This is a genomic window from Candidatus Venteria ishoeyi (assembly GCF_030378065.1).
GTDB lineage: Bacteria > Pseudomonadota > Gammaproteobacteria > Beggiatoales > Beggiatoaceae > Venteria > Venteria ishoeyi.
Genome location: NZ_JAUCGJ010000040.1, coordinates 1 through 41,079 on the forward strand (window position 1 = coordinate 1; position 41,079 = coordinate 41,079).

Sequence of the window (41,079 nt, forward strand, 5' to 3'; positions counted from 1 at the left end):
TCGCCCTTTCAGGGCTCTGGTATCATCACATTACAAACCCAGGGCGTTGCCCTGGGCTAGTATGTTTTGCCCCTTTGGGGCTTGAATACTTTCTTAAGTTAATGGCAGTGGGGCGTTGCCCTGGGCTGGTATGTTATACCCCTTTGGGGCTGGCTGAATATTTTCTTAAGTTAATGGTGGTGGGGCAACGCCCCTGAAATTGTATTCGTGCCATTCTCTACCCTGGGGCGTTGCCCCAGGCTATATTAAAATACCCCTTTGGGGTGTTAGTGCTAAAACCCATATTTTAAGTTTTACCGTTAAACATTAGAGATAAATCTGTTCGCCTGAAAGGCGAGGGTTTTAACCTTGTGCATGGAAAATAAAATGCTGATTCACATTGGTTATCACAAAACGGCAAGTACTTGGTTGCAAAAGCAGTTTTTCCCTAAACACCCTCAAATTGATTTTATTGCCGGACATCAGTTGTTATGGCCGCATTTAATAAATTTTCATCCTTTATTATTTAATGCCGAGCAGGCGCGAACCGTATTTTCGCCCTTGTTGCAGCGCGCTGAAGCGGCGGGAAAACTGGCAGTCTTGTCTTCTGAGCGTTTGTCTGGCAATCCGCATTCCGGGGCTTATGACAATACATTGCTGGCAGAGCGTCTGCAAACCCTGTTTCCCCAGGCAAAAATTTTATTAATGGTGCGCGAACAAACGGATGCGATTGTATCGAATTATAAACAATATATAAAAATGCGCGGTTTATGTACGCTGGATGAATACTTGAATCCGCCGGTGGATGGTAAGATTCCGTTATTTAGATTGGATAATTTTCAATATCATTATCTGGCAGCCTATTATGTTTCGCTGTTTGGAGAAAATCAGGTTAAGGTGATGTGTTACGAGCAGTTACGTGATCAAGCGGAAGATTTCATCCAGGACTTATCTGCCTTTGCAGGTATTAGTGACAGTGCTGACATCATGGCGTTATTTCCTGTCAAACAGCGCAGTAATGCCGCTTTTTCAGATGGGCATATACGTTTAAGGCGTTATTGTAATCGCTTATCCGGCGGTCATTCCTTTTATCCGTTGACCCCGCGTTATCCACGTTTATATCGTTGGTTATTAGACAGGCTGAAAGCTTTGGAACGTGCCGGTTTTTTCCAATCTATTCAAAATCAGGAGGGTGGGGCATTCCGGCAACGGGTACAGCAGCGGGTTCAGGGGCGTTATGCAGCCAGCAATCGTGCTTTGCAACAACAATTTCAACTGGATTTGGCACAATATGGTTATCAGCTCTAACGTTTTGCAGCCTTGCGCATAAAATCATGATAGCGGGGTAAAACCTTGTCGGGATGCCCTCTGACGGGAACCTTGCCATCTTCTATCCAGATTATCCGGTCACACAGTTCGCCTAATAAATTGGCATTATGCGAAATCAATACAATAGTTTTATTGGTGCGGATTTTTTCTTTCATCATCTGGGTGGATTTACGGTTAAATGCTTCATCGCCCACGCCCAGCACTTCATCAACCAGTAAAATATCAGGATCAACTTGAAATGCAACCGAAAAACCCAGGCGCGCGCTCATGCCGGAAGAGTAAGTGGCAATGGGTTGATCAAAAAAATCGCCCAATTCAGAGAAGTCAATAATTGCATCCATTTTGGCTTCAATTTCATGGCGTTTTACGCCCATTAACATGGCACTGAGAATGGCGTTTTCCCGTCCGGTCAAATGTGGCATGAAACCTAATTGCAATGACAGCAAAGCCAGACTGTAATTGCCAAAATTAATAATTTCTCCCCGATCCGGCTTGATAATACCTGCTAACAAACGCAGTAAAGTACTTTTACCGACACCATTACGACCGATAATACCCAGTGTTTCCCCTTTGCGGATTTTGAAAGAGAGTTCTTTTAAGGCCCAGTATTTTTCACCAAAAATACCGCGGCTACGCCGATAACACATGCCGACCTTATCAAGTTTCAGCATAAAGGTATAAGGGGGGTTATTCATGAGCAATAATCTGTCTGTTTATTAAAAATAATTGTACGCACTGAATTATAATGGAAATAACGATGAAGAAATGACATTTAAGTTAGAATTTTTTTAGCATTATGTGGAAAATGTTACCATATCATGTGATAAATAATAAGAAAATGTATCTATTTAGAAGATTATTTGAGAGACAGTCTATGAAAATACGTATCATTATTTTGGGAATTGCGGTTCTGTTATCGGTGCTGAATTTAACGGCATTTGCCAAGTCAGGCGCTATTTATGAATTTCAGTTAGACAATGGCCTGCTATTGCTGGTAAAAGAAGATCATCGGGCACCGGTGGTGGTCAGCCAGGTCTGGTATAAAATCGGCTCTAGCTACGAGCAGGCGGGTAAAACCGGTTTGTCACATTTACTGGAGCATATGATGTTTAAGGGTACAGCAAAGCATGGCCCAGGGGAATTTTCCCGCATTATGGCAGAGCAGGGGGCGCAAGAAAATGCATTTACCAGCGCCGATTACACGGCTTATTATCAAAAGCTGGAAAAAAACCGCCTGCCAATTAGTTTTGCAATGGAAGCGGATCGGATGCGGGGTTTGTTATTTGATGCTGCTGCCTTTGAAAAAGAACGTCAGGTGGTTATCGAAGAGCGCCGCACCCGCACGGATGATAAGCCCACGTCTTTAACCTATGAGGCGTTTAAATCCACCGCATTTCAAACCAGTCCTTACCGTAATCCCACCATTGGTTGGCCTAGTGACTTAAAAACCATGAAACTGCCTGATTTGCAGGATTGGTATCGACAGTGGTATGCACCAAATAACGCTATTGTGGTGGTGGTGGGTGATGTTAATCCACAACAGGTTTATCAGTTGGCACAGAAACATTTTGGCAAGCTGAAACCCAGCACGATTACCCCACCTACGCCGCGCCCGGAAGTCAAGCAGCATGGTATTAAACGGATTACCGTTAAACGTCCGGCCAAGCTGCCTTATTTGTTGATGGGCTATAAGGTGCCTGTGCTTAACAGTCAGCAGCTTGAAGCACATGAACAACAGGATGTTTATGCCCTGGAGTTGTTGGCTGCGGTATTGGATTATGGTGACAGCGCACGTTTGATGCGTGAGTTGGTGCGGGGGCAGGAAATCGCCACTACAGTCAGCGCCAGTTATGATTTATTCAGTCGTCTGGATGATTTATTTGTATTTAGCGGTATTCCCGCACAGGCTTATGACGTGCAGGCTTTGGAGCAGGCGATTCGCCAGCAGATTAAACGCTTGCAGACAGAAGTTGTCAGCCAGCAAGCATTACAACGCATCAAAACCCAATTTATTGCGAATAAAATTTATGAAAAAGATTCTGTTTTTTATCAGGCGATGCAATTGGGTGAGTTGGCGGCAACGGGTCTGGATTGGCGTCTTGCCGAGCAGTATATTGAGCAGGTGACGGCGATTACCCCCGCGCAACTGCAAAGTGTTGCTAAAAAATATTTTAATGATGAGCGTTTGACTGTTGCCGTGCTGGAACCACAGGCTCTTGACAAGACGGAAGATACGGAGCAGGTACAATGAAATATTTGCATTTAAAGGTGGCTATGGGTTTGGCTTTGATTTTAATATTTGCCAAAGCCTGGGCTTTGCCGGATATTCAGCATTGGCAAACCGATAACGGTATCCCCGTATACTTTGTTGCTGCATCAGAATTGCCGATAATTGATATTGAGATTGTGTTTGATGCCGCCAGTTCGCGTGATGGTGAGCAAGCGGGTATTGCTTTAATGACTAATGCCATGCTGGCTGAAGGCGCGGGTGGTTTATCAGCGGAACAACTAAGCGATGCTTTTGCCGATGCCGGGGCTGAGTTTGCTAATGATAGCTTGCGGGATATGGCTTGGTTAAGTTTGCGCTCACTGCGTGAAGACCGTTATTTACAGCCAGCCCTAAAGCATTTTTTGAAAATTCTGGGGCAGCCTGATTTTCCGCAAGCAGCGTTTGCGCGTGAACGTCAAAGGGTGTTGCAAAGTCTGGCTTATGACAAACAATCTCCGGCAAAGTTGTTGAGTAAAGCCTTTTACCGCAATTTATATGGCAGCCATGCTTATGCCAGTCCGGTTTATGGTACGCAAGACAGTTTGAACGCGCTAAGCAGTGCAGACTTAAAAGCATTTTATGAAAAATATTATGTGGCTTCCAATGCCGTCATTGCCATGATGGGCGCGGTGGAACTCAAGCAGGCGAAAGCCTTGGCGCAACAAATTAGTCAGGTTTTAAGTCCGGGACAGAAGCCGCCAGCGTTAGCGGCTGCCTCACAGATAGCCGATGCGCAAACGCAACATATCGATTTTCCTTCCACGCAGACCCATATTCGATTAGGGCAAATGGGTATTTCGCGTTATGCGCCCGACCGCTTTGCCTTGTCGCTTGCCAATTATACTTTGGGTGGCGGCGGACTGGTTTCGCGCTTAATGCATGAGGTGCGGGAAAAACAAGGATTGGCTTACAGTGTTTATAGTCGTTTTTCTCTGATGCGGGAAGCCGGGCCTTTTGTAATTGGTTTGCAAACCCGTACCGATCAAACTCAACATGCCATTACGCTGGTGCGCCAGATTCTGCAAGATTATGTTAAAACCGGCCCCAGCACGGCGGAACTGCAAGCGGCAAAAGACAACATGACGGGGGGATTTGCCTTAATGCTTGACAGTAATGCCAAGATTTTAAGCAATCTGGCGTTGATTGGTTTTTATGGTTTGCCGCTGGATTATCTGCATACCTGGCAAGATAAGGTTCGGGCGGTAACGTTAGAACAGGTACGTGAGGCATTAAAAAAACACCTGAATCCTGAGAAAATGTTGCTGATTACGGTGGGTAAAGATAGTCATTAATCTTTTACTTCAGGATTGAGCCGTTGCAGTGCAACGGCTCTACAGGTAGGGTGTATTTTTTTTATTAAACCCTGTCTAAGTTGAAAACTGAGGTTTTTGTCATTCCCATGTACGTCATCCCTGTGCAGGCAGGGTTGGGAATCCAGTCCTTGTGAACAGCGACTGGATACCTGCCTGCGCAGGTATGACATTACACGACTTTGAAGATTAAGCAGCAAAACCCTATGAAATCGGGCGTTCCATAGACCTGACAGGTTTTTAAAAACCTGTCAGGTCTTTGCTCCGGCAGTTCCATTCGAAGCTAACCTTCAAAGTCGTGACATTAAGAGAATATTTTTGTCGATTTCAAAGTGGATGGGGTTTACATGTCAAAAATCAATAACAACCCCGCCAGTTTATCCAAAGTTTCCTGATATTCCGCTTGCGCCTCAGAATCTGCAACAATGCCACCACCTGCCCAGCACTGAATTTGTCCTTGTTGAAAGCTTAAGGTGCGAATGGCAATATTACTATCCATTTGACCATCATAACCCAGATACCCAATCGTGCCACAATAAATACCGCGTTTGGCAGGTTCCAATGTATCGATAATCTGCATGGCTCGGTGTTTTGGTGCGCCCGTAATTGAACCGCCCGGAAAACAAGCGCGCAAAAGTGTTACGGCATCTTCATCGTGTTGCAACTGTCCGGTGATGGTGCTGACCAAATGGTGTACCGTTGCAAAATTTTCCAGTGCAAATAAATCAGGGACTTTAATGCTACCGGGAATACAGACTTTCCCCAGATCATTGCGTAATAAATCAACTATCATCAGGTTTTCTGCACGATCTTTTTCACTGTTTTTTAACTGTGTTTGAATCAGTTGATCCTGCACGGCATCAATATGGCGTGGGCGTGTGCCTTTAATCGGACAGGTTTCCACACGGCCTTGGCGAAGTTGTAAAAAACGCTCGGGTGAGGCGCTTAATATTTGCCCGTCCGGTAAGTTAATATAAGCGGAAAAGGGGGCCGGATTTTTTTGACGCAGTAACACATAAGCCGCCCAGGGATCATCCGAATCAGTAGCGGCTTTTGCGCTGAAGCAACGGGCAAAATTAACCTGATAACAATCCCCGGCATAAATCCAGTCCTGAATTTTCTGAAAAGCTTGAAAATAAGCTTGCTGCTCCAGGGTGCTGTGTAACGGTGTTTGCAAGTGCAGAGGAGAAGCCTGGGCTGGTATGGGTGCAGTCTGGTTAAAACAGTCATATAAAGCCTGCCAATGCGCTTCTGAATCTGTCTTACCCACCAGCCAGCTTTGCTTAAGCTGGTGATCGATAACCACTGCCCAGTCATAAATACCAATCGCCATATCAGGCAGTGTGTCAGCCTGGGTTTCAGCCTGGGTTTCAGTGACGGGCAGATTTTCCAGTGTACGTCCCAGATCATAGCCAAAATAACCCATTGCGCCACCATAAAAAGGCAGACGGGGGAAATTTTCTGGGGGTTTATGTGATTGATGAGCGCGTAAAATGCGCTGTAATAATAAAAATGGATCAACTTGACTGTATTGTGTCGGCGCGGTTGTTTTTCCGGCCTGCCAATGCTGAATTTCAGTCCTTGTGCCGCGCGTAGTCAGAGTAATGCGAGGTGTTGCAGCCAAAATATCATAGCGCGACCATCGGGAATTCTCAGTTTGCGCGCTATCGAGAAACATCGCCCAGTTTTGCTGGGCAATAGACTGAAAAAGACGGCTGCTGTCAGGATGATAGCTCAGTGGTTCACACTTCATCCGCCATAGAGTTCGTCAGGGTTAATAATAGGGTTGTTTAACACCTGTATGCTGTCTGTGGTGACCAGATTATAAAAACAACTGCGTCGTCCCGTGTGACAGGCAGGGCCGGTTTGATCGACTTTAAGCAAAATAGTGTCACCATCACAATCTAATAGCAATGCTTGCAGAATTTGCACCTGCCCGGAGGACTCTCCTTTACGCCAAAGCTTTTGCCGTGAGCGTGACCAATAACAGACGCGCCCCTTGCTCAGCGTTTCTGCCAGGGCTTCACGATTCATCCAGGCCATCATCAAGACTTCGCCACTGTCATATTGCTGGGCGATTGCGGGTAATAAACCGTCGCTGTTAAAAGGCAGTTGTTCAAGGGCTTCCGTCCAGGAGACTTGCTCACCTGCGGACATTCGTTCAGTTTGTTTAAAACAATTAGACATAATCAATTGTCACGTTTTGAGAAGAAGAGTCGCGTATAGTTGATGCTTTTATTTTCCATGCACAAGGTTAAAACCTTCGCCTTTCAGGCGAATAGATTTATCTCTAATGTTTAACGGTAAAACTTAAAATATGGGTTTTAACGCTAACACCCCAAAGGGGTATTTTAATATAGCCTGGGGCAACGCCCCAGGGTAGAAAATGACACGTTTACGCCCTGAAAGGGCAGGTTAAAATGATGGCAATATTTTAATTTACCCTTTCAGGGCGTGAATGGCACGGATACAATTCCAGGGGTGTTACCCCTGGCTATATTAATGCGCCCCGTTGGGGCTAAACAACAGGGCTTGTCCGCCCTGTATCTCGGCTTTCAGCCACCAAACGCTCTAACCCACCCGTCTTTTAGTGGGTGGTTGTTTAGTTAATTTGTCCCAAGGTTGAAATTTACCATCCTCAAAGTGTCCCTGCACTATTCCAGATAACATGTCAGCAAATTGAACGTTTCGATTTGAAGCACTATCGTATGGTGCAGTAGTTAAAGTTGTTGCAACCTTTTTTTCGAACCACAGTTGAATTTGTAAATAGTCATGCAAACTGTTACCGCTTTCTACCTTGTTGCTTTTGGGATCTGGCACAAATGTAACGCTTTGATATTGATGTATTATAACTCATTGGATTTTTGACAAAAAAAAGCGTGACCCCTAGATCCGGCATCTTTAGAAAACGCTTACGATACACAGTGTGCGTCGCGGATAGTCCAGGATTTACTCACGCTCTTTAATTGTAGCGACAAGACCAACCCTATATCAAGTTTAAAGACATATTTTTTTTACACAAGCGGTTACAATAGTGCGCTTAAGTATTAAATTGAGTCTAAATCAAACTCATTTATCGTAGCATTTTCAGCAAAAAAATATATGAGAAAAACGAATGCAAAATAAAACCAGGCATCCTGTTGCAGTATTAATGGGCGGTACTTCCGCTGAGCGGGAAATTTCTTTGCTCAGCGGACAAGCCGTTCTGGATGCACTTTTATCTCAGGGGGTTAATGCCATTGCCATTGACCCGGCAACCGCTGATTTAGATACATTATGCGCAAAAGAAATCGAACAGGTCTTTATTGCCCTGCATGGTCGCGGTGGTGAAGATGGTTGTATCCAGGGTTTTCTGGAAAGTCTGCAACTGCCTTACACCGGAAGTGGCGTTACGGGGTCTGCGCTGGCAATGGATAAACATTTAAGCAAACAAATCTGGCACAGTGCAGGTTTACCAACACCCGCATCAGCATTATTAAACGCAGATAGTGATTGGTCTGCGATTGTCCAGCGTCTGGGGCTGCCGCTGATGATAAAGCCTGCCAGTGAAGGTTCCAGCGTTGGCATGAGCAAAGTTGATAGCGCAGAAGCATTAGCCGCAGCCTGGCGCGAGGCTGCGCAGTATGATACCCAGGTATTGGCAGAACAATGGATAGATGGTCAGGAATACACCATTGCCATTTTGCATGAGCAAACCTTGCCCGCGATTCGTTTGGAAACGCCCCATAGTTTTTATGATTATGCGGCAAAATATGAACAGAATGATACCCATTATCATTGTCCTTGTGGCTTGGGCACGGAACAAGAGCAGACACTGGGCAAGCTTGCATTGCAGGCTTTTCATGCTTTGCACTGCGCAGGTTGGGGACGCGTTGATCTGATGCTGGATCAGCAGCAAAATCCCTGGCTGCTGGAAGTGAATACCGTACCGGGCATGACCAATCATAGTTTGGTGCCGATGGCAGCTAAGGCCAAAGGTATTGATTTTAACCATCTGGTATTGGCTATTTTAGAGACAGCCTCTCTTTAAGGCTGTGAACACAAAGTGAATGCCAGTCGAAAACCAACAAAAACAGTAACAATAAGTCCACGTCGGCAGGCGGCTTACCGTAAAAAAAATACCCGTGGCATTAAACCGGGCTATATGCTGACCCGCTTATTCAGTGTCTTTTTATTGTCGCTACTGGCTGTAAGCTTATCCTGGTTTGGCTGGCATTGGCTGCAACAGTCTCAATATTTAACTATTCGTCATATTGTATTGGAAGCGGTGCAAGCAGATGGCAAGCCATCTGCACAATTATTGCATTACGTGGATAAGCAGCAACTGCAAAAGGTGGTTGCAAACCATGTGCAGGGGAATTTGCTAACAGTTGACATGCAAGCTATTCAACAGGCAGTCGCTCAATTACCCTGGATTAAGCAGGTGCATATTCGGCGGCGCTGGCCTGACACCTTGAGTTTTCAGATTCAGGAGTATCACCCCCTGGCTTATTGGCAGGGAGATGATGAAGCAGCACAGGGTATTTTGGATCGGGATGGGCAAATTTTCACCTTGCCACAAACTTATGCCTTACCGGCTTTGCCACTGCTCAGCGGTGGACAATCGAGTATTCCTGCCTTGCTTATGCAGTACAAGATACTCAGTCCACTATTGGAACAAGCGGGGTTGCCAGTTCAAAAACTCAGCCAGAATCATCAGCATAACTGGCGGTTACAGGTTGCAAATGGTAGTTCTCAAGGACTGAAAATCATATTGGGCTATAGCCAACATCCTGATGGATTAAAACAGCGGATAAAGCGTTTTATCAAATATTGGTCACAAAAGCCGCAAAAAATAAAAAATGAGTTAGAATATGCTGATTTGCGTTACCAAACCGGTTTGGTTGTAAAGTGGAAAAAACTATAAAATAGCTTGAATTCGATATAAGCATTTTCAGATTAAATCACCTGAATCTGCCACACACTATTAATAAATCGAACTCAGTTTAAATACGTTCGGGAAATCATCAACGATGGCAAAAGATAAAAATCTGATTGTAGGACTGGATATTGGTACTTCCAAAATTGTCGCTATTGTAGGGGAAGTATCCAACAATCAAGTCGAAATCATTGGTTTGGGTCAACACCCCTCACACGGCCTGAAAAAAGGCGTGGTGGTGAATATTGACTCGACTGTACATTCCATTCAGCGTGCGATTGAAGAAGCCGAGCTGATGTCGGGTTGTGAAATTCATTCCGTCTATGCAGGCATTGCCGGCAGTCATATTCGCAGTATGAATTCCAATGGCGTGGTTGCCATTCGCGACAAAGAAGTCACCGCCGACGATATAGAGCGTGTCATTGATGCCGCGCGCGCAGTCGCCATTCCCGCCGATCAGAAGATTTTACATATTCTGCCTCAGGAGTTTGTGATTGATGCCCAGGAAGGCATACGCGAGCCTGTGGGCATGTCCGGCGTGCGCCTGGAAGCTAAGGTGCATATGGTGTTTGGCGCAGCCAGCGCGGCCCAGAATATTATTAAATGCGTGCGTTTATGCGGCCTGGAAGTGGATGATTTGATTCTGGAACAATTGGCCTCCAGCACCGCAGTGTTAACTGAAGATGAAAAAGAATTAGGTGTTTGTCTGGTTGATATTGGCGGTGGCACTACTGATATTGCAATTTTTTCCAATGGCGCGATACGTTATACCGCAGTGATTCCTATTGCCGGTGACCAAATCACTAATGATATTGCCGTAGCAATGCGCACACCCACGCAATATGCGGAAGAAATTAAAATTAAATACGCCTGCGCTTTAACCAAGCTGGCTAATGCCGAAGAAATGATCGAAGTCCCCAGTGTTGGTGCGCGTCCACCGCGTTTATTGGCACGCCAAACCCTGGCAGATGTCATTGAGCCACGTTATGAAGAATTATTAGGTCTGGTACAGTCGGTCATTCGTCGCAGCGGCTATGAAGATTTAATTGCCGCAGGTATCGTTATGACGGGTGGCACCTCAAAAATGGATGGTGCCATTGAACTGGCGGAAGAAGTATTCCATATGCCGGTGCGTCTGGGATACCCGCGCCACGTAACCGGTCTGGTTGATGTGGTGCGTAACCCGATTCATTCCACTGGCGTAGGCTTATTATTGTTTGGGCAGCAACATCGTCATACCCCGGTTTCAGAAATGAATGCCCAAAATAACTTTCAAAGTATTCTGAGCCGTATGAAAAACTGGTTTCAGGGTAATTTTTAATGGTATATAGCATTTAATTCGCGTTATAATAAAAAGCTGTGCATTATGATGTCACGTCTTATCATGATTTGATTGACCATAGAGAAAAATGATCATATATGATTATAATATTTTCCAGTGGCAAGATAATTGCTGCCAAAGTCAGGAATAACGGTCACAAGCAGCAGATAGGAGTGAGGATGAAATAAATGCAGAAACTGGGCGCAGAATTTTTATTTATTTTCAAGGCGTGAAAACAGGCGCATAGCAAGCTATGTAACTGTTTTCACAACGTAGAAAATGGAAAAAAAGACCAGCCAAGTTGCTGAAGTTATAAAATTCTCACTCCTACAGTAAATAGTGCAGCAATGATAAACAAATATTCCGGTTCAGCCAGGTTTGATGAAATCAACAGATATGGCATAGGAGGTTATGAACGTGTTTGAATTAGTAGATACCTACAGCCAAAACGCTGTAATTAAAGTTATGGGTATTGGTGGTGGTGGCGGCAATGCGGTAGAGCATATGCTGGCAGGCAGCATAGAAGGCGTTGAATTTATTGTTGCCAACACCGATGCGCAAGCGCTGAGTAACTCTTCAGCCAGAACCGTGCTGCAACTGGGTACAGAAGTCACTAAAGGCTTGGGCGCTGGAGCCAACCCGGAAATCGGTCAGCAAGCTGCGCTGGAAGATCGCGAACGCATTATGAGCGCGCTGGAAGGCACCGACATGATATTTCTGACCGCTGGCATGGGCGGTGGCACGGGTACTGGTGCTGCGCCTGTGATTGCCCAGGTTGCCAAGGAAATGGGCATATTAACCGTTGCCGTTGTCACCCGCCCCTTCCCTTTTGAAGGTAGAAAACGTGCTGCTATTGCCGAAGATGGCATTAAAGAATTGAGCGAACACGTTGACTCATTGATTACGATCCCGAATGAAAAACTGCTTAGTGTACTGGGGCGCGACACCTCATTGCTGGACGCGTTTAAAGCGGCTAATAATGTATTGTACAGCGCAGTGCAAGGTATTTCTGAACTGATTACCCGTCCGGGTTTGATCAATGTTGACTTTGCCGATGTTTCCACTGTCATGCAATCAATGGGCATGGCGATGATGGGAACCGGTTACGCCAGCGGCGAAGATCGTGCGCAGCAGGCTGCAAAAGAAGCCATTTCCAGCCCATTATTGGAAGATATTGATCTGTCAGGTGCACAAGGCATACTGGTGAATATGACCGCAGGTCTGGATATGACCATTGGCGAGTTTGAAGAAATGGGTGCGGTGATTGAAGAATTTGCCTCTGATAACGCCACGGTGGTCGTCGGTTCCGTCATCGATCCAGAAATGAGCGATGAAGTTCGGGTAACGGTGATTGCCACCGGTGTAAGCCCGGCAGTGCCTGCAATGCAACGTGCAAAACCCACAGAGCGTGAAGCGCGTCCGGTGGAAGTGGTGAAACCCGTAGCTGCACCACCTAGTCCGGCAGTTGTTGAAGTCGCAAAAACCGTACCTCCGACTCAACCTGTTCAAAAACCGGCACCTGAGACAACTAATTATGCAGATTTTGATCGCCCCCCCTTGGTGCGTCATAAAACTGCTGAAGTCGTTGAAAATAGTGCAGCACAGGAAAAAGAAGCCGATACGGAATATTTTGATATTCCCGCTTTTCTACGTCGTCAGGCTGATTAGCAGCCAATTGTATTTACCTGGGAGTCTGTCAGGCTCCTGGCGCGGTGTTTATGGCCTTATGTCAAACACCGCGTTTTAGCTTATATGTCCCGGAGAATGGACTGATAATGATAAAACAGTGTACCCTGAAAAATGTCATTCGGGCGATTGGCGTTGGCTTGCATAGCGGTGAAAAAGTCTATCTTACTTTACGCCCAGCACCCATTGATACGGGTATTATCTTCTGCCGCACCGATTTAAATCCGCCAGTAGAAATTAAAGCCTGCGCTAAAAATGTCGGGGACACACGTTTATCCACCAGCTTGATTCAAGATGGCGTGCGTGTATCCACTGTTGAGCATTTGTTGTCAGCAATGGCTGGTCTGGGCATTGATAATGCCTACGTTGAAGTCAGTGCTTCTGAAATTCCGATTATGGATGGCAGCGCCGGACCTTTTGTATTTTTATTACAATCGGCGGGTATTGTCCAGCAGGAAGCCGCTAAACGTTATATTCGCATTAAAAAACCCATTCAGGTTGAAATCGGGGATAAACGTGCCGCTTTTGAACCTTACGAAGGCTTTCGGATTCGTTTCAGTATTGCCTTTGACCACCCCGTGTTTAAGCGCAGCAGCCAGCAGGTTGAAATTGATTTTGCAAACACCTCCTTTATCAAAGAGGTCAGCCGCGCGCGTACCTTTGGCTTTATGCACGAAATTGAATTATTACGCGAACAAAAACTGGCCTTAGGTGGCAGTTTAGATAACGCGATTGTGATGGATGAATACCGGGTCTTGAACGAAGATGGCCTGCGTTATGAAGATGAATTCGTTAAACATAAGGTGCTTGATGCCATTGGCGATCTGTATTTATTAGGACATAATCTGATTGGCGCATTTACCGGACATAAATCGGGACACGAACTGAATAACCGCTTATTACATACTTTGCTGGAAGATGAAGATGCCTGGGAAATGGTGACTTTTGAAGATCAAAATATCGTCAAAGAACAACATGCTTTTTTGCAGCCTGCCTTTGTCTAATCCCTTATCTATAAGCAGTTGTCTGAGTGTTTCACCTGAGACGCTTGAGAAATTATTGGATACTGTGTTGTAAAATCGCCGTATGATACACACCCTGCAACTACAAGACTTTGTGATTGTTGAATCGCTGCAATTGCAACTGGAATCCGGCCTGACCATTATTACTGGTGAAACGGGTGCGGGTAAATCTATTATTGTGGATGCTTTAGGCTTGCTGCTTGGTGGTCGCGCTGATAGCGGCTTTGTGCGCCAAGGCTGTGAACAAACAGTGTTAAGTGCCAGCTTTACTGTCACACCCGCAGTGACAGCCTGGTTGGAAACTCAGAAAATTCCCTCAGAACAGTGTTGTATACGCCGCATCATCAATGCCAGTGGGCGTTCCCGCGCCTGGATTAACGACCAAAATGCAACTATTCAAAAGCTGACCGAATTAGGTGATTTGCTGGTTGATATTCACAGCCAACACGCACACCAGTCTTTATTACATGCCGATACCCAGCGCCAATTACTCGATGGCATGTTAAGTCCCAATGATTTACTCAATCAGGTACAAAACCATTACGCAAACTGGAAACAATTATCTGATGAGTTGTTAGCTATAGGGGGCGACAGTGATGACCGGGCTGCGCAACTGGCTTTGCTGACTTATCAGGTTGAAGAATTACAAAAACTGGATGTTGAAAATCTACAATTAGATGCCTTAAACGAAGAACATCGGCGTCTAGCCCATGCCAGTCAATTACTGGATACAGCGCAGCAAGTATTAAACAGTCTGGAATCTTCTGAACCGGGCGCAGGTTCCGCACTGGCCTTATTGGGTCAGGCCAGTCGTCAACTGGAAGCAGCGCAAAACCATGACAAGGCACTGGAACCAGTGACTGAAATGTTACTTTCGGCACATATTCAGGCGCAGGAAGCCAATAATGAATTGCGTCATTACATAGACCATCTGGAAATTAATCCACAACGACTGGACGAACTAGATCAACACATCAGCCAGCTACAGGATGTTGCCCGCAAACACCAGATCGCGGTTGATACTCTGCCTGAACACTTGCAAATACTCGAAGATCGCCTGCATGCCCTGGAAAATTATGAGCAACGCGCAGCAGAACTGGAGCAGGCACAACAACAAGCACTGGACTTATACCGTCAAAGTGCGCAACAGCTTGCTTTACAACGCCAACAAATGGCGGCAGAACTGGAGCTGGCTATCACCCAGAATATGCAGCCTTTAGGCCTGCCAAATGGTCAACTTAAAATTAAGCTGAATTTTAATGAAACTGCGCAGCCCACGCTGCAAGGCAATGATAAGATAAGTTTTCTGGTCAGCACGAACCCAGGGCATCCGCCAAAGCCACTGAATAAAGCTGCTTCCGGTGGTGAACTATCGCGTATCAGTCTGGCTATACAAGTTGTAACTGCGCAAAGTGGTGAGGTCGATACCCTGGTATTTGATGAAGTTGATGTCGGTATCGGCGGTGGTGTTGCTGAAATTGTCGGGCGCAAATTAGCAGAATTGGGGCAGCATCGCCAGGTATTGTGTATTACCCATTTACCGCAAGTGGCTGCCTGTGGCCATCATCACCTGCAAGTGCAGAAAAATAGCGCAGAAAATCAAACCCATACCCAAATTTGCACCCTGGATGTTGACGCGCGTATTGAAGAAATTGCGCGTATGCTCGGTGGCGTGGAAATCACCCGACATACGCTGGCTCACGCCCGGGAAATGTTAGGCATACACTAATGTCAGTTCCGGCCCGCAAACTCAGCGAGATTATTCCGGTTCCCGCAACCTATGATCGTGTTGTACAAAACCTGACACTGGATAATCGTACTGTACAAGCGGGTGATGTATTTCTGGCTTGTCAGGGACAAAAGCAACATGGACGCCAATATTTGGATGCTGCAATTGACGCAGGTGCGGTTGCGGCACTGATTGAAGCCGAGCATGAAGGTTTGGAATGGTTTCGTGACATTCCTTGTATCCTGGTTCCTAACCTTAACCAACGCGCCGCAGAATTAGCTGCATCATTTTATGGTTTTCCCGCCTCTCAACTCGCCTTGCTCGGCGTTACCGGTACTAATGGCAAAACTTCTGTCTCACATTTTATCGCCCAATGCCTGCCTCCGCCTTGTGGTTTACTGGGTACAACCGGTTATGGTATCTACGGACAATTGGACAGTGGCAAACATACAACGCCTGATCCGGTTAATTTACAGCGTTTTTTTGCACAACTGCAACAAGCCTCTGTAAAGCGGGTGGTCATGGAGGTCTCCTCTCATGCCCTGGATCAAAACCGGCTTGCAGGTCTACATTTTGAAATTGCCATTTTCACCAACCTCTCGCGTGATCACCTGGATTATCATGGTGATATGCAACAGTATGGACTGGCGAAACAACGTTTGTTCCATTGGCCGGACTTAGCCTATGCCATCATTAATATTGATGATGACTTTGGCATAAAATTACTGGATAAGCTGCCCGAAACCGTCGCACCACTCAGCTACAGCTTAACTAACAACAAGGCTGATATTTATCCACAGCATATTCAGGCGCATCATAACGGTTATCAACTGCAATTATGTACGCCAAGTGGTCAGGGGAAATTGCAAACCCAACTACTAGGGCGCTTTAATCTCAGCAATCTGCTGGCAGCACTGGCGGCGCTATTGTGTTTAAAAATACCTTTAAGTCAGGCATTATCCGCATTGTCTGAAGTACAGGCAGCACCAGGACGCATGGAAGCCATACCTGCAAACAAGGCCTTGCTGGTTATTGATTACGCCCATACCCCTGATGCCTTAACGCAGGCATTGCAAGCCTTGCGACCACATTGCACGGGTACGCTATATTGTATTTTTGGTTGTGGTGGTGAGCGGGATGTCGGTAAACGCCCACAAATGGGAAAAATTGCCGAAGACTTTGCAGACCGTTCTGTCATCACCAATGATAACCCTCGTTATGAAGACCCGGATGCTATTATTCAGGATATTCTGAGCGGTATGACAAACACACCTACAATTTTACCCGAGCGCACTCAGGCAATTAGACAAACGCTGTTGCAAAGCCAAAAGGGCGATGTGATATTGCTTGCCGGTAAAGGTCATGAAGATTATCAGGATATCAAAGGTCAGCGCCTGCCTTTTTCAGATCGCCAGCAGGTTTTAGCATATTTGAAATCAGGTTAATGTTTTTTAACAGAAAATAGCTCAATTCAGTATGTATTATCAATCATTTAGCATGAGACGGAAGCAGTTTTCAGCTATAGAAGCTTACGTCGAACTCAGGTTCAAGCACAATGTCACAACCCAGTTCCCAGTTTCTCAAATTTCACAATTGGTTATTAACGCATCTACCCCAGCCTTCAGAAAATACAATACGTTTATTATTGCTGGGTGAAGCTGACCCAGCTTTAAAAAAATTGCTGGCTGAACAAGCTTGCGTTCTGGATACGCAGGTTTTGGATGATTTTATTAAAGACCCTGTAACAAGCCCCACCTATGATGTTTTATTATTACTCAATTGCCTGATAAATTTTGCAGACATCAGCCCTGTTTTTGAGCAGGCAAAAGCCTGTCTAAAATCTGATGGTCGCTTGTTATTAGTTGAAATTGTTGCTGATATTAACCATCCAGAACCTCACTTTTCTCAACAAACCACGGCTGAAATTGAACACTATTTTGCCGCATCCGGTTTTTTTTGTCGCCACCACTTATCCTATCCACTGACTGTAAAAAAACAAATGCATTGTGGCGAATATCAGGAGTGCTGGGATCTCAGACCCGATATTTTTAAGGTACGTAATTATCGACCTGGTGATGAGTACCCTATTCTTGATGCTTTTCAGGAAATTTTTTCCACCCAGCGCAGTAAAGCGCATTGGCTATGGAAATTTGCGCAAAACCCTTTTGGCCCACCGATGGCCTCCCTGGTTTGGAAGGGTCATCATTTATTAGCACAATATGCCGCTTATCCTGTACCCTTTTGGATGCAAGGCGATAGTTTCCTCACTCAACAAGTGGGTGATATTTTTATAGATCCACAATACCGAGGCATTGGACGAGGGCAAACCAGCTTATTAGGGCGCGCGTTTCGGCATTATACCCGGGTTTATTGTGAAGGCCAGATTCCTTTTTTTTATAGTTTTTTAACAGGCACGCATTTACGTTTTGGTAAATTATTTCTTAATTATCAATGTGTCACACATGTACAGGAATGGCATTTACCAGCAGCAACAATACCGAGATTAAAGCAAGCAGAGGATCGTTGGAACTGGCTGCACGGTTATAAGATAACGGAAACAGAAACAGTCGAGGCCTGGGCTGATGAAGTTTTTGTACAGGCACGTAATGCTTATGGCAGCTTGATTGCGCGTAACCAGCAATATTTAACGTGGCGCTACCAGAACCACCCCGATCAGCAATATCATTTTTTTGTCATCTCCTTACATGGCAAGGCATTAGGCTGGTGGATCTGCCGCGTGGAAAATCAGATATTATTCCTGGGGGATGCCCTGTTTGTACCGGGAGAACAGACACTATTTGCTGCACGCCTGGGTTTAATCAAAGCATTTACCCGGATGCAAAAAAAATACGGTGCAATTCGGCTTGTTGTTGGCTGGTTTGGGAATAATCCCCAATGGTGGGTCGAGATATTAAAAAATCTAAAATTTACTGCCCAACCACAAAGCCAAGGCTTAGAGTTATGTGTTTCGCCTTTTTCTCAAGAACCAGAACTGAAGGTATTGCAGGAAAATCATTATTATACACAAGGAGATAGTGATTTATTTTAATGATATTGGTTTTATTTAATATTTGTTATGCCAAAATGACTAGAATTTATTATGCTAAAATAACTAAAAAAAGAATAAGAATTAGAACAACAATAAAAATAAGCAAAACTTAAAAAAGAGCGCAAAACCTAAAAAAAAGCACAAAACCCGGTTCACTTCAAGTCCTGCTTTGAAGTGACTTATCCACCACCAATGGAGGTACAAACATGCGTGGTTTGTACGAAATTTTGTTGTATTGGAATAAAAACCTGAAAGTATTCATTGCTGAAATCCCGGCATTGGGTGCAAAAGTCGATGGACTTACCTATGAGGAAGCTTTAAAAAAAGCAGAATCACATATTTATCATCAAATGCACGGTAGACTTTGTTAAATAACAGGTATTGTTATGAAAAAGCTTCTTTTTCGCAGATTTTTAAGGTTAAAAATACAAAAAAGTTGCTTTTATTTTATGCTGATTTTTATTGGCATCTTGTCGATATCACAAAGGATAATACCGCTTCCTTTGTGGTTTTGGCAAAACCATTGTAAATCAGGATCTTTTAAAATGGAACCCATCTCTTTACCCGGTACAAATGCCAGATCTTCAAACTCACGACTGACTGCGCACATGATCTTCCAGAACTTCTGGCAATAATCCATATCTTGCAAAATTGAGGCGGCAACCAAACCATTTCTTGCCACCATCCAATTCCAATAATCATCATTTAAGATAACTTCCACATTTTGCAGATAAGTAATATCCCGTAGCCATTGGCGTAATTCTGGATTATTCTGGCGCTGTGCGGGTTTGGTTTGGTTAAAACGGGTCGCCACCAAACACTGACACACTTTATAACGTTGTAAAGTCAGTGCTTGATATTCTGTTTGCTCCAAAATAATTAAGGCACGTTGATACCAGTAACTGGCTTTCTCTGCCCATTTATCTGGCGCATTACGATTAAAATAAAAGGCATGATCAAAATAAATATGTCCCAGCAACCATTGCAAACGACAAGCGTTTAGGTTTTGCGCATCAAGTGCCTGATGATTTTTTAGCAGCACTTCCAATGTGTTCATGTGTTCACGAAACATCTTTTTTGAAAAGCGTTCTTTCCAATCTGCATATTGCTTGAATAACAGATTCAGATATTCAGGATAAGCTGAAGGTACCACGCGCTGATGCAGTTCCCGAATAATCATGTTAGAGGTTTCATTGACTGTATAACCGGGCTTTCGAAAAATACGCCCGATAGTGCTTAAAGCCAGGCCACTTTCAATACTGATGCGTTCCTGGGACCAGCCAGTTTCTTTTTTTATTTCATGAAGATATTCATACATACTCATGGGATAATGACTCTTTATTTATAATAATCAGGCAAATCTCCATATTCATTACTGGAAATCTGTTGAATTTTAAAATTATTCACCAAAGGAAATTCCATACAATGCTAAGTATCGTGCTAAGCTTATCAAACTCAACAAGAGACTGAGATTAGTCTATCAATTTTTTGGTGTGGAGTATGTGTCTTTTATCTCAAAAAATGACATAAAATTGAAAAAGTTTTTATACTATTTCGTTACATTTAACAATAAGTTGTAATAAAATAATTACATCTGCTGTGAAATATGGAGTACTAAAACCAGAATTTTAAAATTTAGGGGGGGAGTATGCGAGGTTATATTTCGAGATATTTAAACAGGATGGGTAATTTCTTCTGAAGCCCGCCACTAACGGACGGGCTTCTTTATTCAGCGTTGTTAGATCCCGTGATTAAAGCATCATACCTCTAATCATAAAATAAACACTGGCAGAAAAAATAGCAGCAACGGGTACTGTAACAAGCCATGCAGCAATAATCTTTTTAAATGCATCTCTTTTTACATATTTCTTTTTCTGGATGGATTCTCTAACTCTTAATTCCTCTTCCAGAACTTTTTCCTCTTTTTCAAGCATATCATAAAGTTTACCAATTTCTTTATAAACTTTTTTATCTTTCCTGTCATCGGGAAGATCTAACAATTCTTGCAGATTATCTCGATACTGCTCAAGTTTATTTTCTTCCTTCTCAATTTTTCTTTCTTCATCCTCCAGTTTAATGACCTCTTTATGATCCTGTAAATATTCCCTTAAGAAACCAACGCCAAAGATGCCGCCAATTGCAATATGCGTAGAACTGACAGGTAGTCCTAATTGACTGGCAATAATAACAGTAATCGCGGCAGCCATGGCAATGGAGAAAGCCCGCATTTGATCAAGTTCGGTAATTTCCGACCCCACCGTTTTGATTAATTTCGGGCCATATAATGCAAGACCAACCACAATACCAAGCGCACCAACCGCCATCACCCACAACGGGATAGCAGCTTTTGATGCAATACCACCGCTTGATACCGCGTCACTGATAGCTGCCAATGGGCCGATGGCATTAGCAACATCGTTTGCGCCATGCGCAAAACTCAACAGTGCTGCTGCAAAAATAAGTGGAATGGTGAATAAAGCATTGATGCTATGTCTGGTGTTTGCTAAATCTTTTTTACCCGCAATACGTTTGCTAAGCAATAGATAAACAATGGCAGCAAGGATAAGACCAAAAATTGCGGCAATGGCAAAACTGGGTTTTTTCTCATCAGGTAAAAATACCAATATATCAACAATATCAGGCCAAATTTTCTTGAGTCCTTTTAATGTCAGGTAAGTTGTAAATGCCCAGGTCATAATTGCGACATAAACCGGCACCCAAAATTTACCAGCAGCAACCTTATCCTCTTTAAATACCATGGTTTTCTTAATGGAAAACAAGAACAGTGCAGCAATAATGCCACCCAATACAGGTGATATCACCCATGAAGAAGCAATTTTACCCATTGTCCCCCAGGAAACAATTGAAAAACCACCAGCAGCAATACCAGCGCCCATTACACCACCGACAATTGAGTGCGTTGTAGAAACCGGTGCGCCAAACTTGGTGGCAACATTTAACCATACACCTGCCGCCAGAAGTGCAGCCATCATTGCCCAGATAAAGCTATCAGCATCACCACCAAAAGCATCGATATCGATAATGCCTTTTTTAATGGTGCCAACCACATCACCACCGGCAATAAATGCACCGCCAGCCTCAAATATACCCGCAATAACAATGGCTCCTCCCAGTGTTAAAGCTTTTGAGCCAACCGCCGGACCCACATTATTAGCGACATCATTGGCCCCAATATTCATCGCCATATAGGCACCAAAAAGTGCCGCTATCACTAAAAAGGCATTGGTCGGCAATCCACCCATGGAATTGTAGCTTAGAATAAGCACAACTATCATAAAGATAATGACAATACCAAATTTGGCAAAATCCCCCTTGCTTGATTGTGCTGCATCTTCCATTTTGCTCAATAGCTTAAACATCTTATACCTTCCTTTTTTAGCTATGTTGAAAAAGTATTTTTGAGCTGGTAAAAATATCAGTCTTATTATTTTTGATTCTTATCCATTATTTTTTTGAATTTATTAGTATTTTTATTTCTTTCTCGTTTTAACAAAAAACATTAATAGTATAAAGATGAAATATGACAGGATTATGACAAAATTAGAAGTAAGCATTCAGCGCCCCTAACATACTTATCCTGTATGATTTTATATATCCACAAAATTTATGTGACAGTATAATACCTGAATTTATAACACAAAGTTGGAAAACTATTGAAATCTGATAGTTTGATTTCACTGAAGTTTATTAGTAGATTCTAATTCACTAAATAAATGAATCAGTATTTAAGTATAGAATAAATATGCAGAGTTTGAGATATTTTTAGATTTTATGTCATAGATTCAGATAGTACAGATTATTTAGATTCAAAATGCTAAGCTTGTGCCGTTTTTTAAATTGCTACTTCCCACAAATTAAAAACAATAAAAATCTATTTCAGGAGTCTTTACATGGAAGCAAAAGTCATCAATAAACTGAGCAATAAAGCCATTAAGCAATCACGCACTGACTTTTTTAAGTTAGGTGCAGGTTTGTTATTTATGACGCTGGTGCTGATTTTCACCTATCTCAATAAAGGTCATATTCCCCAGGTCACCTTTTTAGCCATTGCGGCCATGGTGGGTGGTTATATGGCAATGAATATTGGCGCTAATGATGTCGCTAATAACGTTGGCCCGGCGGTAGGCTCTAAGGCTTTAACCATGACGGGTGCCATTATCCTGGCAATAATATTTGAATCTGCCGGTGCTTTGATTGCAGGTGGAGACGTGGTTAGCACTATCAAAAAAGGCATTATCAGCCCTGATATGATAGATAACTCAACCATATTTATCCGCGCCATGCTGGCAGCCTTGTTGGGGGGCGCGATCTGGCTGAATATTGCCACCGCCGTTTCCGCGCCAGTTTCAACCACACACTCGATTGTCGGCGGCGTTATGGGTGCGGGCATCATGGCTGCGGGCTGGAATATTGTGAACTGGAAAACTATGGGCATGATTGCCTCCAGTTGGGTGATTTCACCCATCTTAGGCGGTATTATCGCAGCGCTGTTTTTATATGCTATTAAAGTCAATATTTTTCATCAGCAGGACATGGTTGCTGCGGCACGCCGCTTTGTCCCCGTTTTACTGGCAGTGATGGGCTTTGCTTTTGTCACTTACCTTGCAATGAAGGGTATCAAAAAAATTATTAAACTGGATATGCTGACAGCACTAATGCTTGGCGCAGGCACAGGCGCTGTCACCTATTTTTTAACCCGCCCGATTATTACCAAAGCCGCTACAACACTCAAAAATGAGCGCAAGGAAATTAACACCTTATTTACCATTCCCATGATTTTTGCAGCCGCTTTATTGAGTTTTGCCCACGGCGCTAATGATGTCGCTAACGCCATTGGGCCGCTGGCTGCAATTAACGATGCTTTAATGACTGGAGAAGTGGCCAAAAAAGCCAGCATTCCTTTGTGGATCATGTTGGTTGGTGCATTGGGTATTGCCCTGGGTCTGGCTTTATACGGCCCTAAACTGATTCGCACCGTGGGTAGTGAAATCACCGAACTGGATCAAGCCCGTGCCTGGTCAATTGCCATGGCTTCAGCGATTGTGGTAATTATCGCCTCCTGGTTGGGGCTGCCAGTCAGTTCCACGCATATTGCCATCGGTGGCGTGTTTGGCGTGGGTTTCCTGCGCATGTATTTGTGTTCAGGCTATGAACATAGCATGGAAGAAATCAAAAAAATGCATATCCAGCAACAGGAAGAAGAATGCGATAAATTGCAGGCAAAAATTAATGCAGAAACTGATCCTCAAATATTAAAACAGCTATGCATGGCTTTGGAAGACAAACAAGATGCGTTGGAAGATGCGCTGAATAATAAGTTGGAGTACAGCAAAAAAGAGTGTAAACAAATTGCAAAAATTGAAAAAGATCGCTGCTTGAAAAAAGATATGCTGCTTAAAATTGTGGCAGCCTGGTTAATCACCGTACCGGTTTCTGGCATACTGGCGGCATCAATTTATTTTATAATGGATAAAGCATTATAAAAAAACACTTTACAGTTAGTGGCTTACAATTTTTTCAGCCTTGCTAAAGCCACTAAGTTTTTTTGCGGCGCACCCCGCGCAATGCCGTTGCTCTGAGTGGGTCATCGGGCCAGTCGTGCTTGGGGTAACGGCCTTTGAGTTCTTTTTTAACTTCGGTATAGGTATTGGCCCAGAAATTAGCCAGGTCTTCCGTGATTTGTACCGGGCGGCGTGCCGGGGACAGTAAATGCAGGCATAAGGGGACTTTGCCGTTGGCAATGCGCGGGTTTTCCCGCAAGCCAAACAGTTCCTGGATACGTACAGCCAGCACGGGGGATGCGCCGGGGTTATATTCTAAGCGCAGCCGTGAGCCGCTGGGTACCTGATAATGACTGGGGGCCAGTTGTTCTACGGCCTGTTGTTGAGACCAGTCCAACAGGTTGCGCAAAATGCTGAGCATATCCAGTTTTTGCAAATGACTGAGCCGACTCATGCCATTTAGCCAGGGTGCCAGCCACTGTTCCAGATTTTCCAGCAGCGCCTGATCGCTGCAATCCAGCCAGTTTTGTTCTGGAAACCAGAGGCGCAAGCTCTGCACACGCGCCTGCCAGGCGCGGCTGTCCGGTGTCCACGGCAATACCTCCAGACCGTTCTGGCGCAGGCCGTCCAGCAATGCAGCCAGGCGCTGCGTTGTGGGGATGTCTGTCAGTATTCGAGTTTCCAGGCGTAAGGCGCCCAGTGCCAGCACTTCTTCCGCTACGATAGCACCTTCGTGCTTGTTCCAGCCAATGTCTTCACGTGTTTCCAATAAAGCCGGTAAATACTGCTCAAAACTGCTGCGTTGCAGGGGGGCAGCCAGATGAATCCAGGCTTCACCCTGTCCCGCATCCAGCGCCGCGGCAACCAGATAATCCGCACCTGCCGGGGCTGAAGTCAGTTGCGCACCACGCCCATTCGCCAGCAGATAACGTTCATTTTGTGCAGCACGACGAGCAGCAATACGATCAGGATAAGCGCAGGCCAGTAAAATACCCGCAGCATCTTCCGGCGGTATTTGGCGCTTTTGTTTTAATTTCTGTCGCCAATGTTTGGCTAATTGCGCAACCCGCGCACAACGCGCCGGGTCTGCGCCACATTGCAGTGCTGCCTTGCGCCCCTGCTTGCGAAACAAATTCAGCGCCTGCAAACGCGGGTGCATGTCGGCATCACGTTCCTGGCGATGTATCAGGATGTCCCGTTCCGACAATAAGGCGGTCAGATCGCAAGCCAGTTCCCCCCAGCCCAGATTTTGTCCGGTTGCCAGCATATGCGCCAAACGCGGATGTGTGCCCCATTGCAGCAAAGCTTTACCAGCGGCGCTTATCTGTTGCTGCTCATCCAGCGCCCCCAATTGTTGCAATAATTGCTGGGCTTGCGCCAAAGCGCCTGCCGGTGGTGGTGTCAGCCAGCGTAGATCAGTTGCTGCGCTGCCCCATTGCGCCAGTTCCAGCGCCAGCGGTGCCAGATCGGCATGGCTGATTTCTGCTGGTGTATGGCTTGCCAGCGCGTTTTGTTGGCTTTCTGACCAGAGTCGATAACAATGCCCCGGTGCCAGTCGCCCGGCGCGCCCCCGGCGTTGTTCGGCAGCCGCGCGGGAGATGCGTTGCAGCGTCAGCCGGGTCAGGCCGCTGCGTGGATCAAATTGCGGGCTGCGCCGCCAGCCGCTGTCTACCACCACGGTAATCCCTTCAATGGTGAGGCTGGTTTCGGCAATGGGGGTTGCCAGTACAATTTTACGCTGCCCCGTTGGTGCCGGTTGAATTGCTGCTTGCTGGGCCTGATGAGACAAGTCGCCAAACAGCGGATGCAGGCTGACGTTTGCAGGTAAATCATTCAGCAACTGGGTTTGTACCTGGTGGATTTCTTTGGCACCGGGCAGAAAGGCCAGTATATCACCGGCTTGTTCCGACAAAATCTGTTGCAGCATCCGGCTCATGTGCGCTGCAATAGACTGCCGTTCATGATTGGGCGGGTGGTAACTGACGGATACCGGAAAGCTGCGCCCGGCACTGCTCAGCAATGGCGCGTTATCCAGCAGTTGGCTGACTGCGCCAGCGTCCAGGGTGGCTGACATCACCAGCAGTTTGAGATCCTCGCGCAACACTTGCTGCGCTTCCAGGCAAAAGGCCAAAGCGGTATCCGCGTGTAGATTACGCTCGTGATATTCATCGAAAATCACCAGCCCCACGCCTTGCAGTTCTGGATCTTGCTGCAAGCGGCGCGTGAGTATGCCTTCCGTGACAACTTCAATGCGCGTGTCAGCGGAAATCTTGTTTTCCAGGCGAATGCGATAGCCCACCGTTTTGCCGACTGGCTCGCCAAGCTGATTCGCCATATAATCTGCCACCGCGCGCGCAGCCAGCCGCCGTGGTTCCAGCAGCAGTATGCTTTGACCGCGCAGCCAGTTTTCTTGCAGCAGCGCCAATGGAATCCGCGTGGTTTTACCCGCGCCCGGCGGGGCCTGTAACACAACGGCGCTTTCATGCGCCAGATTGTGTTTTAAATCAGGCAGTATGGTTTCTATGGGTAAGGTGGAGGACATGAGACTTAATTCCGTACAGATTACATCTACTGCCAGCCTTTAACTGTAAAGTCAGTTCTCATGAGGTATTTCATACGCTTTTCTCCAACAGCCCGAATATTTCTTCAACAACACCTGCCAAGTCCGGCACTTTGGCAGGCTCAATGCCACTTTGTGTGTGCTTGTGATGCGCAAATTCTAAAGCCGGTTTGTGTGCGGCATTATCGTAGCGAAAAATCAACGTATGGTCACGGGTTTGATAATGAAACGAGTACGCCAACTTCTCGATTTCATTCTCGGTATCCAGATATTCGGTGAAAAATAACCGGGACTCGTCCACGAAAGTCAAATTGCCTTTGATAAGCCCCAGGGTATCGGTGCGGATATCGGTTGTCAGTTCGTAATCCAGAATCAGGCCGGTAGCGGCGAAACCGTTTATCGCCATGCTCAAATCAGCGGCGTAGTCACTTAACCACATATTTCACCGCTTGCAACTCTGCCAAGTCCGCCTGGATACGTTCCCGCAGCTTAAACTCACCCAACCAGGTGATGTAATCGGCATCGCCGCCCGCCAAGTCTTCAGCGCTGCCATTGTGCAGAAAGTCAGCGGAAGTACGTTGGTATTTAGTTTCAAAAGCACGTAAGGCTTTATCCGTCTTGCGCAAGCCCAGCATCAAGCGCTGAACTTTTGCAGCGACAGCTTGTTGAATCAGTTTTTCGCTATGGTGTTTATCAGTGGTGATTTCAAGTTTAAGCATTCTGGAATTCCTTATCTTTCAGGTGCATTACTGCCTCAGGAGTGAGGATGAAATAAGTGCAGGAACTGGGCACAGGATTTTTATTCATTTTCAAGGCGTGAAAACAGGCGCATAGCAAGCTATGTAACTGTTTTCACAACGCAGAAAATGGAGAAAAAGACCAGCCAAGTTTCTGAAGTTATAAAATTCTCACTCCTCAGGACGATCATTACGCACCACGGCAATTTTGTCATGTCGGTGGTTTTTCAGGCTGTTCAGGAATTTGCTCAAATGTTTTGCCAGTTCTCCAGCGGGTATGAGCTCGTCTTTGCTGTAAGTAATCATGGTGACTCCAGTTTCTCTCATGTATCCCATTGTTCATTGTCACGCTCATTGTACATCCCTATCCGCTTGCAGTTGTACCAATAAATCCTGCATATCATCAGGCAGCGGCGCTTGCCATTGCTGCATTTCCCCGGTTTTGGGATGTTTCAGTCCTAATTTTGCAGCGTGTAACGCTTGGCGCTTAAAATTTTTCAGATTATCCTGTAAAGCCTGTGGGCAATCGGGCAATACCTGATAACGCCCACCATACACCGGATCACCAACCAGAGGATGTCCCAGGTGGGTCATATGCACCCGAATCTGGTGGGTACGCCCGGTCTCCAACTTGACTTGTAATAAACTGTGAAAACGAAAATGCTCAGCCACGCGGTAATGCGTAATAGCGTTTCTGCCACCGTTAACCACTGCCATTTTCACCCGCTGACGCGGATGGCGACCAATCGGTGCGTCCACCGTGCCCCCGGCAATTAAGACACCGCGCACCAGCGCCAGATATTCCCGCAAAAATGCACGTTGCTGTAATTGTTGCACCAGCACGGTATGCGCGGAAAGTTGGCGCGCCACCACCAATAAGCCCGTGGTTTCTTTATCGATGCGATGAATAATACCGGCGCGGGGGAGATGCTCCAGCTCCGGCGCGTAATGTAACAAGGCATTGACCAGGGTATGATCCGGCTGTCCGGCACCGGGATGTACTACCAGCCCTGCTGGTTTATTGACAATAATCAGATATTCATCTTCATAAACAATATTTAAGGGAATATTTTGTCCAACCCAGGGCACCTCAACAATGGTTTCTGCCCTGAGTTCAATTTCCTCTGCACCCAATAACTTAGCCTTAGGTTTTGCCGTATGCCCATTGATTTTTAACAGGCCCTCGCGTATCCATTGTTGCCAACGGGCGCGGGAATATTCTGGATAAAGTTGGGCAAGCGCCCGATCCAGTCGTTGACCGCGCATTTCCAGAGGAATTTTCGTGTTAATATGTATATTTTCTGACATGTTCTTTTTCTGGCTGGAAGATTGTTTATGCAAATTGTGATGCAAACCCCAAAGCAAAGCTTTGGAAAATTAATGCGTTTGGCTGTCATGGGCGCACTGATGTCTATGCTGTTTGCCTGCGCCTCGGTGGATTCCATCAAAGATGAAACCCGTGGCTGGTCGGTGCAACAACTCAAACAGGCGGCGCAAACGGCACTGGCTGGGGGCGATTATGAACACGCCATCCGTTATTATGAGATTCTGGAATCGCGTTACCCCCTGGGTAAATTTGCCCAGCAGGCGCAACTGGATATGATTTATGCCTATTATAAATCAGAAGAGCCAGAATCTGCTGTGATTGCCGCTGAGCGTTTTATTAAACTCTATCCCCGTCATCCACACGTTGATTACGCTTATTATATTAAAGGGCTGGCTGATTTTAACCAGAATTTTGATTTATTACAGCGTTATTTACCAATTGACAACAGTGAACGCGATCAAGCCGCCAGCCTGCGCTCGTTTCGTTCTCTTTCCGAATTGCTGCGCAAATATCCAGACAGCGAATATGCCGATGACACCCGCCAGCGTTTAGTTTACCTGCGTAATAATCTGGCTGCTTATGAATTACATGTTGCCGACTATTATATGCGTCGCCAGGCTTATCTGGCAGCGGCTCAGCGCGCGCAATACGTGGTGCAGCATTATGACCGCACGATTGTGGTGCCGGATGCCTTAGTCATCATGGTGAGCGCGTATAAAGAAATGGCTTATCTGGATTTAGCGAAAACCGCATTACAAGTGTTACGCCATAATTATCCAAACCATGTGCAACTGAATCAATTAGCTGAAGGTTTAGATGAGCCGATAAGTAAAACACCTCCCGCATAAATATGAGGATTGCCTTATGTTTTCAATAAAAAAAACAATCATATTGTTTTTAGGCTGTTTGTTTTCTGTACAGGTTCAGGCATTACCTGATATCGCGATCTATGGCCTGATGGATAATCAAATTGTTGCCAGCGTGAATGGGGAATCTGTCACGCTCAGCGCTGGTGACAGCCATCAGGGTGTTAAGCTGATTCGCTCAGACAGTCTGGAAGCAACGCTGGAAATTGAAGGCAGGCATTATCGTTACACGCTGGATGAAGGCATACAAGCCGGTTTTTCTGCTAAAGCCCCGGAAAATAAAGCTGATCGCTTTCGGCTTTTTGCCGATAATCAAGGCATGTTTCATACAACAGGGCAGATTAATGGCAAAAGTCTGCCTGTTTTAATTGATACGGGGGCAACCTCAGTCTCCTTAAGTGAACGCATGGCAAAATCTATTGGCCTGGATTATTCACAGGGTCAAAAATTACAAGTCAGCACAGCAGGCGGTGTTGAAGAAGCTTATTTAATCACCTTAAATTCAGTAAAAATCGGTAATATTCAGCAAAATTATGTCGAAGCCGTGGTGATTAAAGGTAATTATCCCACTGAAGTTCTGTTGGGCATGAGTTTCCTCAGAAATTTGGAAATTCACCGTGGCGGTCATTACATGGACTTACAAAAAAAATAAAAAAAATAAAAAAAATTTTTGTCGCATTGAATATTTTTTACCTATCCGCAAGTAACTGCGCCAGCGGCTAAAGCAATCGCAACCGTGCCAGAGGGCACGGAAAGCAAGTAAATAAGTAGCTGTCCAAGAATAGCAAAATAGCTGATTTTTGAAAATTTAATTTTTATTTTTCAATTAGTTAAAATTTTAGTTTTCTGAAAAATCAAGTTCTTGGACAGTTCCATTCAGCTTATCAAATAACATTTCCTGCAAAGCCAAAGCCAGTGGTAATTTTTTGATATCCAGCACTTGTTTTGTCATAGACAATGCTTCCGTATAACCTTGTTGTTTGAACGCTGATACCGCCTGACGCAGTTGTTTGTCTAACAGAAAATTTTGTAGTGCAACGAGCATCGGATCACGTTTTAATAACAGGCTGTGTTGGAGCAATCTTAAGGCACTGGCGGTTTCTCCTTGAGCTACCAATAACAAAGCCTGGTCGCGCAGTGCCAGCGCTTTTGCCGCGCTGGACAAGACCTGGCTGAGGTCACTGCCACAGCGCGGGCAAACCGGGTCGCTTTTGAGACGCGCCCGACAAATGGGACAGCGTTCCATCAACTTTCCAGATAATAGAGTATATCGGCAAGCTCTGCTTCAGGTTCTTGCAATCCGGCAATATCATTGTCGGCAATTGCTTGCTTAAGTATACCCATGAGCCGCTGCATATCTTCACGGTCATCATTGGAAGCCTGATCCAGCATCCGCTGGGTTTTTTCCACCAAGGCTTCCGCCTGGATAACTGCTTGATGTTGACGGGTGATTTCGGAAGCTTCAGTTTGACTATGTGCTTCGATAAAACCATCATCTGCCGTCTGCTCTTTAGTATCAAAAATATGTTCAATACGTTGACGGGCTGTTTCCAGTTCTGCGCCTGCAAACCGGGCAATCGCGTTTTCGATAACGATGGATTTTTCCAGGCCGGTACACTTTTCCCAGGCTTTAACATTTAATACGCCGTCTAAATCCAAATCCAGTTTAACCATGATTTCGTTGCCTTCCGGTACATCGCTCAGACCTTCAATATTAAACATGCCAATTTCGATATTATCCAGCGCATCTGTCGCTTCACCCTGATAAACATCAACCTCCACGACTTTCTGACCATCATACAGCGTATAAAAAACTTCTGATTTACTGACGGGTAAGGGGGTATTTTTATGAATAATCGGGATATATTTATGCTCATACATCATACCGCCAAGATTGCCAAGCGCACTGGTACCATAGGTATAAGGCGTAATATCTACCAGCACGGCGGAAACATCACTGCCCGCAATCATCGCGCCCTGGATAGCAGCACCGGCAGCAACGCATAAGTCGGGATCAATTTCAGCATGGGGCTGAAGTTTGAATTTTTCCTGCAAGCGTTCACCGATTAAAGGGGTGCGGGTACTGCCGCCTACCAGCAAGATTTCGTCTATATCCGAGACTGTTAGTTTAGCCCCCGTCAAAGCCGTATGCACTGCTTCCAGCGTTTCTTCAACATAGTCGTCAATCATGACTTCGTAGTCATTGCGGGAGAGTTCCAGTGATAAATGTACGGGTGCGCCATCATGTTCTTCCAGGTATTCCTCTTGGATGGCAGCAAAGGGGTTGTCGGACAAATTACATTTAGCCAGTTCTGCTGCGCGGCCTATACGGGCGATGGCTTTACGTGATTGGCTGACATCCAGACCGGGGTATTTTTCATCCAGGTGTTGTAAAATGTGTTCGATAATTTTGGCATCAAAATCATCACCACCAAGCTGGTTATTACCATGACTGGCGAGGACTTCAACCACATCATCCTCAACCCCCACCACGGAAACATCAAAAGTACCACCGCCCAAATCGTACACCAATATTTTTTTATGGGCTTTATGTGCTGTCTCATAAGACAATGCCGCAGCAGTGGGTTCGTTGATGATACGCATCACCTCTAAACCCGCAATTTCGCCTGCTTCACGCGTGGCCTGGCGCTGAGTGTCAGAAAAATAGGCTGGAACAGTAATCACCGCTTTGCTGACACTTTGTTTGAGGTAAGCTTCGGCAATGGCTTTCAGGCGTTTAAGAATAATCGCCGAGATTTCCTGCGGGCTGTAGTCCTGTCCCGCCATATTGATTTTGCTATCTTCCCCCATTTTGCGTTTAATGGATTTAATACTACGCTCAGGGTACAGTATGTATTGATTTTTAGCGGATTCACCGACCAGTAATTCGTTGTTATCACTGATGCCGACAAAGGAAGGCAACATTTTATCACCCTGGTCTTCAATAATCGTGACCTTGCCGTTTTCCACCACAGCCACTTCAGAATTGGTTGTACCTAAATCAATACCAATAATTATTTCACTCATCTCTCAACCTTCTGGTTTTTAACAACTTTAACTTCCGCCATACGCAGTACTTCATCGTTCCAGGTAAAACCTTTACGAAACTCTTCAGCCACCGTGCCGTCTTCATGCGCTTCATCTTTAATCGTTTCAATCGCTTTCATGCGATGGGGGTCTAAAATACGACCAAAACTATCAATTGCCTTGACCTGATGTGTCGCTAATATCTGCTCTAGTCGTTGCAACGTCATTGCCTGCCCCTCCTGGATACTGGCGATAAAATGCTGCTCCTGGTCACAAGTGCCAAACCAGTGAGATTTGGGTTGAAACGCATTTAATGCACACAAACCGGCATCTAACCGGTCATAAAGCTCAAGAAACTCCAGAAGCAGGGTCTTGCTGATTTTATCCAGTGCCTGTTGTTGGGTCTGCTTGCTTTGCGCAAGTTCCGTATTCAGGCGCTCATGGCTATTTTGCAAAACCGTAAAAGCCTGTTTAAATTCCTCCAGAGCAGATTTGAACTGCCGTGATTCGATTTTAACCTCATTACGCAAGGCCGCCATTTCTGTGAACAGCGAAAACAGATCGGCTTCTTTATCCGCCTCAATATCCGGCTCGACTGCATCCAGATAGCTGGAAAACTGTGCTAAAAGTTGTTCTTTTCCAGTGCCTGTCATGCTTTGAGGCTCTCTGCCAGTGCCTGCATAAACTGCGCTTCTGTGGGTCGTTGCTGTGTATTATTGTGCTTGAGTACATGTCCCATCAGCGCTTCACTGTGTGGCGGCTCATTGTAAAATAGCTGATAGACCAGGCGCTGGCGTTTACTGGCAATCGCTTCAAAAGCGGCGCGAATCTGCTGAAATTGTTCGGGGTAGCGCTCTGGCGGATAGGCTCGAACTTGTTGTAAATACGCTTTTTTGATGCTTGCATCATCGGCATCTTCCGCCACATCTAAAATATCAAAAGGTGATTGCATTGTTGTTGTCTCTGTTAGAAATCAATATCTACGCCTGCATCCATGAGTAGCGATTTCACTTCAGGTGGCATATCTTTGAGTATTTTTTTACGTTCTGATGGTGACAGGCTTTTTATCATGTTGACGATACCTTCAATGACGTTATTCTCTGCTTCCTCAAAGTCATTATCATCATCATCAAAGCCCGTGTCAGCGAAGGGGAGTCCAGCGTGTTGCTTGATAATCTGCTCAATACGCGCTGCCGTACGCAAATCATTCATATCATGTGCTTCTTCAGCGGCTTCAACCAGACGATAGTGCATATTATAAGTTAAGTGCTGCTGCTGACCTCTGAGCGTTGCGCTGATTTCATAAAAAACCAACAATGGCTTAGAATCCTGTTGTTTTAAGGCTTGGCGGGTACAGTATTCTAATAAATCATAAGCTTCAAGAGTCAGGAAACACTCAGCCAGGTTGTACCATTGCGTTTCAGAAAGTGTCTGCTTCAGAGATTTTTTTAAGATCGGACTGATTTCAGCCAGCGCATCAATGAGCAATGCACCAATACCCTCTTCATAATAGGCTTGCAACACAGCGACCAGGAGCATAACTTCGGTTTTATTCGGGCTTATTTTCTTGATTTCCGGCATTAAAGACACTAATGCACTGGGTTTTACATCAACACACAGCGCTTCGGTGCAAAGACGTAAATAAGCGCATAAATTACCGCCGGATTGGCTAATGCCGGTTTGCAGCAGTGCTTTAGCTTGCTCCTTATGGTTTTCCTCTAATGCCAGTAAAGCCTGATTAATGCTGAGAACACCACTCTCCTGACCATTGCGTTCCCATTGCTCAGCGGCAGCTAACTCCTTATGCACCAAGTGTAATCTGCCGACTTTAAATTGTTTGCGGGCATGCGCGACATGAGATGAACGCAGGAAATTTTGTGCTTTGGCATTAATGGGATCAATTGTTAAGATTTTTTTGGCAAAGCCCGCTGCTTTTTTATGTGCATTTTTGGTTCTTGCCGCTGCTACGGCTTCCAGCAATATCTCAATATCTTCGGGATATTCCTGCAAAGCCGCCGCTACCCAGGATTGATAAGACTTTTTATAATTGGATTGTTTATAGGCGCTGATTAAGTGTAAATAGCTGGCCTTGTCATTGGGATCAAGACTTAAGCTGGTTTCCAGATTATGCAGAACACCAGGATCGTTTGCAGGCAAGTCTTTATTCAAATGGCGTAATACTAAAGCAATTTTCAAATCCACATCGGTTTCTTCTGCCGGGGATGCCATTTCAAGCTTATCAATATAAAGCCGCCAGGATCTCTCTGCTAAATAATGATCTTTGCGGTGTTCACAGGACAAAGCCTCAAGACGATATTTTTCTGCCTGGCTTAAGGCCCCAAAATGACGTTCAAATATGCCCGTTGCTTTATTGAGATAAGGTAGTAAAGCTTTACAAAAATATGCACTCTCTTGCTCACCAAAAAACCGTTTATTTGCTACAATAAAGTCAAATAATGCCTTATCCCCCCCTTTTAGCTGTATTTTACGAAAATCACCCAGCAAACGTAACTGTCGTTTATCCCAGCCTTGCAAGGTAGCAACAAAAGTCTGCTGTGCCGGGCCAAGTTTTTGATAGCTTTCTATAAACAATGCACCTTCTTGTTGCAGCAAGGGGAGCATACGACCCAATGCAAGGTAAGGTGAATCGGGTTTAAGCCGGGATAAGCGCTGCTCTATTTCCTGAGGTCCTGCATCCAAAGACAACAGCGCATTAAGGACGGGGCGAAAATCACGATAAGGCGAACGTGAACCAATGGCCTTCAGACTGCTGGCAAGTGTATTTTCATCGCCCTGGCAATAGGCTTTTAATGCAGCTTTAGCGATGGGATAATCTTTAGCCAGGGGTGAATCTGCATCCAGCATTGCCACGATATTTTGCTGATCTGCCGCTAACAAATGCGCACCAATCATAGCCGTTAAATGCGTTTGTTCTTCCCGGTTCAGCTCAACAGGGGGCGCGTTGAAAATACGTATGGCTTTAATATAAGCCCCCGCAGCCAGCAGCCATGTTATATAACGTGGCAAATGCGAATGTTGTTGACAGCTATGCGCGCGGCTTTCCCATAAATTTACCGCCTCTTTGTACAAACCTTTAGCTGCTTGAGACTCGGCAGCTAACCAATAAGCTTCACCCAGCGCATCTAAATAATCCGGTTGCTGATTTATTTTCAGCAAGCGTTTATAGTTATTAATAGCATCTTTATAAGCACCTGATTGCAGTTGCTGCCGCGCTTTTTTTTCAAGATGTTCAGGGGATGTGGCAACTACTTTGTGATGCGCATGTTTTTTCTTACGTGACATAATATAAAATAAGCAAGTTATAAAAAGTTAAAGAATTATATCTCATTATCAAAAATTGCAATTTTTTTTAGTCATATTCCCGATCTTTCCATTGTCTTAAAGCCGCAAAAACTTCTGCCGGACTGTTCAGCGCTTTCCCCGCATAAGATTCAGCAGCTTGAATCACGCTGCTTTTATCAAAACGTAAAAATGGATTGGTTTGTTTTTCCAGGCTCAGTAAGCTCGGCACTGTGGCTTTACCCTGTTTACGTTGCTCCTGAACACTGATTTCCCTGGTTAATAAATCAGCATTATCCGGCTCCACCCATTTTGCAAAACCAATATTATCCAAAGTATATTCATGGGCGCAATAAACCAGAGTCTCATCAGGTAAGTCTCGCAACTTTGCCAGTGATTGCTGCATTTGCGCCATCGTGCCTTCAAATACACGACCACAACCGCAGGCAAACAGCGTATCACCACAAAACAACAGTCCGGGCGTGTAATAAGCAATATGCCCAAGGGTGTGTCCCGGTGTATCCAATACCGTGAACACCTGTTGGCTTTCCGGCAGTTGCACCTGATCGCCTTGCTGCAAAGGCTGATTAAGACCCGCAATCGACTCCTGTTGGGGGCCAAACACCGGGATATTGGGATAGTGGGCTAATAGTTTGGTAATGCCATCAACATGATCCCAATGATGATGGGTAATCAAAATTGCTTTTAAGCTTTTCTGCTTTTTCTTCAAAACCTGCAAAATACTATTTGCATCACCGGGATCAACCACCCAGGCAAATGCTGTATCCGCCTCCTCCAGCAACCATTGATAATTATCACTGAAAGCAGGTATTGCTGTGATTTGTAACATAAAAATCTCCATTATCCTGATGAAAGGTAACTCGCAACAAATAATACTCCCATTTCACTGCTCTTTTTACCCGTTTTCCGCGTTGTAAAAACCGTTACATAGCTCACTATGTGCCGGTTTTCACGCCTTGAAAACGGATAAAAATCCTGCGCCCGGCTTTGGTTCTTATTTCATCCTCGTTCCTAAAAGGCAAGTGTCCACCACAAATCAGTGCCTTGCAGCACAATTATCAGTTGAGCACCCAGCAGGCCAGAGCCTACCTAGGAGGCTGTCCGAGAACAGAGGCCGTAGCGAGGGAAAGCTGGTTTGAGGCAGATTTTTTCATTATTTGAGGCGAATATTGGGTATATTTAACGAAAATAAGGGAGAAATCTGACCAAATCCAGCTTTTCCGCAGTAGGTCTTGTGTTCTCGGACAGCCTCCTAGGAGCCTGTCCTAGAGCAATTGGCGGCAGAAGGTTTTCTGGAACGGTTGCAAGGGAAATATCGGCTTAAACATGCCGCTGATGCCCATTATCATGGCATCACCTATGCCTTGCGCGGACAATCTATAGATATGGTATTCCCCCAGAAAAGAGAGAGATGCAGGGGTGGCAACAGTGAGTTGCAACGATTATTGCATTCTCTTTTTGCTGAATCCACTTTAAAGACTAAAGTGGATAAAAAATAAGGAACGAGGATGAAATAAGAACCGAAACCGGGCGCAGGATTTTTGTTCATTTTCAAGGCATGAAAACAGGCGCATAGTGAGCTATGTAACTGTTTTCATAACGCAGAAAATGGAGAAAAAGGCCAGCTTGGTTTCGGGAATTATAAAATCCTCGTTCCTAAAAGGAGTCATCAACATGAATGCTTGCCATTTAGTGGTCGTGCGCCAGGCTGAAACGGACTGGAATGCAGCAGGTCGCATCCAGGGTCAGGCGGACAGTCCCTTATCTGTCAAGGGGCAGGGACAGGCACGCTGTCTGGCAAAAAATTTACAAAACCAACGTTTTGCAGCACTGTATAGCAGCGATTTAAGCCGTGCCAGAGAAACGATGACTATCGCTATGGGGCAGCGCGTACAACACACCACGTATCTGCCTTGTTTACGTGAGCGCCACCTGGGGATTTTCCAGGGTTTAACCCATGTTGAAGCGGAAGCCCTGGATGCGGCTTCCCACCATGCCTACCTTTCCAATGATCCCCATTTCACCATACCAAGCGGGGAAAGCCAGCAAAGTTTTTGTTCCCGCAGCCTGCAATGTCTGGAAGACTTAGCCAATCAACATCTGGGGGAAGATGTATTGGTTATCACGCATGGTGGCGTCATTGGCTGTTTGTTGCGCTACACGCTGGGCATCCCGTTGAGACAAGTCAAACATTTCCGGGTTGATAACGCGGCTATTGCCCATTTTACCTATTCACCGGAGTCAGCCTGGTTTATGGAATGCTGGGGCGATATACGCCATCTTGATGAGCGGGGATTTTGTTGATTAAACATGAATACCTCAACAACCGCCTGGGCTGGATAATTGCGAAATCAGCACGAACTGGTTATGCTTGGATTGTAACTTTCAGATAAAAGTGTGGTAGTCCTGTATCAGTAGTGATTAGGGATAACAGCCCTTCAAGGGGGTGTTATCCCTCAGCGAAAAGATCGCAATTCATATTGCAGTGACGTGGAATGTGGAAACGAGAGAAAGGTAGCAAGAACATTGTATTGTGCTTGTTCCTCCGGGAAATTTGCAACCCTTTCAAAGGAGCCAGGGCCTCGGCTTGGATGTGAGAAATGCCCAATCCCATGATTGGACTCCTTTAAATCGATCCACTGGCGGATAAATGAATAAAAATCCTGCGTCCAGTTCCTGCACTTATTTCATCTTCACTCCTCAGTTTTATTGAAGAATGCCCACCTCGCCCCCACCATTGCTGCATTGCTCTTCCCGGTTTTTTTAAATTCCATATTCTACTCACAAGGAAATACAATGGCTTTAACAACTCCAGTCCCTACGGAAATTGAATACCATCAACAAAGCCGGATGTTAAATATCCGTTTTGGTGATGCGCAGGCATTTGAATTTAGTGCAGAGTTTCTGCGGGTGTATTCGCCTTCTGCCGAAGTGCGCGGTCATTCAGAAGATGAGGCGGTATTACAGATCGGTAAAGCGGACGTTAAAATCGAGAAAATTGAGCCGGTTGGCAACTATGCTATCGTGCTGCATTTTGATGATGGACATGATACCGGCATTTATTCCTGGGAATGGCTCTACCACCTGGGCGTGGATCAGGATACACTATGGGCCGATTACTTAAAACAACTGGAAGCCGCTGGCGGAAAACGCGCCCCGACTTCATAACCGGAGCATCGTTGCCATGAATCAAGCCTCTCCCGCATCTAGTGAAGCCGCCACTGATACCCCTCCTATTGTTGATAAGGGTGCTGATAAGGCTGCCGATACTGTGGCAGATACGGAAAAAACCACCCATTTTGGTTTTGAGCAGGTGCCGGAAGCGGAAAAGGTGCAGCGGGTACGTCAGGTTTTTGATTCGGTTGCCAGTAATTATGATTTGATGAATGATTTGATGTCGCTGGGCATTCATCGCTTATGGAAACGTTTTACCATCGACCTGGCGGGGGTACATCCCGGCTGGAAAATTCTGGATCTGGCGGGTGGCACGGGCGATCTGGCAGCCGCTTTTGCGCCACTGGTCGCGCCTGAAGGTGAGGTCATACTTTCAGATATTAATGCCGCGATGTTGCAAGAAGGCCGTAATCGCCTGATTAATAAAGGTTTGACTCAGGGTTTGAATTATGTACAGGCCAATGCCGAAGCCCTGCCCTTTGCCAGCAATCATTTTAATCTGGTAACGATGGCATTTGGCCTGCGTAACGTCACCAATAAACAAGCGGCGCTGGAATCCATTTTTCGGGTGTTAAAACCCGGTGGGCGTTTGTTGGTGCTGGAATTTTCTGAAGTGAAACTGCCCGTGCTGAAACAAATGTACGATCTGTATTCCTTTCAGATTCTGCCCCGCCTGGGTGAAATGGTTGCCAAAGACGCGGAAAGTTACCGCTATCTGGCAGAATCCATCCGTATGCACCCAAACCAGGAAACCTTAAAGCAGATGATGGAACAAGCTGGTTTTGAGCGTTGTTCTTATCATAACCTGACCGGTGGCGTGGTCGCGCTGCATAGCGGTTATAAGTTCTAAGGTTGGCATTATGCTCAGCAACAGCATTTTAGAAACCCTGCTTAATCAAACCCTGGCGCTGGATAGTCTCGCGGCGCGGGAAAGCCAGCATTTAATCGCTAAAGACCTGGGTATTATACTGGAGGGCGTGGACATCCATTGGTATCTGGTCGCCCAGCCGCAAAGTATACAAGTGCTGGCACAGCCGCCACAAAGCCTGCAAGCAGAACTGCACGCCCTGCCGTTCAGTCTGTTGCGCTATTTGCTCAGCCCACCCGCCAGTCCACTGAGTGCTTTTAATATCCACCTTAGCGGTAATCACAGCGTGGCTATGGCGTGGATGGATTTCCTGCGCAGCATGGAAATCGACTGGGAAGCGTTATTTGCGCAAATCTTAGGCGATGTTGCCGGACATGGCCTGAATCGCTGGTTGACGGATTTACATGCTGGACATAAGCAAAAACATCAGGAGTTTGAGAAAAACCTGGTGGAGTTTCTCCAGGAAGAACGCCATTTATTGCCCAGCAAAGCCGAAGTGGATGTGTTCATGAACGAGGTTGATAGCTTGCGCGATGATTTAGAACGCTTGGAGCAGCGTATTGATAGAGCCTCCTAGAGCAGAGCTTTGCCTACCAATTACACTTACACGACAGCAGCAAAACCCTATGAAATCGAGCGTTCCATAGACCTGACAGGTTTTTAAAAACCTGTCAGGTCTTTGCTCTGGCAGTTCCATTCGAAGCTAAGCTTCAAAGTTGTGTAAAATTACTATCTTGCCCCCCCTGTTTCACCCAATTATCCAAGTGCTACAACAGTGGCTATGCTTTTTATTTTGTGCCTTCTTTTATTGATATTTTTATTTTTTATAGCAATATTGATTATAAGTTCAATCAACCTATTAGACCCTATAAATCACATACAGGGTTTTTAATAAACCCTTTCAAATGCATTGCGAAATAACCTGTTGAAGCTCTATTACCTGAATCCGTGACGTAAATTCAAAAAAATTAAATAATTAACTTTATTAAACAGCAATATAACGTTTAAATATAGGCATCATCCACTTCACCAACCAAGTGAATCATGCCAAATATTAAATTAGAG

At 45.4% G+C, this 41,079-nt stretch carries 35 protein-coding genes; 19 read left to right on the forward strand and 16 right to left on the reverse strand.

The features are described 5' to 3' along the window. Positions 1-366: 366 nt before the first annotated feature. Positions 367-1,287, forward strand: coding sequence for a sulfotransferase (locus QUF61_RS13140; RefSeq protein ID WP_289682081.1), 921 nt, complete (start codon positions 367-369; stop codon positions 1,285-1,287). Here QUF61_RS13140 and QUF61_RS13145 read toward each other — a convergent pair. Next, positions 1,284-2,003, reverse strand: a complete 720-nt coding sequence (locus QUF61_RS13145) for an ABC transporter ATP-binding protein (RefSeq protein ID WP_103920019.1) — start codon at positions 2,001-2,003, stop codon at positions 1,284-1,286. The genes QUF61_RS13140 and QUF61_RS13145 overlap by 4 nt on opposite strands. A gap of 179 nt (positions 2,004-2,182) precedes the next feature. Here QUF61_RS13145 and QUF61_RS13150 point away from each other — a divergent pair, with 179 nt between their 5' ends. After that, a complete protein-coding gene (locus tag QUF61_RS13150) occupies positions 2,183-3,559 on the forward strand; it encodes a M16 family metallopeptidase (RefSeq protein WP_289682082.1) in 1,377 nt (458 codons plus the stop codon). Continuing rightward, positions 3,556-4,869 (forward strand): M16 family metallopeptidase, encoded by a 1,314-nt coding sequence (locus QUF61_RS13155; RefSeq protein WP_289682083.1) that lies wholly within the window; start codon positions 3,556-3,558, stop codon positions 4,867-4,869. The genes QUF61_RS13150 and QUF61_RS13155 overlap by 4 nt, the downstream gene beginning before the upstream one ends. A 361-nt stretch (positions 4,870-5,230) precedes the next feature. Here the strand turns inward: QUF61_RS13155 and pabB are convergent, their stop codons facing one another. Further along, the gene (gene pabB, locus QUF61_RS13160; protein WP_289682084.1) at positions 5,231-6,640 is read right to left on the reverse strand and encodes an aminodeoxychorismate synthase component I; all 1,410 of its coding nucleotides are present in this window, start codon (positions 6,638-6,640) and stop codon (positions 5,231-5,233) included. After that, complete coding sequence (hisI, locus tag QUF61_RS13165) at positions 6,637-7,074, reverse strand: phosphoribosyl-AMP cyclohydrolase (protein ID WP_103920034.1); 438 nt, start codon at positions 7,072-7,074, stop codon at positions 6,637-6,639. The genes pabB and hisI overlap by 4 nt, the downstream gene beginning before the upstream one ends. A 928-nt stretch (positions 7,075-8,002) precedes the next feature. Here hisI and QUF61_RS13170 point away from each other — a divergent pair. The 9 genes from QUF61_RS13170 to QUF61_RS13210 all read left to right on the forward strand — a co-directional run bounded on the left by QUF61_RS13170 (position 8,003) and on the right by QUF61_RS13210 (position 18,983). Then, the gene (locus tag QUF61_RS13170; protein ID WP_289682085.1) at positions 8,003-8,917 is read left to right on the forward strand and encodes a D-alanine--D-alanine ligase; all 915 of its coding nucleotides are present in this window, start codon (positions 8,003-8,005) and stop codon (positions 8,915-8,917) included. A gap of 15 nt (positions 8,918-8,932) precedes the next feature. Continuing rightward, entirely contained in the window at positions 8,933-9,793 is an 861-nt protein-coding gene (locus QUF61_RS13175) for a cell division protein FtsQ/DivIB (RefSeq protein ID WP_289682086.1), read from the forward strand. 106 nt (positions 9,794-9,899) lie between these two features. Then, complete coding sequence (gene ftsA / locus QUF61_RS13180; RefSeq protein ID WP_103920013.1) at positions 9,900-11,126, forward strand: cell division protein FtsA; 1,227 nt, start codon at positions 9,900-9,902, stop codon at positions 11,124-11,126. 417 nt (positions 11,127-11,543) lie between these two features. Next, entirely contained in the window at positions 11,544-12,794 is a 1,251-nt protein-coding gene (ftsZ, locus tag QUF61_RS13185; protein WP_103920046.1) for a cell division protein FtsZ, read from the forward strand. A gap of 107 nt (positions 12,795-12,901) precedes the next feature. Continuing rightward, positions 12,902-13,816, forward strand: a complete 915-nt coding sequence (gene lpxC / locus QUF61_RS13190) for a UDP-3-O-acyl-N-acetylglucosamine deacetylase (RefSeq protein WP_103920045.1) — start codon at positions 12,902-12,904, stop codon at positions 13,814-13,816. 82 nt (positions 13,817-13,898) lie between these two features. After that, positions 13,899-15,563: a DNA repair protein RecN gene (gene recN, locus QUF61_RS13195; RefSeq protein WP_289682087.1), complete on the forward strand. Its 1,665-nt coding sequence runs from the start codon at positions 13,899-13,901 to the stop codon at positions 15,561-15,563. Continuing rightward, positions 15,563-17,008, forward strand: coding sequence for a UDP-N-acetylmuramoyl-L-alanyl-D-glutamate--2,6-diaminopimelate ligase (locus QUF61_RS13200; protein ID WP_289682088.1), 1,446 nt, complete (start codon positions 15,563-15,565; stop codon positions 17,006-17,008). Before recN ends, QUF61_RS13200 begins: the two co-directional genes overlap by 1 nt. Before the next feature lie 110 nt (positions 17,009-17,118). After that, positions 17,119-18,612 carry a GNAT family protein gene (locus QUF61_RS13205; RefSeq protein ID WP_289682089.1) on the forward strand — a complete coding sequence of 498 codons (1,494 nt, stop codon included), beginning with the start codon at positions 17,119-17,121 and terminating at the stop codon, positions 18,610-18,612. 206 nt (positions 18,613-18,818) lie between these two features. After that, entirely contained in the window at positions 18,819-18,983 is a 165-nt protein-coding gene (locus QUF61_RS13210) for a hypothetical protein (RefSeq protein ID WP_289682090.1), read from the forward strand. A gap of 71 nt (positions 18,984-19,054) precedes the next feature. Here the strand turns inward: QUF61_RS13210 and QUF61_RS13215 are convergent, their stop codons facing one another. Both QUF61_RS13215 and QUF61_RS13220 read right to left on the reverse strand, forming a co-directional pair. Continuing rightward, complete coding sequence (locus QUF61_RS13215; RefSeq protein WP_103920009.1) at positions 19,055-19,936, reverse strand: hypothetical protein; 882 nt, start codon at positions 19,934-19,936, stop codon at positions 19,055-19,057. Positions 19,937-20,363: 427 nt separating this feature from the next. Beyond that, positions 20,364-21,992: an inorganic phosphate transporter gene (locus QUF61_RS13220; protein WP_103920008.1), complete on the reverse strand. Its 1,629-nt coding sequence runs from the start codon at positions 21,990-21,992 to the stop codon at positions 20,364-20,366. A gap of 531 nt (positions 21,993-22,523) precedes the next feature. On the opposite strand from QUF61_RS13220, the gene QUF61_RS13225 reads away from it, so the two are divergent. Further along, positions 22,524-24,116, forward strand: coding sequence for an inorganic phosphate transporter (locus tag QUF61_RS13225; protein WP_103920007.1), 1,593 nt, complete (start codon positions 22,524-22,526; stop codon positions 24,114-24,116). 52 nt (positions 24,117-24,168) lie between these two features. Here the strand turns inward: QUF61_RS13225 and hrpB are convergent, their stop codons facing one another. From hrpB to rluD, 5 genes are all read right to left on the reverse strand, one after another. Beyond that, complete coding sequence (hrpB, locus tag QUF61_RS13230; protein ID WP_289682092.1) at positions 24,169-26,676, reverse strand: ATP-dependent helicase HrpB; 2,508 nt, start codon at positions 26,674-26,676, stop codon at positions 24,169-24,171. Positions 26,677-26,746: 70 nt separating this feature from the next. Next, positions 26,747-27,100: a toxin-antitoxin system TumE family protein gene (locus QUF61_RS13235; RefSeq protein ID WP_289682094.1), complete on the reverse strand. Its 354-nt coding sequence runs from the start codon at positions 27,098-27,100 to the stop codon at positions 26,747-26,749. A 19-nt stretch (positions 27,101-27,119) separates the two neighbouring features. Continuing rightward, positions 27,120-27,413: a hypothetical protein gene (locus QUF61_RS13240; RefSeq protein WP_289682095.1), complete on the reverse strand. Its 294-nt coding sequence runs from the start codon at positions 27,411-27,413 to the stop codon at positions 27,120-27,122. 189 nt (positions 27,414-27,602) lie between these two features. Further along, on the reverse strand, positions 27,603-27,737 hold the full coding sequence (locus QUF61_RS13245; RefSeq protein WP_289682096.1) for a hypothetical protein: 135 nt from the start codon (positions 27,735-27,737) through the stop codon (positions 27,603-27,605). A 45-nt stretch (positions 27,738-27,782) separates the two neighbouring features. Next, positions 27,783-28,739 (reverse strand): 23S rRNA pseudouridine(1911/1915/1917) synthase RluD, encoded by a 957-nt coding sequence (gene rluD, locus QUF61_RS13250; RefSeq protein WP_289682097.1) that lies wholly within the window; start codon positions 28,737-28,739, stop codon positions 27,783-27,785. 27 nt (positions 28,740-28,766) lie between these two features. Here rluD and QUF61_RS13255 point away from each other — a divergent pair, with 27 nt between their 5' ends. Together QUF61_RS13255 and QUF61_RS13260 are read left to right on the forward strand one after the other, a co-directional pair. Continuing rightward, positions 28,767-29,606 (forward strand): outer membrane protein assembly factor BamD, encoded by an 840-nt coding sequence (locus QUF61_RS13255; RefSeq protein WP_286019298.1) that lies wholly within the window; start codon positions 28,767-28,769, stop codon positions 29,604-29,606. Positions 29,607-29,622: 16 nt separating this feature from the next. Beyond that, the gene (locus tag QUF61_RS13260) at positions 29,623-30,276 is read left to right on the forward strand and encodes a retropepsin-like aspartic protease family protein (protein ID WP_289682098.1); all 654 of its coding nucleotides are present in this window, start codon (positions 29,623-29,625) and stop codon (positions 30,274-30,276) included. A 186-nt stretch (positions 30,277-30,462) separates the two neighbouring features. Here the strand turns inward: QUF61_RS13260 and QUF61_RS13265 are convergent, their stop codons facing one another. The 6 genes from QUF61_RS13265 to gloB form a co-directional block, all read right to left on the reverse strand. Then, positions 30,463-30,870 carry a hypothetical protein gene (locus QUF61_RS13265; protein WP_289682099.1) on the reverse strand — a complete coding sequence of 136 codons (408 nt, stop codon included), beginning with the start codon at positions 30,868-30,870 and terminating at the stop codon, positions 30,463-30,465. Further along, positions 30,870-32,651, reverse strand: a complete 1,782-nt coding sequence (locus QUF61_RS13270) for an Hsp70 family protein (RefSeq protein ID WP_289682100.1) — start codon at positions 32,649-32,651, stop codon at positions 30,870-30,872. The genes QUF61_RS13265 and QUF61_RS13270 overlap by 1 nt, the downstream gene beginning before the upstream one ends. Beyond that, entirely contained in the window at positions 32,648-33,304 is a 657-nt protein-coding gene (locus QUF61_RS13275; RefSeq protein WP_289682101.1) for a nucleotide exchange factor GrpE, read from the reverse strand. Before QUF61_RS13275 ends, QUF61_RS13270 begins: the two co-directional genes overlap by 4 nt. Next, on the reverse strand, positions 33,301-33,603 hold the full coding sequence (locus QUF61_RS13280) for a J domain-containing protein (RefSeq protein ID WP_289682102.1): 303 nt from the start codon (positions 33,601-33,603) through the stop codon (positions 33,301-33,303). Before QUF61_RS13280 ends, QUF61_RS13275 begins: the two co-directional genes overlap by 4 nt. A 14-nt stretch (positions 33,604-33,617) precedes the next feature. Further along, positions 33,618-35,954, reverse strand: a complete 2,337-nt coding sequence (locus QUF61_RS13285) for a tetratricopeptide repeat protein (protein WP_289682105.1) — start codon at positions 35,952-35,954, stop codon at positions 33,618-33,620. Positions 35,955-36,021: 67 nt separating this feature from the next. Continuing rightward, positions 36,022-36,801, reverse strand: a complete 780-nt coding sequence (gene gloB / locus QUF61_RS13290) for a hydroxyacylglutathione hydrolase (protein ID WP_289682106.1) — start codon at positions 36,799-36,801, stop codon at positions 36,022-36,024. Between the two features lie 845 nt (positions 36,802-37,646). Between gloB and QUF61_RS13295 the strand changes: the two genes are divergently transcribed. The 4 genes from QUF61_RS13295 (at position 37,647) to QUF61_RS13310 (ending at position 40,591) form a co-directional block, all read left to right on the forward strand. Next, positions 37,647-38,276, forward strand: a complete 630-nt coding sequence (locus QUF61_RS13295) for a histidine phosphatase family protein (protein ID WP_177428416.1) — start codon at positions 37,647-37,649, stop codon at positions 38,274-38,276. 492 nt (positions 38,277-38,768) lie between these two features. Next, on the forward strand, positions 38,769-39,140 hold the full coding sequence (locus QUF61_RS13300; protein WP_103919993.1) for a gamma-butyrobetaine hydroxylase family protein: 372 nt from the start codon (positions 38,769-38,771) through the stop codon (positions 39,138-39,140). A gap of 16 nt (positions 39,141-39,156) precedes the next feature. Next, on the forward strand, positions 39,157-39,996 hold the full coding sequence (gene ubiE / locus QUF61_RS13305; RefSeq protein WP_407080061.1) for a bifunctional demethylmenaquinone methyltransferase/2-methoxy-6-polyprenyl-1,4-benzoquinol methylase UbiE: 840 nt from the start codon (positions 39,157-39,159) through the stop codon (positions 39,994-39,996). 10 nt (positions 39,997-40,006) lie between these two features. Then, the gene (locus QUF61_RS13310; protein WP_289682107.1) at positions 40,007-40,591 is read left to right on the forward strand and encodes a ubiquinone biosynthesis accessory factor UbiJ; all 585 of its coding nucleotides are present in this window, start codon (positions 40,007-40,009) and stop codon (positions 40,589-40,591) included. Positions 40,592-41,079: the final 488 nt, after the last annotated feature.

Bases quoted from the DNA above. Each gene is read 5' to 3' on its own strand.
- QUF61_RS13140 (WP_289682081.1), top strand. From the start codon at position 367: ATGCTGATTCACATTGGTTATCACAAAACGGCAAGTACTTGGTTGCAA.
- QUF61_RS13145 (WP_103920019.1), bottom strand. From the start codon at position 2,003: ATGAATAACCCCCCTTATACCTTTATGCTGAAACTTGATAAGGTCGGC.
- QUF61_RS13150 (WP_289682082.1), top strand. From the start codon at position 2,183: ATGAAAATACGTATCATTATTTTGGGAATTGCGGTTCTGTTATCGGTG.
- QUF61_RS13155 (WP_289682083.1), top strand. From the start codon at position 3,556: ATGAAATATTTGCATTTAAAGGTGGCTATGGGTTTGGCTTTGATTTTA.
- pabB (WP_289682084.1), bottom strand. From the start codon at position 6,640: ATGAAGTGTGAACCACTGAGCTATCATCCTGACAGCAGCCGTCTTTTT.
- hisI (WP_103920034.1), bottom strand. From the start codon at position 7,074: ATGTCTAATTGTTTTAAACAAACTGAACGAATGTCCGCAGGTGAGCAA.
- QUF61_RS13170 (WP_289682085.1), top strand. From the start codon at position 8,003: ATGCAAAATAAAACCAGGCATCCTGTTGCAGTATTAATGGGCGGTACT.
- ftsA (WP_103920013.1), top strand. From the start codon at position 9,900: ATGGCAAAAGATAAAAATCTGATTGTAGGACTGGATATTGGTACTTCC.
- lpxC (WP_103920045.1), top strand. From the start codon at position 12,902: ATGATAAAACAGTGTACCCTGAAAAATGTCATTCGGGCGATTGGCGTT.
- recN (WP_289682087.1), top strand. From the start codon at position 13,899: ATGATACACACCCTGCAACTACAAGACTTTGTGATTGTTGAATCGCTG.
- QUF61_RS13200 (WP_289682088.1), top strand. From the start codon at position 15,563: ATGTCAGTTCCGGCCCGCAAACTCAGCGAGATTATTCCGGTTCCCGCA.
- QUF61_RS13205 (WP_289682089.1), top strand. From the start codon at position 17,119: ATGTCACAACCCAGTTCCCAGTTTCTCAAATTTCACAATTGGTTATTA.
- QUF61_RS13210 (WP_289682090.1), top strand. From the start codon at position 18,819: ATGCGTGGTTTGTACGAAATTTTGTTGTATTGGAATAAAAACCTGAAA.
- QUF61_RS13215 (WP_103920009.1), bottom strand. From the start codon at position 19,936: ATGAGTATGTATGAATATCTTCATGAAATAAAAAAAGAAACTGGCTGG.
- QUF61_RS13220 (WP_103920008.1), bottom strand. From the start codon at position 21,992: ATGTTTAAGCTATTGAGCAAAATGGAAGATGCAGCACAATCAAGCAAG.
- QUF61_RS13225 (WP_103920007.1), top strand. From the start codon at position 22,524: ATGGAAGCAAAAGTCATCAATAAACTGAGCAATAAAGCCATTAAGCAA.
- hrpB (WP_289682092.1), bottom strand. From the start codon at position 26,676: ATGTCCTCCACCTTACCCATAGAAACCATACTGCCTGATTTAAAACAC.
- QUF61_RS13235 (WP_289682094.1), bottom strand. From the start codon at position 27,100: ATGGCGATAAACGGTTTCGCCGCTACCGGCCTGATTCTGGATTACGAA.
- QUF61_RS13240 (WP_289682095.1), bottom strand. From the start codon at position 27,413: ATGCTTAAACTTGAAATCACCACTGATAAACACCATAGCGAAAAACTG.
- QUF61_RS13245 (WP_289682096.1), bottom strand. From the start codon at position 27,737: ATGATTACTTACAGCAAAGACGAGCTCATACCCGCTGGAGAACTGGCA.
- rluD (WP_289682097.1), bottom strand. From the start codon at position 28,739: ATGTCAGAAAATATACATATTAACACGAAAATTCCTCTGGAAATGCGC.
- QUF61_RS13255 (WP_286019298.1), top strand. From the start codon at position 28,767: ATGCAAATTGTGATGCAAACCCCAAAGCAAAGCTTTGGAAAATTAATG.
- QUF61_RS13260 (WP_289682098.1), top strand. From the start codon at position 29,623: ATGTTTTCAATAAAAAAAACAATCATATTGTTTTTAGGCTGTTTGTTT.
- QUF61_RS13265 (WP_289682099.1), bottom strand. From the start codon at position 30,870: ATGGAACGCTGTCCCATTTGTCGGGCGCGTCTCAAAAGCGACCCGGTT.
- QUF61_RS13270 (WP_289682100.1), bottom strand. From the start codon at position 32,651: ATGAGTGAAATAATTATTGGTATTGATTTAGGTACAACCAATTCTGAA.
- QUF61_RS13275 (WP_289682101.1), bottom strand. From the start codon at position 33,304: ATGACAGGCACTGGAAAAGAACAACTTTTAGCACAGTTTTCCAGCTAT.
- QUF61_RS13280 (WP_289682102.1), bottom strand. From the start codon at position 33,603: ATGCAATCACCTTTTGATATTTTAGATGTGGCGGAAGATGCCGATGAT.
- QUF61_RS13285 (WP_289682105.1), bottom strand. From the start codon at position 35,954: ATGTCACGTAAGAAAAAACATGCGCATCACAAAGTAGTTGCCACATCC.
- gloB (WP_289682106.1), bottom strand. From the start codon at position 36,801: ATGTTACAAATCACAGCAATACCTGCTTTCAGTGATAATTATCAATGG.
- QUF61_RS13295 (WP_177428416.1), top strand. From the start codon at position 37,647: ATGAATGCTTGCCATTTAGTGGTCGTGCGCCAGGCTGAAACGGACTGG.
- QUF61_RS13300 (WP_103919993.1), top strand. From the start codon at position 38,769: ATGGCTTTAACAACTCCAGTCCCTACGGAAATTGAATACCATCAACAA.
- ubiE (WP_407080061.1), top strand. From the start codon at position 39,157: ATGAATCAAGCCTCTCCCGCATCTAGTGAAGCCGCCACTGATACCCCT.
- QUF61_RS13310 (WP_289682107.1), top strand. From the start codon at position 40,007: ATGCTCAGCAACAGCATTTTAGAAACCCTGCTTAATCAAACCCTGGCG.